We start from the raw sequence: 57671 nt of genomic DNA on the forward strand, positions 1-57671 counted from the left end.
AGCCGCACTGGAGCAAGAAGCGCGCGGCCGTGATGGCCTACGAGCGGGCGACGCTGTACGGCGTGCCGCTGGTCGCCGACCGGCTGGTGTCCTACGGCAAGGTCGACCCGGTCGTCTCCCGCGAGCTGTTCATCCGGCACGCGCTCGTGCAGGGCGAGTGGCACACCCGGCACCGGTTCCTGGCCGAGAACAAGCGGCTGCTCGAGGAGGCCGAGGAGCTCGAGCACCGCGCCCGGCGCCGCGACATCGTCGTCGACGAGGAGACGCTGTTCGACTTCTACGACGCCCGGGTGGGCGCCGAGGTCGTCAGCGGCGCGCACTTCGACCAGTGGTGGAAGCGGGAGCGGCAGGGTCGCCCCGAGCTGCTGACGTTCGACCCCTCGATGCTGACCCACGACACCGCCGAGGAGGTCCGCGAGGCCGACTACCCGCAGGAGTGGCAGGCCGAGGGGCTCACCTTCCCGATCAGCTACCACTTCGAGCCGGGCACGGTGGAGGACGGCCTCACCATCGACGTGCCGGTCGCGACGCTGAACCGGGTCGCGGCCGAGGACTTCTCCTGGAACGTGCCGGGCCTGCGCGAGGAGCTGGTCACCGAGCTGATCCGCAGCCTGCCGAAGAACCTGCGGGTCAGCTTCGTCCCGGCACCCAACAAGGCGCGGGAGTTCCTCGCCGCGGTGCCGCCGGGGGAGGAGCCGCTGCTCGACGCGCTCGAGCGGTGGTGCCGCTCCACGACCGGGGTGGTCGTGCCGCGGGAGGCGTGGGACTGGTCCAAGGTCCCCGAGCACCTGCGCCCGACGTACCGCGTCGTCGACGAGCAGGGTCGTGAGCAGGCCCGGGGCAAGGACCTCGAGGCGCTCAAGGCCCCGCTCCGGCCGCGGTTCCGCCGGGCGCTGGAGGAGGTCGCCACCGAGAGCGGGCTGACCCGCACCGGCGCCACGACGTGGGACTTCGGGACGGTGGACGCCTCGTTCACCCAGAAGCGCGCCGGCCACGAGGTCAAGGCCCATCCCGCGCTCGTCGACGAGGGGTCGACGGTCGGCCTCCAGGTCTTCGGGTCCGCCGACGAGCAGGAGGCCCGGCACCGCCTCGGCGTCGTCCGGCTGCTGCTCCTCGACACGCCCTCGCCGGTCAAGGCGGTCCTGGACTCCCTCACCAACCACGAGAAGCTCGCGCTGGCCGGCTCGCCGTACCCGTCGGTCGGCGCGCTGCTCGAGGACTGCCGTCGCGCGGTCGTGGTGGACCTGGTCGACGCCCGGCCCACGGTGCGCGACCGCGCGGCGTACGACGCGCTCCGCACGCTGGCGGCCGCCGACCAGGAGGCGCGGCTGCGCGCCGTGGTGGCCGACGTGATCCGCGTGCTCGACCTGTGGCGCCAGGCCGACAAGGCGCTGAGCGGCCGCGCGGAGATGACGATGCTGCCCGCGCTGTCGGACCTCAAGGCACAGCTCGCGCGGCTGGTGCACCCCGGTTTCGTCGGCGAGGCCGGGGCCGCCCAGCTGCGGTCCTACCCCCGCTACCTGCAGGCGCTGCTGCAGCGGCGGACCCGCCTCGACGAGGGCTGGGCCGCGGTCGACCGCGACCGGCGCCTGATGGACCAGGTCGCGGACCTGCAGGACGCCTGGCAGCACGCCACCGACGCGCTGGCGCCGGGACGTCCGCCGGGCGCCGCGCTGCGCCAGGTCCGGTGGATGCTCGAGGAGTACCGCGTCTCCCTGTGGGCCCAGCAGCTGGGCACCGCCACCCCGGTCAGCGACCAGCGCATCCGCAAGGCGCTGCAGCAGGCCAGCGGCTCGGGCCCGGGCGGTGGCTCGCGCGGTGGCTCGGGCGGGCGGGCGTAGCCTCGGGCGGGTGAGCCGAGAGCACCACCGACCGATGACGCCCGGCGCCGGGTTCTTCGCGGAGATCGTCGGAGGCACCGACCCCGCGCTGGTCACCGAGGCCGCCGACCGCGCCGCCCAGCTGCTCGTCCGCGGGGCGCGGGCCAGCGGCGACGCCGCGGTGGCCGAGCGGCTGCTCCACCTCGCCGACACCGAGGGCATCGAGACGATCGCGGAGGTGTGGTCCGGCGCGCCGGCGGAGTCCCTCGCGGGCTCGCTGTGGCGGCTCTACCTGCTGCGCTCCTGGGTGCACGCTGAGCCGGTCGCCGTGGCCCGGCAGTACGACGCCGGGCGGGTGCGCGCGCAGGTGGCGCGGGTCGTGGCCGGCGTCGCCGACCCGCCCGGACCCGAGCAGCTGAAGACCATGGTCGACGAGGTGCTGCGCGGCATCGTCACGAGCGACTTCGCCGACGTCCTGCTGCGCGCCGCGGCGTTCGCCCGGGTCGTCGCCACCGGCCGCGCCCACCTGCCGGAGTCCGACGAGGCGTCGGTCCAGCGGATGCTCGTGATGGCCGAGCAGCTCGAGGCGGCCGGTCACCTCGAGCTGGCCCACCGGCTCCAGTAGGTCGTTACAATGGACATCGAGCACGTCGGACCGCGGCAGCCCCGGGTCCCACAATTAGCCGCCACGAGCGGCCACGCGCCGTGAGGCGCTCCCGGTCCGGCGTGCTCACCACTCTCGGTCGCAGGCTGCGCCGCCCGCGCGCCCGGTCCTCCTACGCGCCGCAGGCCGACGGTCGCCCCGATCCCGGCGAGGTCGTCTGGGCGTGGGTCCCCTACGAGGACGACCCGCGACAGGGCAAGGACCGCCCGGTGCTGGTGATCGCGCGCGTCCAGGCGCCGGAGGGCGAGCGGCTGCTCGCGCTGATGCTGACCAGCAAGGACCACGACCGCGACGCCGCCGACGAGGCCCGCTGGGGCCGGCACTGGATGGACGTCGGGTCCGGCGGCTGGGACCGCGAGCGGCGGCCCAGCGAGGTGCGCCTGGACCGGCTGCTCCAGCTCGACCCGGCCTCGGTACGCCGCGAGGGCGCCGCGCTGGACCGGGGCACGTTCGACGCGGTCGTGGCCGCGGCCGCGCCGTACCTCAGCCGCGGAAGGTCGCCGCGATCCGGCGCACGGCCTGGCGCGCCGGGTTCCGCCCCGAGGGCCACCGGGCCTCGTCGGTGGCGACCTCGACGACGCTGAGCCAGCTGCCCTTGCGCACCAGGCCGAAGCCGGTGGCGCGACCGCCGTCGCCCTTGCGGGGCCCGTACGACGCCGGGTAGACCGAGCCGGTCCCGGTCGACACCGGTACGTCGCGCACCTCGCCCACGACCGTGCGCGGGTGCTGGAGCCGCTCGGCGCAGTCGGCACGCCAGGCCAGGAGCACCTCGGCCGCGCGCCACGCGGACGCCCCGTCGGGGAAGCGGCCGACCACCTGCGTGGCGGTCGTCGAGCCGTCGGCGGTGACGAAGCGGCGCTCGACGGTGCGCAGGGCGCCGATGTCGAACAGCGAGGCCTTCTGGCAGGCGCCCACGGGCTCGTCGCCCTCGGCCTCGGCGGTCGAGGCCCAGGGGAGGTCCTCGGCCAGCGTCGGCATCCGCGCGGCGTCGAGCAGGTGCGACCCGACCGGTCGGGCGAGCAGCTGCTGGGGCGGGAGCGGTGCCAGGGTCCGGTTCGGACGGCGGGAGGGCTTCGACCCGCCGGTCGGGGCGGGAATCGTCGGGGTAGCCGACGGCTGCGGGCTGGCCGACGCGGTCGGCGACACCGGTGCGGTGCTGCTCGGGGCCGGCGCCGGCGAGGCGGCCGGGTCGTCGCCACCGCACGCGGTCGCGCCCAGCGTGAGCGTGAGGAGGGCGGGCAGGAGCAGTGCTCGGGGACGTCGGACCACGCTGCATCGTAGGCAGCGGTGGAGGTCGGTAGGGTGACGGCGCGCCCCGGGACGCCGGGGCGCGTGGTGTGACGTGGGCCGCTGTGGCGGTCGGGAGCGAGGAGGGCTGCCGTGAGGCTGCGACGGGGACGGCGGACAGCCCTGGCGGCGCTCGCGATGGTGCTCAGCACGGGTGCGGTCGCCTGCACCGGCGACGGTGGCGAGGAGCCCGCGCCGGAGCCGACGCGCAGGGCGGCGCCCACCCAGCTGCTGTTCGGCGTCTGGGGCAGCGACGAGGAGGTCGCGGCGTACCAGGCGATGGTCGACACCTACAACGCCGAGGCCGACGACAGCCAGGTCGAGCTGCGCAGCTGGCCGGACCGGGCCGCGCTGGAGGACGCCCTGGAGGCCGGCGGCAAGGTCCCCGACGTCTTCCTTGCCTCGCGGCGCGACCTGAAGTGGCTGGTCGACGAGGGGCTGACCCAGCCCGTCGACGAGCTGCTCGACGAGCGCGGCACCGCCTTCGGCGACAACTACTCCCGCGACGCGCTCACGGCGTTCTCCGCCGACGCGCGCCTGCAGTGCATGCCGTACGGCATCTCCCCGATGGTCGTCTTCTACAACACCGAGCTCGTCGACTTCGAGCGGATGCGCAACCGCGACCTGCCGGCGCCGAGCAGCCCGGAGGACGAGCGCTGGTCCTTCGAGGAGTTCGTCGCCTCCGCGGACTTCTCCACCCGGCCGAGGCTGCGCACGCGCGGGGTGCACGTCGACCCGACGCTGGCCGGTCTCGCGCCGTTCGTCTACAGCGGCGGCGGCGAGGTCTTCGACGACCAGACCGACCCCACCTCGACGGCCTTCGCCAGCGAGGGCAGCCGCGAGGCGCTCACCCGCACCCTCGAGCTGCTGCGCAACCCCCAGCTCACGCTCACCGAGAAGCAGCTGCAGCGCGCGACGCCGCAGGAGTGGTTCGAGCGGGGCCGGCTCGGGATGATGACCGGCTTCCGGTCGATGGTGCCCGAGCTCCGGAAGGTCCCGGGCCTGCAGTTCGACGTGATGCCCATCCCGACGCTCGGCACCTACGCCACCGTCGGTGACATCACCGGGCTCTGCCTGTCCAGCTCCGCGGCGAGCACCGCCGAGGGCGCCGACTTCCTGGTCCACGCGACCTCGACCGAGTCCGTGACCCGGGTCGTCCGGGCCGGCTACCTCGTGCCGGCCAACCTCGAGGTCGCCTACTCCGACGACTTCCTCCAGCCCGACCGCCAGCCCTCGCACGGAGCGGTCTTCACCGACTCGATCCGGGCGCTGCGGCTGCCGCCGCTGCTCGACACCTGGGACGAGCTCGAGGCCGCGCTCGAGGGCGACCTGCGCTCGCTCGTCACCGCCGCCCCCGAGCTGGACCTCGAGGCGGTCACCGAGCAGATCGACCTGGACTCCCGGACCGTGCTCGACCCCGAGTCGCTGGAGTCGGAGTCGCCGTCGGACGGTGCCTCGGACGACGCCTCGGACGACGCCTCCGACGAGGAGAGCCCGGACGAGGAGTAGCCGCCGCCCCGGGGAGGTCCTCGGGGAGCGGCTCGGCTCGGTGCTCGGCTGGTGCTCGGCTGGTGCTGGGCTCGGCCGGTCAGGCCGGCGCGGTCACCCGTCGACCAGGGGGTCCGTCCCCGCGACGGCCTCGGGCGCCGGTTCGGCGGCGCGGGTGTCGGCGTCGAGGATCGCGCGGGTGAGGACCGGCGCGGCCAGGGAGACCTGCCACGAGCGGGCGCCGTACCCCTGCAGCACGCCGGCGACGGCGTCGAGCAGCTCACCGGGCTCGCGCGTGGCGGGCGGCGTCCACAGGGTGCGGCGCAGGTAGTCGGGGGTCAGCAGGTTCTCCACGGGGAGCCCGTGCTCCTCGGCGAGGGCGGTCATCGCCTCGCGGGCCAGCTGCAGCCGGACCGCTGCGACCGGGTCCTTCTCGGCCCAGGCGCGGGGGAGCGGCGGGCCGTCGCCGCGCGGGGCGCGCGCGGGCAGGTCGGCCTCGTCCATCTCGGCCACCTCGCGCAGGGCCGCCACCCACCGGGTGGCGTACCGCTCGGCGCCGCGGCCGTGGAAGCCCTTGGTCGCCAGCAGCGCGGTCCGGTCCTGCGGCATCGCGGTCGCGGCCGCGACGATCGCGGAGTCAGGGACGATGCGGCCGGGCGTCACGTCGCGCTGCTCGGCGAGCTGGTCGCGCAGCTCCCACAGCGCGCGCACCGCGCCGAGCGACCGCCGTCCGCGGACCCGGTGCAGGCCCGACGTACGACGCCAGGCGTCGACGCGGGGGACGACCTCGAAGCTGCGCAGGTGGTCGAACTCCTGCCGAGCCCACTCGTCCTTGCCCTGCTCGACCAGCTCGACGGCCAGCGCGTCGCGGAGCTCGACGAGCACCTCGACGTCGAGCGCGGCGTACTCCAGCCACGGCTGGGGGAGCGGGCGGGTCGACCAGTCGACCGCGGAGTGCTCCTTCTTCATGCCGAACCCGAGCACCGTCTCGACCAGCGTCGCCAGGCCCACCCGGGGGTAGCCGAGCAGCCGCCCGGCCAGCTCGGTGTCGAACAGCGCGGTCGGGGTCAGGCCGATCTCGGCGAGGCACGGGAGGTCCTGGGTGGCCGCGTGCAGGATCCACTCGGTGCCCTCGAGCGCCTCCTGCAGCGGGGCGAGGTCGTCGAAGGCGATCGGGTCGACCAGCGCGGTGCCGGCGCCCTCGCGGCGCAGCTGCACGAGGTAGGCGCGGTTGGAGTAGCGGTAGCCCGAGGCCCGCTCGGCGTCGATCGCGACCGGCCCGGTCCCGGCGGCCATCGCGGCGCAGACCTCGGCCAGCGCCGCGGCGCTGGCGACCACGGGCGGCAGTCCGTCGCGCAGGGTCAGCAGCGGCGGGGGCTCGGGCTGCGGCTCGGGCGTCCCCTGAGGCTGGTCCGCCTCGGGGGCGGGATCGTGCTCGGGGGACGGGGGCTCGGGTGTCTCGTCGACCATCAGCGCCCCGAGCCCCGCTGGCCGCGACGGCTCGGCATCACGCTGACCCCCTCGGGCACCGGCGGCAGCCCGACGGCGGTGCAGAGCAGCTCGCCCCACGCCTCCACGTGCGGCGCGACGTCGAGCGGGGTGCCGGGGGCGGCGCCCTGCGGGACCAGCGGCGTCCAGGACGCGCGCACCTCCAGCTGGGCGGTGCCGCCCTCGTCGGCCATGCCGCCGAAGCTCTCGGTCGCGACGCGGGTCACGGTCCCCGAGGCCATGGCGTACGTCGCGCCGTGCGCCTCGAGGGCCTCGGTCAGCCACGACCAGCCGACCTCGGCGAGCATGGGGTCGCTCACCATGTCGACCTCGATCTCGGCGCGGGCGTAGGCCACGCAGCGGAACGTGCCGTCCCACGCGTCGTTGCCGTCCGGGTCGTGCAGCAGGATGATCCGGCCGGTCCCGACGTCGGTGCCCTCGACGGTGACGTCGGCGCTCAGCGCGGCGGCGTACGGCGCGATCCGCTGGGGCGCCGGCATCTCCTCGCAGAAGACCTCCGGGCGCAGGCGTGCGCCGTGCATGCTCGACACCGCGTCCCGGAACTCCGGGGGGCTCGCCGCCGCACCCGTGCCCGGGTGCGTCTCCTGACGCACGACCATGGGGCCACAGTAGGTCGCGGGCGCTCGAACCGATGTGCGAACACGCCGGAGCGGGTGGGAGGCTTGTCGCCGTGAGCACCACGAACGACACCCCCGGCGACCGTCACCCCGGACTCGCCGACAGCGCCTTCCTCAAGGCCGCCCGCGGGGAGGCGGTGCCGCACACGCCCGTGTGGTTCATGCGGCAGGCCGGCCGGTCGCTGCCGGAGTACCTCCGCGTCCGCGAGGGCGTCGGCATGCTCGAGTCCTGCATGGACCCCGACCTGGTCACCGAGATCACCCTGCAGCCGGTCCGGCGGTACGGCGTGGACGCGGCCATCTTCTTCTCCGACATCGTGCTGCCGCTCAAGGCGGTCGGCGTCGACCTCGACATCAAGCCGGGCGTCGGGCCGGTCGTCGCCTCCCCGGTGCGGACGCTCGCCGACGTCGAGGCGATCCCCGACCTCACCCCCGACCAGGTGCCCTTCATCACCGCCGCGGTGCGGTCGCTGGTCGGCGAGCTGGGGCCCACCCCGCTGATCGGCTTCGCCGGCGCGCCGTTCACGGTCGCCTCCTACCTCGTCGAGGGTGGTCCGTCGAAGGAGCACGCGAGGACGAAGGCGATGATGTTCAGCGCCCCGGACGTCTGGGACGCGCTGATGCGCAAGATCGCCGGCATCGCCGCGGCGTACCTCGCGGTGCAGGTCGAGGCCGGCGCCTCCGCCGTCCAGCTCTTCGACTCCTGGGCCGGGGCGCTCACGCCGGCCGACTACGCCGAGCACGTCATGCCGCACTCGGCCCGCGTGCTCGCCGCGGCCGGGCAGCTCGGCGTGCCGCGGATCCATTTCGGGGTCGGCACCTCGAACCTGCTCACGCTGATGGGGGAGGCCGGGGCCGACGTCGTCGGTGTCGACTGGCGCACGCCGCTGAGCTCCGCCATCCCGCTCGTCGGCGACCGCGGGGTCCAGGGCAACCTCGACCCCACCCTCGTCTTCGCCCCCACCGACGTGATGACCGCGCGGGCGGCGGAGGTCATCGAGGCCGGGCGCGCCGCGAAGGGCCACATCTTCAACCTCGGCCACGGGGTCATCCCCTCCACCGACCCCGACCAGCTCAAGCGGCTGACCGAGTTCGTGCAGTCCTACCCGCTCTGAGCGTCCCCGCCCGCGGTGGTGGGCGGCGAGCGCCGGGTCGCGTCGCGCCTCGGGATGACGGTTCATCAAGGTATGCGGACGACCTCGCACCTCCCCCGGTGAGCTCCAGCAGGGAACCGGTGGTCCACCTGCATCCCTTGATGAAGCGACGGCCGGCCGCCTGCCCGGGACGGTGCACCGGGGACTCCCGCAGCAGCGCCCCGCTCACTCCGCAGCCAGGCGCCGCCGGCGCAGCCGCCTGAGGAGCGGCCAGGCGGGGACGGCGACGAGCAGGGCGACGGCGGCGAAGGGGAGCAGTGCGCCGACGACGGTGGCGGCGGCGACGGTGGTCGCGGAGAGGCCGTCCCAGCCGGCGGCGAGACCCGAGAGGAACCCGCTGTCGTCGTCCTCCTCCGCGACGGTGCGGGCCTTCGGCGTGCGCTCGAGGGACACGGTGATCGTCGACATCGAGGTCTGGTCGGCGAGGTAGTCCTGCTGCTTCTCCAGGGAGGCGAGCGCGGCCTGGCGGCGCGAGAGCTGCGCCTCGATGGCCACGATGTCGCGGATCGACTCGGCGCGGTCGAGCAGCAGCTCGATGCGCGCGATGCTGCGGCGCTGCACCCGCACCCGGATGTCGACGTCGAGGACCTGGGTGGTGACGTCCTCGCTGGTCGTGCTGGCGTCGACGAGCTCCGCGACACCCGTGAGCGACTCGACCGCCTCGTCGAAGCGCGCGGAGGGGACGCGCAGGACGAGGCGTGAGCGCTCGACCTCGCCGTCGTCGTCGGTGGCCGTGCGCTCCTCGGCGACCTCGCCGCCGTGCTCGTCGACCACCTCCTGCACGTCGAACCGTGCCTTCGCCACGTCGTCGGCGCGCAGCGCGACGTTGCCGGTGGAGATGACCTTGCGGTCAGGCCCCTCGGGCGCCTCCGCCTTGTTGGCGGTGAAGGCCGTGCCCGCCTGGTCCAGGACGGCGCCGTCCTCCTCCACGGCAGCGGCTCGGGGTGCCTCCGCGGAGGTGGCCGAACCCCCGGAGGCGGAGGAGTCGTCCGAGGAGCCGCCCGAGCAGGCGGTGGTGACGGCCGCGACGGCGACGAGGCAGGCGGCGGCAGCGCGGTGGGCCGTGCGGGACGGAGGGGTCATGCCGTCTGGGACGGCACGACCTCCATCACGGTTCCTCCGCCGACGGCCGCCGGCGTACGTCGCCCGCGGGCCACCTCCACGAGGGCGGCGCGCAGGTCGCGGACCCGGCCGGGGAGCTGGCCCTCACGGTGCCGCAGGACCAGCGTCACGGCGGTCTCGTCGCCGGCGATCGGACGGCACGTCAGCAGCCCGGTGCGCTCGAGCGGGTCGCCGACGACGCTGTAGTCGGGCAGCACGGTGACCCCGAGTCCCTCGGCGACCATCAGCTTGCCCATCTCGGCCCCGTCGGTGGTGTGGCACCGCTGCGGCATCCGGCCCTCGAAGAGCCGATGGGCGAAGCGGTGCATGAGGTAGCCGGCGCGCATCGCCACGAACCGCTCCTCGCGCAGCTGGTCGGTGGTCACGGACGGCTGGGCGGCCAACGGGTGGTCGGCGGGCAGCACGACGACCGGTCGTCCGTGGACCAGCGCGGTGCCCGCGAGGTCCGCGGGAGCGTCGTCGCCGGCGAGGACGTTGACCAGGCCGAGGTCGAGCGAACCCTCCAGGACGCCCTGGTGGATCTCGGCCTGCTGGGTGTCGAGCACCTCGACGGTCGCGCCGGGGTGCCGGTCCTGGAAGAGCCGCAGGGCCGGCACCAGGAGGGTCGAGGTGGCGGCGTTCACGGTGCCGATGCGCAGCAGCCGGGTCGCGGTGCCCTGGTCGCCGGCGGCCTGGCGCAGGCGGTCGACCGCCTCGAGCACGTCGACCATGTTCTGCAGCAGGTCGCGGCCCTGGCGGCTGATCCGGGCGCCCGAGCGGCGGCGGTCCAGCAGGGTCACGCCCAGCTCGCGCTCGAGCTTGGTCAGCGCCTCGGACAGGGCCGGCTGGGAGATGTGCAGCCGCTCGCTGGCCCGGCGCAGCGAGCCGTGCTGGGTGACCGCGGCGAGGTACTCCAGCTGTTCGATGCGCACGCGTCCTCCTGGTAGGTATCGGCTAAGTAGAGCGACAATGTCTACTTAAGTGGAGCCGACGCTACCGGACTCGGCGGCGCGGGGCGCCACTCCCCGAGTGCGCGGGACGACCCGCGGCTGAGGGACGGGTGAGAGGCGCTGCCTGTCACCCACTCACGCCTTCCTCGCGCGACGCGCGCCACGTCGGCTTGCACTCACCTCTTATTTGGACCAATCTCATCGACATAGACACCAATGTCCACGACGGAAGGGAGGCCGACGTGTCCACGTCGCTCACGTCCGAGGCGCCCGGGACCGGCTCCTTCGCGGTGGTCGGGACCGGCCGGGTGCCGGTGCTCGACGAGGCCGCTGCCCTCGAGGTGGCCGCCACGATCGCCCGACGCCTCGCGGTCGGCGCCGCCGAGCGGGACGCCGAGCGGGTGCTCCCCGCCGAGGAGGTCGACCTGCTGTCCGGGTCCGGGCTCCTCGCCCTCACCGTTCCCCGCGAGCACGGGGGGCCGGGCCTGCCGACGAGCGTCGTGGCGGAGGTCTTCCGCCTGCTCGCCACCGGCGACCCGAGCATCGCCCAGGTCCCGCACAGCCACTTCGTCTACGTCAACGCCCTGCGCCACCAGGGGACGCCGGCGCAGCAGGCGTTCTTCTTCGGCGAGGTGCTGGCCGGCAAGCGGTTCGGCAACGCCCAGTCGGAGGTCGGCACCAAGCACGTCCGCGACCACCGCACGACCCTCACGCCGGCGACCGGCGGCGGCTGGCTTCTCGACGGCACCAAGGGCTACAGCACCGGCGCGCTCTTCGCCGACTGGATCCCGGTGCTCGCCCACCTCGACGTCGACGGCCCGATGCACGTCGCCTGGGTCGAGCGGTCCGCGCCCGGTGTCACCGTCGTCGACGACTGGGACGGCATGGGCCAGCGCACCACCGCCAGCGGCACCGTGCGGCTCGAGGCCGTGGCGGTCGAGGACGCCCGGGTCATGCCGTACCACCTCACCTTCGAGGGGCCCCAGACGTACGGCGCGTTCGCGCAGGTGCTCCACGCCGCGCTGGACGCCGGCATCGCGCGCGCCGCCCTCACCGAGGCCGCGGAGTTCGTCACCACGAGGTCGCGGCCCTACCCCGACGCCGGCGTCGAGCGGCACGCGGACGACCCGCTGGTGGTCCACGCCTTCGGCGAGATGGAGGTGCAGGTCCGCGCCTGCGAGGCGCTCGTCGCCGAGGCGGCCCGTGCCGTCGACCGCGCGGACGCCGACCTCACCGAGGCGTCGGCGGGCCACGCCAGCCTCGCCGTCGCCGCCGCGCGCGCGTCGACCACGCAGGCCTCGGTCGAGGTGTCGAGCCGGCTCTTCGAGGTCGCCGGCACCCGGTCCGCGCTCGACGGCCTGAACCTGCACCGCCACTGGCGCAACGCCCGCACCCACACCCTCCACGACCCGGCGTCCTGGAAGGTCCAGCACCTGGGCCGGCACGCCCTCGACGGGGTGTTCCCGCCCAACCACGGCCAGGTCTGACGCCCACCACCCCGCCCCCGCCCCCGCACCGCACCGCCCCCGCACCGCACAGGAGTGACGAGATGTCCTTGAAGTTCCACTGGTTCCTGCCCACCAACGGCGGCGACGGCCGCCAGGTCGTCGGCGGCGGTCACGGCGTGTCCGCCGGCGCCTCCGGCCGGCCCGCGACCGTGCCGTACCTCGGCCAGATCGCGCGCAGCGCCGAGCAGCTCGGCTTCGAGGCGGCGCTGACCCCGACCGGCGCCTGGTGCGAGGACGCCTGGGTGTCCACGGCGATGCTGAGCAGCCTCTCGGAGCGGCTGAAGTTCCTCGTCGCGTTCCGCCCCGGCCTGACCGCGCCGTTCCTCGCCGCGCAGATGGCGGGCACGTTCCAGAACCTCTCCGGGGGCCGGCTGCTGCTCAACGTCGTCACCGGCGGGGAGAGCCACGAGCAGCGGATGTTCGGCGACTTCCTCGACAAGGACGGCCGCTACGAGCGCTGCGACGAGTTCCTCCACATCGTCCGCGCGCTCTGGCGCGGCGAGACGGTCAACTTCACCGGCAAGCACCACTCGGTGGAGGACGCCGTCCTCGCCCAGCGCCCCGACCCGCTCCCGGAGATCTACTTCGGCGGGTCCTCGCCCGCCGCCGGCCGGGTCGCGGCCAAGCACGCCGACGTCTACCTGACCTGGGGCGAGCCGCCGGCCGCCGTCGCCGAGAAGATCGACTGGATCAAGGGCCTGGCCAAGGAGGAGGGCCGGGAGCTGCGGTTCGGCATCCGCCTCCACACCATCGCCCGCGACACCTCCGAGGCCGCCTGGGCCGAGGCCGACCGGCTGCTCGCCGGCATCGACGACGAGCAGATCGCGAAGGTGCAGGCGGGCCTCAGGCGCAGCGAGTCCGTGGGCCAGCAGAAGATGCTCGAGCTCAACGGCGGCAGCAAGGAGGGCCTCGAGATCCACCCGAACCTGTGGGCGGGCGTCGGCCTGGTCCGCGGCGGCGCCGGCACCGCGATGGTCGGCAGCCACAGCGAGATCGCCGACCTCGTCGAGCAGTACGCCGCGGTGGGGATCGAGGAGTTCGTCCTCTCCGGCTACCCGCACCTGGAGGAGTCCTACTGGTTCGGCGAGGGCGTCCTGCCCGAGCTCACCCGCCGCGGCCTCTGGCAGCACCCGGCGCCGCAGGCGACGGCGTCCGCCGCGGTGCCCTTCGGTGCGGCCGGCGGCAGCAGGGCCGCGTCGTGACCGTCGCCGTCGTCGTCGGCAACCCCAAGCCGGCGTCGCGCACCCTCACCGCCGCGACGTACGTCGCCCGCGAGCTGTCCGGCGCCGAGCCGGACCTCGTGGTCGACCTCGCGGTCCTCGGCCCGGCGCTCCTCGACTGGTCCGACGCGGAGGTGCGCGGCCTGGTCGAGGCGGTCGGCGCCGCGGACCTGGTCGTGGTCGCCAGCCCGACGTACAAGGCGACCTACACCGGGCTGCTGAAGCTGTTCCTCGACCGGTTCTCGACCACCGGCCTGCGGGGCGTGGCCGTGCCGCTGATGCTGGGCGCCGGACCGGCCCACGCGCTGGCCCCCGAGCTCGCGCTGCGGCCGCTGCTGGCCGAGATCGGCGGCACCGTGCCGACCCGGGCGCTCTACGTGCTCGACGACCTCCACGACGACCCCGCGGCGTACGCCGAGTGGCTGGCCGAGGCCCGCCCCCGCGTCGCCGCCGCCCTCACCCGGACAGGAGCACCCGCATGACCGCGACCCCCGACCCGCTCGCCAGCGTCACCGCGCTGACCACGAACCAGGACCTCGACCCGACCCGGCTGCGCGAGGCGTTCGGGATCTTCCCGACCGGCGTCGTCGCGGTGGCCGCCGAGGTCGACGGGGAGCCGGTCGGCCTCGCCGCCAGCTCGTTCACCTCCGTCAGCCTCGACCCGCCGCTGGTGTCGTTCTCGGTCGCCAACACCTCCAAGACGTGGCCGGCCCTGCGCCGCGCGGGGCACCTCGGCGTCACGATCCTGGCCTCCCACCAGGGCACGATCTGCCGCCAGCTCGCCGGACCGGTGGAGCAGCGCTTCGCCGGTGTCGGGCTGCACACCACCGAGGACGGCGCGGTGCTCCTCGACGAGGGACTGGCCCGCTTCGACTGCTCCATCCACGAGGAGGTGGTCGCCGGCGACCACACCCTGGTGCTGCTGCGCCTGCACGCCGTCGAGAACGCCGACACCTCGCTCCCGCTGGTCTTCCACCGCTCGGCCTTCGGGCGCCTGGAGGCCAGCGCCTGAGCGGTCCCCGCCCCGGCATAGCCTAGCGGCGTGGGTAGTCCTCGCCGCACCGTCGTCGTCGGGGCCGGCATTGCCGGCCTGACCGCCGCACACGACCTCGTCGCCGCCGGCGACGAGGTCGTGGTGCTCGAGGCCTCGGACGCCGTCGGCGGCAAGATCCGCCGCCAGGAGGTCGGCGGCACGCCCGTCGACGTCGGCGCCGAGGCGATGCTGAACCGCCGACCGGAGGGCGTCGACCTCGCCCGCGAGGTCGGCCTCGAGGTCGAGCACCCCGCCCTCGCCGCGTCCCGGATCTGGACGCGCGGCGACCTGCGGCCGCTGCCGCGCTCCCTCATGGGCGTCCCGCTCGACCTCGACCAGCTCGCCGCCTCCGGGGTGCTGAGCGAGCAGGGCCTCGACCGGGTCCGCGCCGAGCCGTCGCTCGGGCCCGATGCCCTCGAGGGCGACGTCTCCGTCGGCGACCTGGTCGACCGCCGGTTCGGCGCCGAGGTCACCGACCGCCTGGTCGAGCCGCTGCTGGGCGGGGTGTACGCCGGGCGGGCCCGCGAGATCTCCGCCCGCGCCGCCGTCCCGCAGCTGGTCACCTACGCCGCCCGCGGCTCGGTCCTCGAGCAGGCCGCCGGGGTCCCCACGACGTACGACGCGCCCGTCTTCGCCGGCATCGCCGGCGGGATGGGGCGGTTCCCCGAGGCGCTCGCGGCCCGGCTCCCGGTCCGGCTGGGGGTGACGGTGCGCGGCCTCGAGCGCCGGCCGGACGGCGGCTTCGTGCTCACCTGCGGCCCGACCACGGCGCCCGAGCGGGTCGAGGCGGACGCGGTGGTCCTGGCCACCCCGGCCGCCCCGGCGTCCCGGCTGCTCGCCGCGGTCGCGCCGGTCGCGTCCGTCGAGCTCGCCGGCGTGGAGACCGCGTCGGTGGTCGTGGTGACCCTCGCCTACCGCGTCCAGGACGCCGCCCCGGTCGTCGGGGCCGGCTCGTCGGGCTTCCTGGTGCCGCCGGTCGAGGGGCGCCGGATCAAGGCCTCGACGTTCTCCTTCGCCAAGTGGGACTGGGTCCGCGCCGCCGGCGCCGAGCAGGGCCTCGTCCACCTGCGCACCTCGCTGGGCCGGCACGGCGAGGAGGTCGCCCTGCAGGCCTCCGACGAGGAGCTCGTCGCCTGGTCGCTGGCCGACCTCGCCGACGCCACGGGCCTGGCCGCCGCCCCCGTCGACGTGCACGTGCAGCGCTGGGGCGGGGGACTGCCGCAGTACGCCGTCGGCCACCTCGACCGGGTCGCCCGCATCCGGGCCGCCCTCGACGCCGTCCCGGGCCTGGTCGCCTGCGGTGCGTCGTACGACGGCGTCGGCATCCCCGCCGTCATCGCCTCCGCCCACCGGGCGGTCCGGGAGCTGGGCTAGGTCCCGGCACCGGGCCGGCGCGGGCCGGGACAGGGTCTGCCCGCTTGTCCCTGGGCCGCGGGACAGCGGGCCCGGGAACCTCCCGGCATGACGACCACCACCACCACCACCACCCACCCGGTCCGCACCGACCTCCACCGGGGCTCCGTGCCGGCCACCCCCGACCACGACGGCCGCAGCGGCGCCCGTCCCACCCGCCACTGGGCGCTCGCCGGCGTCGGCGCGGGCCTCGCCGGCATCGGCGCGATCGTCGCCTCCGGCCTCGTGGACGCGGTCTACGACCCCGACCTCCAGGGCGACGCCGCCGCGATCGCCGACCGGCTCGCGACCCAGCGCGAGGCGGCGTTCGTGTTCCACAGCCTCGCGCTGGTGAGCGCCGTGCTGCTCCTCGTCTTCGCGGCCGGCCTGCTGCGCCGGCTGCGGCAGGGGAGCGGCAGCGAGGCCCTGGCCCCGATGGTCGCGTTCGCCGGGCTGGCCGGGACCGCGGTCGTCCAGGTGATCGGCACCAGCCTGGACACCGAGTTCCTCTTCGGGCTGCCCCAGCAGGACGTGCTCGTCGACAGCAACGTCGTGATGTACGGCCACTTCATCGGCACCGTGCCGTGGTGCTGGGTCCTCGCCGGGCTCGCCGGCCTGGCGCTGCACGTCGCCGGGCGCGCCGGTGCCGTGCCGCGCTGGCTCGGCCGGACCGGCCTGGTCCTCGGCGGCCTGACCCTGCTCGTCGGCATCTCGCCCCTGCAGTACCTCGCCGGCATGGTCGGACCGGTCTGGCTCCTCGTGACCGCGCTCGGCTTCGCGCTCGGTGACAAGGCGCACCGGGCCGCGTGACCACCTCCACCTCCACCACTGCCGGTTCGGCCCCACGGGGGCCGGACCGGCAGCACACTGTCCCCGTGACCCAGGCCGTGTCGCCGGACCCGAGCCCCAGCCGCGCGGCGGCGCGCTGGCCGGTCCTCGCCCTGCCCGTGGCCTGCGCGGCCGGGGTGGTGCTCGCGGTGTGGCTCGAGCAGCGGCTGCCCGACCGGATCCCGGGCGACGGGCTCGCGCCGGGGCCCGGGTGGAGCACCGGCCTCACCGGCCTGGTGCTGGCCACCCTCGCGGCCGTCGTCCTCCGCCACGACCGCAGGCAGGGGCTGGGCTGGGCGCTCGCCTGGTTCGGGGTGTTCTGGACCCTCGACGGCATCTCCGAGGCGTGGTTCCGCACTGGTCTCGACAGCGACGAGCCCCTGCCGCTGATGACGTTCACGGCCTGGTTCCTGCTCCGCTTCACCTCGCTGCTCCCGGTCACCGTCGCCGTGGTGGCGCTCCTCTTCCCGACGGGCCGCTTCCTGCCCGGACGCTGGGGGGTGGCCGGCAAGGTCGCGCTGGGCGTGATGCTGCTCGGCTCGCTGGTCTACGTCGTCGCGCCCTCCGGCGGCTTCGACGACGTGGGGCGGCTCCCCGTCGGCGCCGACCCCGACCCCACCACCCTCACGGCGCTCGCCCCGGTCGCCGACCAGCTCCTGGCCCTCGCCGGCACCGCCTCGGTGCTCGCCCTGCTGGTCCCGGTGGCCACCGTCGTGGTCCGGCACCGGCGGGCGGTGGGCCTGGAGCGCGACCGGATGCGCTGGTTGCTCTGGGGCGTCTCGGCGGTCGTGCTGCTCGCCGTGCTTACCCTGCTGGTCGACGTGGGGCCGGTCGAGCCGTACCTCTTCTTCGCCGACGTCTGCCTGCTCCCCGCCGCGATGACGGTGGCCGTCGTCGCGCCGCGCGTCGTCGACGTGGACGCGCTGCTCGGCCGGACCCTCGCCTACGGCGGCCTGTGGACCGCGCTGCTCGTGGTCGACCTCGCCGTGGTCGCTGCGCTCACCTCCGTGCTCGGCGACGCGCTGGCCCAGCGCGAGGTGGTCGGGGTGGTGCTGCTGCTGACGGTGCTCCTCTACGGGCCGCTGCGCCTGCGTGCGCAGGCCCTCGCCCGGCGGCTGCTGCTCGGCCGGCGCGACGACCCGTACGACGTGGTGGCCGGCCTCGCCTCGGGCCTGGAGACCGCGGACGAGGGCACCGAGCAGCTCGCCGTGGTCGCCGGCGCCGTGGCGCGGGCGTTCGGGGTGCGGTACGTCAGCGTCGAGGTCGACCGGCCCGGCGGCGAGCGGGTGACCGCGACCCACGGCCAGCAGCCGGCCGAGACGCGCGTCCTGCCGATCACCTACCGCGACGCGGAGGTCGGCCGGCTCGTCCTGCCCGCCCGCGGGCTGCGCAGCCGGCTGACCCGCCGCGACGAGCAGCTGCTCGCCGACCTGGTGCGCCAGGCCGCCACGGCCGCCCGCACCGGGCGCCTGGCCGAGGAGCTGCAGGAGAGTCGCGAGCGGCTCGTCGTCGCCCGCGAGGAGGAGCGGCGACGCATCCGCCGCGACCTGCACGACGGCCTCGGGCCGTCGCTGTCCGGCGTCGTCTTCCGCCTCGAGTCCGCGCGGCTGCTCGTCGACCGCGACCCCGGCGCCGCCCGCGACCAGGTGGCCGCGGCCAGCGCGCTGGTCCAGGACGTCGTCGGCGACGTACGCCGCCTCGTGCACGACCTGCGTCCGCCCGCCCTGGACGACCGCGGCCTGGTGGGCGCGCTGCGCCAGCAGGCCGACCAGGCGCCGGTCCCGACCGAGGTGGTGACCGTGCCGGCCGAGGGGCTCGGCCCGCTGCCCGCCGCCGTCGAGGTGGCGGCGTACCGCGTCGCGGGGGAGGCCCTCACCAACGTCGTCCGGCACGCCCGCGCCACGCGGTGCTGCGTCCGGCTGACCCGCACCGACCGCTCGCTGCTGGTCGAGGTCGCCGACGACGGTCGCGGGATCCCGGCGGACGCGCAGGCCGGCGTCGGGCTGGTCTCGCTGCGCGAGCGCTCCGCCGAGCTCGGCGGCACCACCGAGGTCACCTGTCCGCCCGGCGGCGGCACCGTCGTGCGCGCCGCCCTGCCCCTGAGGAGCGTCCTGTGAGCAGTCCCGTCACCGTGGTGGTCGTCGACGACCACCAGATCGTCCGCGAGGGCCTCGTCGCGCTGCTCGGCGCGCTCGACGACGTCGAGGTCGTGGGTGCGGCCACCGACGGCCGCGAGGCGCTGCACGTCGTGGAGGAGACCGAGCCCGACGTCGTCGTCATGGACATCCAGATGCCGGTGCTGGACGGCATCGAGGCCACCCGGTTCATCACCGGCCGGCGGCCGGGCACCCGCGTCGTGATGCTGACCATGAACGAGGACGACGACACGGTGCTCGCCGCCATCCGGGCCGGCGCGAGCGGCTACCTGCTCAAGGGGTCGGGTGCTGAGGAGGTGCACCACGCGGTGCGTGCGGCAGCGGCCGGCGGGATGGTGTTCGGGGCGAGCCTCGCGGGCCGCGTCGCGTCGTACTTCGCCGGCGCCACGGCGCCCGCCACCCGCGCCGACGACCCCTTCCCCGACCTCACCGACCGCGAGCGCACCGTGCTCGAGATGCTCGCCGCGGGCCGTTCCAACGACGCCATCGCCGCCGAGCTCCACGTGTCGGGCAAGACCGTGCGGAACACCGTCTCGACGATCTACGCCAAGCTGCACGCCGCCGGCCGGGCGGAGGCGATCGTCAAGGCCCGGGAGGCCGGGTACGGCCGCTCGGGGAGGACCTAGGGCCCTGCCGGTCGCGCCGGGCCGCCCGGCACAATGGAGGTCATGAGCGAGACCAAGTCCAACGCCAGCCGCGTCCGCGAGATCAACGACTCGATCCGCTACACGATGTGGTCGGTGTTCCGGCTCCGCGACGTCCTGGGGGACGCCGACCGCGAGGCGGAGGGCGCCGAGGTCGAGAAGCTCTTCGCCGAGCTGGCGGAGGCCGACGTCGTCGTCCGCGGCGTGTACGACGTGAGCGGCCTGCGCGCCGACGCCGACCTGATGGTCTGGTGGCACGCCCAGGACTCCGAGGACCTGCAGTCGGCGTACCACCGCTTCCGCCGCACCGCCTTCGGCCGTCGCCTCGAGCCGGTCTGGTCGCAGATGGCGCTGCACCGGCCCGCGGAGTTCAACAAGAGCCACGTGCCGGCGTTCCTCAACGACGAGGAGCCCAAGCGGCACATCTGCGTCTACCCGTTCGTGCGCTCCTACGAGTGGTACCTCCTCGAGGACTCCGAGCGCCGCCGGATGCTGGCCGAGCACGGCAAGATGGCGCGCGACTACGTCGACGTCCGGGCCAACACCGTGGCCAGCTTCGCGCTCGGCGACTACGAGTGGCTGCTGGCCTTCGAGGCCGACGAGCTCTACCGGATCGTCGACCTGATGCGGCACCTGCGGGCCTCCGACGCGCGCCGCCACGTGCGCGAGGAGGTGCCCTTCTACACCGGCGCGCTCGTGCCGGTCGCCGAGCTGGTCGACCGCCTCCCGTAGTCCGTTCGGGCACCCCGGCACCCCTGCGGGCTGGCCCGTTCGGGTGGTTCGGGGCCCCGGGTGGGCCATTCCGGCCCCCGGCCGGTGTCGCCCGGCACGACGCCTCGTTGGGAGGGACATGGGGAAGCGAACCGACGTGGCCGGGCTGAGCGTCACGACCGTGCTGCAGCCGGGGCACACCGTGCTGCGGCTCGTCGGAGAGATCGACCTCGCGGAGGTCGACGCCCTGCGCCGGGCCGCCCACCTCGCCGTCGCCGCCGGACGCGACGTGCTGGTCGACCTCGGCGGGGTCACCTTCGTCGACGCCTGCGGGCTCGCCGCGATCGTCGGAGTACGCCGCGTGGCGCACGCCGCCGGGCTGCGCTGCCACCTCGTCCACCCCAGCCGGCCCGTCCGCCGGGTCGCCGGGCTGACCCGCTCCGAGAACGCGCTCGGCTGGGACCTCCCCGCGCGCGGGCGCTCCACCGGACCCGGCCGGGGCCGGCCGTCGGCCGACCACGCCCGGCGCCGGCCGCCGACCACCCGGCGCTGAGCGGACCCGTGCCGGTCTCGTGATGCCCAGCGTGCGCCGGGGCGCACGCTGGGCATCACGAGGCGCTGGGCGTCAGAGCTCGTGGTTGGCGCGGAAGACGCCTGCCGGGTCCACGGACGCCCGGATCCCGCAGACCCGCTCGCGCACGCCCGGCTCGAACGCGGCCGAGGCGTCCGCGACGCGCCGATCGGCGAAGTTGAGCACGCACCGGTCGCTCGACCAGGGGGCCAGCGCGGCCACGACCGACGCAGCCGCGGCGGAGCCCGCCTCGGCCAGGGCCGGGGTGGGGGCGATCGCCACGCAGAACAGCGCGTACGCACCCGGCAGGGAAGCCAGGACCCCGCCGCCCGGAGCGGGCCGGCTGAGCGCGCCGCCGAGGTGCCGGAGCTCGGCGAAGGTCAGCCCGGTCCGCGTCCCCGGCCCGACCACCCGCAGCAGCTCCTCGACGGCGGCCTCCGGCAGCGCGTCGAGCACGGCGTGGTCGGAGACCGCCGGCGAGGGCCCGGGCGGGTCCATGTGCACGCTGAGCAGCGCCGGCGCGGGGATCCGGCCGAAGGTGTCCATCTCCGGGGCGAGCGCCTGCAGGGGTGCGAGCAGCTCGGCGGCGCGCTCGTCGTCCTCCAGCACGGCGCCGTCGACCACGACCAGGTCGCGCCCGGAGAGGAACGGGGGCAGCTCGGGCAGCGGCGGGAAGCTCATCACGCGCAGGGAGGTCGTCACCGACTCCGGCACCGTGCGGGTCCAGGCGGCCCACGCCCGGACCACCTCGGGCGCGCGCTCGCGGTCCCACAGCAGCATGCCGGCGTACACGTCGGTCAGCTCGAGCAGCGAGAGCTCGATGGCGACGACGACACCGAGGTTGCCGCCCGCGCCGCGCACCGCCCAGAACAGCTCCGCGTGCTCCTCGGCGCTGGCGCGCAGCAGCGAGCCGTCGGCGGTCACCACCTCGACGGCGGTGATGCTGCTCGCGGCCAGCCCGTGCTGCCGGCCGTAGAACGACAGCCCGCCGCCGAGGGCGTACCCCGCGACCGCGACGTCGGGCGCGCTGCCGTGGAGCGCGGCCAGCCCGTGCTCGGCCGCGGCGACCGCGACGTCCTGCCACAGGGTGCCGCCGACGATCCGGGCGGTGCGGGTGGCGGGGTCGACGACCACGCCGGTCAGCTCGGAGAGCCGCAGGACGACCGTGTCGCCGAGCGAGGTCTCCGCGAGCGCCGCGGCCCCGTGGCCGGTGCTCTGCGGCGCGACGCGGAGGCCGGCGGCGGCGGCCGCGGTGACGACGGCCTGCACCTCCGGCACCGAGCGCGGCACGGCGACCGCGGCGGGCCGCTGCTGCGCGGCGAGGTTCCAGGGCGTCCGCGCGGCGTCGTACCCGGGGTCGCCGGGCAGGTGCAGCTCGCAGCCGGACGCTCCGAGGCGGGCCCGCAGGATCACGGTGGGGTCGGTGTGGAGCGGAGTGGAGAGGGTCATGCTCGTTCCTTCGTGAGTGGTTCCATCGGTGGTGGTCCTGGGGATCCAGGTGGTCTCGGGCGGGCGGCCGGCCCACGGCGGATCGACGCGCAGCAGGCGGTCGACGGCGAGGAACCCGTGCTGCAGCGCCTTGTCCATCGCGTCGAACGGCGGGACCTGCGAGGCGTGGGTGCGGATCGCCTGCCACCGCTGGTCGAGCAGGTCCTCCACGTCGACGTACGTCGTGATGTCGGCGTCGGGCGTTCCGAGGCGTGTCGTGCCCGGGTCGACGCCGGCGAAGTCGGCCATGAGCGAGCGCGCCAGGCAGGAGAGGTACGTCGCGCCGGGCCGGTGCGCGGCCGTGTCGAGGGCCGCGAGGACCGCGTCCCGGACGGTCGCGTGGTCGCGGTGCCCGTCGCTCGCGTCGAGCGTGACGACCACGTCGGGTCGCACGTCGTCGTAGAACGCGGCGACCCGGTCGCGGAGCCCGGCCGGGTCCGCAGCGGCGAGCGAGCCCGGCGCGGGCGAGCCGTCGACGCCCGAGTCGGCGTAGTCGAGGACCTCGACCCGCTCGACGCCCAGGAGGGTGCAGGCGTCGCGGAGCTCCCGCTCGCGGGCCGCCGGCAGGTCCGCCCGGGTGAGCCCGCTGCCCGGAGCCGGATCGCCGAGCTCCCCGCGGGTGGCGCAGACGACGGTCGTGCGGACGTCGTGCGCGCTGGCGTGAGCCAGGACCGAGCCGCAGCCGAACGCCTCGTCGTCAGGGTGGGCGACCACAACCAGCAGCCGCGGGCGGGTCGAGGCGTCGAGCGCGACCAGCATCCCAGGCAGGTCCAGGCCGGGCACGGCCCGCACGGCGACGCACGGCGTCGCGCCGGTGGCCTCGAGCCGCTCGGCGAGGACGTCGAGGACTCCTGAGGCAGCGACGGGGTCGGTGGTGCGGACGGTCAGCGCGGCGAGGTCGGCCGGGGCGCGGCCCACCCGGTCGAGGGCGTCCTCGAGCCGGGCGAGCGCCAGCGCGAGCTGCGCTGCCGGGTCCTCCGCGTGAAGCAGCCGGCCCGCGTCGTCGACCGGGGTGGCGGTGTGCGTGGTCATGGCGGCAACGCTCGGGCCGGAGGAGGCGCGGCGGCCATCCCCGGGCCGCGGGGAGCTCTGCGGCGGTGGGCCTGGTGGTCCGAACCACCCACAAATGTGGGATGTCGGTCGCGCGGGTGTGCGCGCACACTCGTCGGCATGCCCCGAGGTCTGACCGCCGAGCGCGTACGTCAGGACGTCGACGTCGTGTCGCGCGCCGGGCTGGACCTCGAGACGTTCCTGGAGGAGGCCGTCGAGTCCCTCGTGCGCGCCGTGCCCTGGGTGAGCGCCTGCCTGGCGACCCACGACCCGGGCACCCACCTGTTGACGAGCGCGCGGAAGTACGGCGCCCTGCGGTCGATGAACTCCCGCGACCACGAGTTCGGTCTCATCGAGTACGGCACGGTCGAGCCGACCGCCTTCACCGAGCTCGCGGCCACCCGGACGGCGGCGGCCGGCGTGCACCAGGTGACCGGCGGTGAGGTGGAGCGCTCGGGGCGCATGAGCACCTTCATGGTGCCGAACTTCGGCTTCACCGACGAGGCGCGGGTCGTCTTCCGCGACGGAGCCGAGGTGTGGGGCGGGATGGCGCTGTTCCGCGGCGACGGCGACCGGCCCTTCGACGAGTCGGAGGTCCAGTTCCTGGCCGGCGTCTCGTCGGCGTTCGCGCGCGGTGTGCGGACCGGCCTGCTCACGCGGATGGCCGACGCCCCGGCGCCGTCCGTGGCCGCCCCGTCCGGGCCCGCCGTGCTCATCGTCGGCACCGACGACGCGATCGCGCAGATGAGCGTCGGGGCCGAGGAGCGGATCGCCGACCTGATCGCGACGTCACCGGCCGCGGGCGATCCGCTCAGCCCGGTCGCCGCGCTCGTCGGAGCCGCCCGGCGCTACGCCCGCGGGGAGACGACCACGCCGCCGCGCTGCCGGGTCCGCGCGGCGAGCGGGATGTGGCTGGTGCTGAACGCCGCCCCGCTGACCTCCTTCGGCGACCGGGGCGGCGACGTCGTCGTCACGATCGAGGAGGCCCGGCCCCCGGAGATCGTCGCGCTCGTGGTCGCGGCGTTCGGCCTGACCCAGCGCGAGCGGGACGTGACCCAGCTGGTGCTCCAGGGGGTCGACACCAAGGAGATCGCCGCGACGCTGCACGTGTCGACGTACACCGTCCAGGACCACCTGAAGTCGGTCTTCGACAAGGCCGACGTGCGGTCCCGCCGCGAGCTCATTGCCCGGATCTACTTCGACCAGTACGTCCCGCGAATGGGCTCAGAGCTCGGTCCCTCCGGGTGGTTCAGCAGCTGACCGCCCGACCCGGCGGCCGACGGCGACGACCGGGCTCAGCCCCGCTCGGCAGCCTGCTGCGCAGGCTCGAGGGTGAGGCTGACCGAGTTGATGCAGTACCGGTCGCCGGTGGGCGTGCCGTACCCGTCGGGGAAGACGTGGCCCAGGTGGGAGCCGCAGCTCGCGCAGCGGACCTCGACCCGCTTCATGCCGTGGGAGGTGTCCTCGATGTACTCGATGGTGTCGGTGAGCGGCTGGTAGAACGACGGCCAGCCGCAGCCGGAGTGGAACTTGGTGTCGGACTCGAACAGCGCGGCCTGGCAGGCCTTGCAGCGGTAGACGCCGGTGGTCTCGGTGTCGGTGTACTCACCGGTGAACGCGCGCTCGGTGCCCGCCTGGCGCAGCACGGCGTACTCCTCGGGGGAGAGCTCCTCGCGCCACTGCTCGTCGGACTTCTCGACCTGGTAACCCATGCCTCCAGCGTACGGCGGCGTCCCAGGACGGCGGCTGTCGTGGACACCCGGTTGACCGGTCTAGAGGACGAGTGTTCACTGAGTGTGCGAGGGACGTCACAAGGGCAACGGGGGCGACATGGCAGGCACCATCTCGTGGGAGCGGGTCCGCAAGGCGGGACACACGCTCACCACTCCGCTGGACCCCGACGACTACCTGCGGTTCATCAACCCGCTGTGGACCGCGCGCGAGCTGCGCGGGCGGGTGGAGGAGGTCGTCCCCGAGACCGACGACGCCGCGACGCTGGTGATCCGGCCCGGTTGGGGCTGGCGCTACCGGCACCGCCCCGGGCAGTACGTCGGCATCGGCATCCAGGTCGACGGCAAGTTCCAGTGGCGCTCCTACTCGGTCTCCTCACCGCCCCGGCGCAAGGGCCGCACCATCTCGATCACCGTGCGGGCGATGCCGGAGGGCAAGCTCTCCGCCCACCTGGTCAAGGGCCTCGAGCCGGGCACGATCCTGCGGCTGGCACTGCCCGAGGGCGACTTCGTGCTGCCCGACCCACCCCCGCCGAAGATGCTGTTCCTCGTGGCCGGCAGCGGCGTCACGCCGGTGATGTCGATGCTGCGCACGCTCGACCGCCGCGGCACCCTCGGTGGCGGCGACGGCGAGGACTCCGGGCCCGACGTCGTCATGCACTACTCCTCGCCGACCCCGGACCGGATGATCTTCCGCGACGAGCTCGAGGCGCTGGCCGAGAAGCACCCCGGCCTGACGCTGCACCAGCTGCACACCGACGTCGACGGGATGCTCGAGCTCGAGCACCCGGAGAAGGGCCTCGACGGCATCTGCCCCGACTGGCGCGAGCGCGAGACCTGGGCCTGCGGGCCGGGCCCGATGCTCGACGCGATCACCGAGCACTTCGAGAAGGAGGGGCTCGAGGAGCAGCTCCACCTCGAGCGGTTCTCCCTCGAGCTCGGCGACCAGGGCGGCGAGGGCGGCACGATCACCTTCCGCAACTCCGGTAAGTCCATCGAGGTCGACGGCGCCACCACGGTGCTCGAGGCCGGCGAGCAGGCCGGGGTGGGCATGCCGTACGGCTGCCGGATGGGCATCTGCCACACCTGCACGCTCACGCTGGTCGAGGGCACGGTGCGCGACCTGCGCAACGGCGACGACTTCGGCCAGCCCAACGAGCCCGTGCAGAGCTGCGTCACCGCCGCCGTCGGCGACTGCACCCTCGACATCTGAGCACCACCGCACCACCCAGCCAGCACCACCAGCCAGCACACCCACCCCGCACACCAGCACTGGAGGCCCCGTGGCCATCGCGGACGTCAAGGAGTACACCCACCTCTCCGAGGAGGAGGTCGAGCAGATCGGGCGTGAGCTCGACGCGATCCGGCAGGAGGTCGAGGAGTCCCGCGGCGCCGCGGACGCGGCGTACATCAACCGGCTGATCAAGATCCAGCGTGGGCTCGCGGCCGCCGGCCGGGTCTCTATGCTCGCCGGGACGTGGGGGCGCCGGTGGGCGCCGCGCGCGGAGAAGCCGGCCATCGCCGTCGGCGCCGTGTGCCTCGGCGTGGCCAAGATCCTCGAGAACATGGAGATCGGCCACAACGTCATGCACGGCCAGTGGGACTGGATGAACGACCCCGAGATCCACTCCTCGAACTGGGAGTGGGACACCGCGCAGCCGGCCGAGCAGTGGAAGCACTCCCACAACTACATCCACCACCAGTTCACCAACGTCCTCGGCCACGACAACGACATCGGCTACGGCATCCTGCGGATGGCGCGCGAGCAGCGCTGGCACCCCTACTACCTGGGACAGCCGGTCTACAACGCGCTGCTGGCCACGCTCTTCCAGTGGGGCGTCGCCCTCCACGACCTCGACCTCGAGCGGATCCGCAAGGGCGAGAAGGACCCCAAGGAGATGAAGCGCCAGCTGGCGCAGATCCTCCGCAAGGGACGCAACCAGGTGCTCAAGGACTACGTCGTCTACCCGGCGCTGTCCGGCCCGCGGTGGAAGGAGGTCGCGGTCGCCAACGCCACCGCCAACCTCAGCCGCAACCTGTGGTCCTACGTCATCATCTTCTGCGGCCACTTCCCCGACGGCGCGATGCACTTCACCGAGGAGGAGCTCGAGGACGAGACCCGCGCCGAGTGGTACCTGCGCCAGGTCCTGGGCGCGGCGAACTTCAAGGGCGGCCCGCTGCTGCACGTCATGAGCGGCAACCTCGGCTTCCAGATCGAGCACCACCTCTTCCCGGACCTGCCGAGCAACCGGTACGCCGAGATCTCGGTCAAGGTCCGCGCGCTGTGCGACAAGTACGACATCCCCTACACCACCGGCCCGCTGCACCGGCAGTACGGCCAGGCGCTGCGCACGATCATCAAGCTCTCGGTCCCCAACAGCTGGACCACCAGCAACGACCCGGCGCCGCCGGAGCGCTCCGACACCGCTGACGAGCCGTCCAAGGACCGCCGCCGCAAGTCCGACGCCGAGCGGCAGCCGCGCCGCGCCGAGCTCGGTGCCTGGACCCGCTCGCCCCGGGAGAGGAGCCACGACTGATGGATCCCGCTCCCCGCGAGTTCTCCGAGCTGCCGACCGACCCCGACCTGGGCGTCCCCGTCCCGTTCGCGGCCGGCACCGACGTCGGGTACGGCGACCGGCCGGCCGGCGCGGCGATCTCGGCCCGCGGGCTGGACAAGCGCCGGGTGACCCAGTGCGCGCTGAGCCGCGTGTGCGGGGTCTGCGGTGCCACCCTCGGCCGTCCGCTGGCGTTCCTCGGCACCCGGACCGAGGCCGACCGGCTGGCGTTCCACCTGCCGCCGGCCCACCTGTCCTGCGCGCAGGCGCTGCACGCGGCGTACTCCTCGGTGGGCGAGGCGCTCCTCGGCCTCGACGCACCGCCGACGGACTGGGTGCTGGTGACCACCGCGAGCTTTGAGTTCGTGCGTCCGGGGCGCGACGACCTCGACAAGCGCCCGACGTTCCAGCCCAGCTCCGCGCTCACCGAGGTGACCCCCGCCGGTCGGTGACCCCCGCTAGCGTGGCGTCCATGGCGAAGGCAGCGGCTGCGACGGTCGTCGCGGGGGACCGCGAGGTACGGGTGACCAGTCCGGACCGGGTGATCTACCCGGCGACGGAGACGACGCCCGAGGTCACCAAGCTGATGGTGACGCAGTACGTCGCGTCGGTCGGCGAGGGCCTGATGCGGGCGTTGCGCGACCGGCCGACCGCGCTGGAGCGCTGGCCCGCCGGCGTCCACCCCGGCATCAAGCTGGCGACGGGCCGGCCGGGGGAGAAGGCCGACGCGTTCTACCAGAAGCGGGTGCCCAAGGGGGCTCCGGACTACCTGGAGGCCGTCGAGATCACCTTCCCCTCCGGCCGCACCGCCGAGGAGATCTGCCCGACCGAGATCGCGGTGCCGGTGTGGTGCGCCCAGATGGGCACCCTGACCTTCCACCCGTGGCCGGTGCGCCGCGACCCGGCGTCGGACACCTGGGGCGACCGGCCCGACGAGCTGCGCATCGACCTCGACCCGCAGCCGGGCACCGGCTTCAACGACGCCGTCCGGGTGGCCGGCGTGGCCAAGGAGCTGCTCGAGGAGCTCGGCCTGCGCGGCTTCGCGAAGACCTCCGGCAACCGCGGGGTGCACGTCTACGTCCGCATCGAGCCGCGCTGGGAGTTCACCGACCTGCGCCACGCCGCCATCGGCTTCGGCCGCGAGCTGGCCCGTCGCGACGAGGCCGTGACCGTCGAGTGGTGGAAGGAGGAGCGGGGTGCGCGGATCTTCGTCGACTACAACCAGAACAACCGCGACCGCACCATCGCCTCGGCCTACTCCCTGCGCCCGCTGCCGGGCGCCCCGGTGTCCACCCCGGTGGGCTGGGAGGAGCTGGCGACGCTGACGGACCCCCAGGTCTTCAACCTCTTCACCGTCCCCGACCGGCTCGCCGACGGCGACCCCTGGGCCGACATGGACGACACGGCGTACTCCCTCGAGCCGCTGCTGCGGCTGTGGGAGGAGCTGCCCGGCGGGGAGCTGAACTTCCCCCCGGACTACCCGAAGATGCCCGGCGAGCCGCCGAGGGTGCAGCCCTCGAAGAAGGTCGCCTCGCACTGGGATGACGAGGGCAACCGGATCGGGTGAGCGCCCGGCCGCGGGCGGCCGTAGGTTCCCAGCATGGAGATCACCGTGGACGTCACCGTGGCGGGGGAGCGCGCGCTGCTCGAGGGGATGCTCGACCGGCAGCGGTCGGCGATCGCCGGACTGCTCGACGACCTCACCGAGGAGGAGGCGAGGGAGCGGCTGGTGCCCTCCCTGACCACCCCGCTCGGGCTGGTCACCCACGCGACGTTCGTCGAGCGGGTGTGGTTCCACCACCGGGTGGCCGGCGTCGCGCGCGCCGAGCTCGGGCTGCCCGACACTGTCGAGGAGAGCTTCCTGCTCGACGACTCCGCCACGGTCGCGTCGGTGCGCGCGGCGTTCCTGGCGGCGTGCGAGCGGTCCCGGGCGGTGGCCGCGGAGCACGGGCTCGACGAGCAGTTCGCCTGGCACTCCGGACCGGTGAGCCTGCGCTTCGTCCACGCCCACGTCGTCGCCGAGCTGGCCCGTCACGCCGGCCACGGCGACATCCTCGTCGAGCAGCTGCGGACCCGGCGGCCCGCGGACGCCTGAGGCGGGCTCAGCCCGCGGGGTGGTCCACCAGGCTCAGCGCGTAGCCGGCGCCGTCGGGGACGGCCCGGGCGACCTCGCGCCAGCCCTGGTCGGCGAGGCGGCGGGCGTAGGCGCGGACGTCCGGCTCGCGCGAGCCCAGCAGCAGCAGCCGGCGCCGGTCGGAGCCGGCCACGTCCTCGACCGGGTGCAGCAGCGCGAGCTCGTGGACCACGGTCGCCGCGCTGGCGTCCTCGAACCGGGCCCGGAGCACGGCCCGGGCCCCGTCGGGCCGCTCGGCCCAGACCGCCGCGCGGCCCTCGTGCCGCACCGATCCGGCTGCCGGCGCCACGGGCAGGAAGTCGGCACCCATCGCTCTCACGCTCGCGGAGCCTACTGAGCCCGGGCCGGGCGGCGTCAGCGGCACGGTCGCCGCGGCGCGGCGATAGCCTCCCGGGGTGAGCGAGCGACCCCACCAGACCAAGCCCCGGCTCGTCGTCGTCACCGGGTCCGGCCGCAGCGGCACCAGCACGGTCACGGGAGCGCTGGCGCGCCTGGGCCTGCACCTCCCGGGCCCGCTCGCCCCCGCCGACGAGCGGAACCCCAAGGGCTTCTACGAGACGCCCTGGGTGATCGAGGCCAACCGCGCCGTGCTGGAGTCGGTGCCGGTCCGCGGCAACGACGCGCGGCCCGACGCCGCCGCGCTCGTGGAGGAGAGCGCGAGCGCCGAGAGCGCCGAGCTGGTGGCCCGGGTGCGGGCGTGGCTGCTCGAGCACGTCGCCGGGCACGCCCAGTCGGTGGTCAAGGACCCGCAGATCTTCTGGCTGCACCGCGCCTGGCGCGCCGCCGCGGACGAGGCCGGGATCGACCTGTCGTTCGTGACGATGCTGCGGCACCCGGTCGAGGTCGCCCGCTCGCGCGACACCGCCTACCTCGTCGACAAGGACGCCGAGCACCGCCGCATCCGCGAGGTCAGCAACGTGGCCGCCTGGTGCAACGCCGCCTACGCCTCCGAGCGGGCCTTCCGCGGGCACCCGCGGGCGTTCGTCCGGTACGACGACCTGCTGGCCGACTGGCGTCGTGCGCTCGCGCCGCTGGAGGGGGCGCTGGGGGTCGACCTCGGCGCCGGCCTCCGCTCCGAGCCCGGGCCGGGGGAGCCGCACCCGGTCGACGACTTCATCGACGTCTCCCTCAACCGGTCGCGCGCCGGGTGGGAGGAGACATCGGTCCCGCCGGCGCTGCGCGACGTCGCCGAGCGGACCTGGCGCGCGGTCAACGGGCTCGTGGACGCCCCGGAGGACCCTGCGGCGCTGGTTGAGCTGGACGCCGCCCGGGAGGCGTACGCCGGGCTGCACGCCGACGCCGTCGCGCTCGCCGCCGACCACACCGAGGCCGCCGTCGCCGCGGCACGTCGCGCGCAGCGCCAGGAGCTGCAGCAGGCGCGCTCGCGCAACCGGCGGCTGCGGGCGCGGGTGGAGGAGCTCGAGCGGGCCGCCCCGGCCCCCGGCCCGGCACGCCGGCTCGCCGCCCGAGCCGCCCGGGTGGTGCGCCCGCGCGGGTGAGCGCCGCGTCCGGCAGGGGGCCGGCGAGGTCGGCGGAGGCGGTCGGCGCGACTACCATCCCGTAGGCCGTTCCCGCGATGGCCGGCCTGACCCGACCTGACCGACCTGACCTCGGACGAGCGGAGGACGCATCGTGCTGGAGCCGGACCCGCCGGTCTCTGTCGTGGTCCCGCTGGACGGCGCACCGTCGCGGCCCGACAGCCAGGACCAGGGCCAGCACGAGGGCCTGCTGACGACCCTCCTCGCCGTCGCCCCCGTGGGTGCGGACCTCGTCGTCACGTCCGTCGACCCGGTCCCGGCCCGGGTGGCGAGCGCGCTGCCCGCAGGCACCCGGACGCTCCGCGCGGCCCCCGGTCGGCTGCTGGCGGTCGGCGCGGCCGCCGCGCGTGCGCCGTTCTGCGCCGTGCTCCTCCCCGGTGCGGTGCCCGACCAGCAGACGCTCGCGGGGTGGGCGGAGGGCCGAGGGGAGGGCCTGGTGCCGACCGCGACGCTGCGGGCACGCGCCGGCAGCGACACGACCGCGGCGGTCCGCCTGCCCGGCCTCGTCCCGCGGCTCGCGACGTCGTCCCCGGGGTCCACGAGACGTGCCGCCGGCGGCCAGGCGACCTCCGACGACCCGTTCGACACCGTGGTCGGGCCCCGGCTCGACGCGCTCGCCGAGCTCGAGGCGGTGTCGGCACCGACCGACGAGGCGGCCGCCGCCCTCCAGGACGCCGTGGCCGTCGAGCTCCAGCCGGTCCGGGCGCACCTCGACACCCACCCGCAGGACCACGCGCGCCTGGTCGAGGAGGTCGAGGCGCGGGGGCTGCAGCGGGTGGACTGGTCGCTGCTCAACGCGGGCCGGGCGAGGGAGCTGGCACTGCTCTACTGCTTCACGCCGTGGAACGGGACCAGCGGGCTGGTCGCGGCCCGCCGGATCCGCGCCCGCGGCGCGGTCGTGGAGGTGGTCGCCCAGGCCATGGACAACCTGCGGGGCCGCGACGAGGCGTCGCGCGCCATCGCCGCGCCGTACGTCGCCGGGCAGCACGTCGTGCCGGGCGACGCCTCCTTCGCCGGGTGGGAGGGCATCGTGCGGTTCGTGCGGTCCTCGACCCGGATCCTCGAGGAGGGGCCGCTGGCCGGGCGCCGGTTCGACACGGTCTACTCCCGCGCGATGTTCCCGGCCTCCCACGTCGCCGCCGCGCGCTACAAGATCCGCAACCCCGCGGTGCACTGGCGCGCGGAGTTCTCCGACCCGCTCTCCAAGGACGTCCACGGCGAGCCGCGTCCGGCGCGGCTGCGCGACGGCGAGCTACTCCGCGAGCTGCGCGGTGGGCTCGAGGCGGCCGGGGTCGAGGCGCCCGGGCACCTCCAGCTGTTCCCCTGGGTCGAGCAGCTGGCCTACGCCCTGGCGGACGAGATCGTCTTCACCAACGCCAACCAGCGCGACTACATGCTCGGGTACTGCCCCGACCCCGCGCTGCGCAGCCGGGTCGAGGCGATCAGCACGGTCTCGCACCACCCGACGCTGCCGCCGCCGTTCTACCGCCGCGAGCCGTCGAGCTACGCGCTGGACCCCGAGCGCGTGCACATCGGCTACTTCGGCGTCTTCTACGCCACCCGGGGCCTCACCGAGGTCACCGAGGCGCTCGCGGGGCTGCCGGCCGCGGTCAGGGCCCGGGTCCAGCTGCACGTCTTCACCAGCGGTCCCGAGGAGATCGAGGAGGGCGTCCGGGCGGCCGGCCTCGCCGACGTCGTGAAGGTCAACGGCTACCGCCCGTTCCTCGAGTTCCTCCACCTCACCACCCGCTTCGACGTCCTCGTGGTCAACGACGCCGACCACGAGGGCGTCAACCCCTACCTGCCCTCGAAGCTGTCGGACTACCTCGGCAGCGGCACCGACATCTGGGCGATCAGCCAGCCCGGCAGCGTCCTGTCGCGGCAGCAGGTCGCCCACGCCTCGTCCCTGCACGACGTGGCCGGCGCCACCGAGGTGCTGACCCGCATCGCCGGTCGGCGCCCGTGACCACGACGAGCCGCCCCTCGCAGCACCCGGCCGCCGAGCCGGGCGCGGCACCGGCCCCCGACGGACGCACCCGGCTGCGGCGCGACATCGAGGGCCTGCGGGCCGTCGCCGTCGGGACCGTGCTGCTCTACCACGCCAGCAGCTCCCTGCTCCCGGGCGGCTTCGTCGGCGTGGACGTCTTCTTCGTCATCTCCGGGTTCCTCATCACCTCGCTCCTCCTGCGGGAGGCCGCCCGCGACGGGCGGATCTCCCTGGTCGACTTCTACGCGCGGCGGGCGCGCCGCCTGCTCCCGGCGGCCTCGCTCGTCCTGGTGGTGACCGCGCTGGCCGGCTGGGCGCTGCTGCCGCGCTCGGCCCACGCCGACCTCGCCACGGACGTCGCGTCCGCCACGGTGTACGCCGTCAACTGGACGCTGGCCGCGCGCTCGGTCGACTACCTGGCCGAGGCCGCGACGCCCTCCGCCGTGCAGCACTACTGGTCGCTGTCGGTCGAGGAGCAGTACTACGTGGTGTGGCCGCTGCTGATGCTGGTGGTGCTCGCCCTCACGCGCCGCCGGAGGGGCAGCGTCGAGCGGTGGTTCCTCGCCACCGCCGCCACCGTCCTGGGCGTCTCGTTCCTCCTCGGCGTGCTCCGCACGGCGAGCGACCCCGCCGCGGCGTACTTCACCAGCCACACCCGGGTCTGGGAGCTCGCGGTCGGCTCGGTGCTGGCCTGCCTGGCCGCCCCGGCCGCACGGATGTCCCGCGCCGCCGCAGAGGTGCTGGCCGCGGCCGGCCTGGGCGCCATCGTCGTGGCGGCCCTCACCCTCGACTCCGCGACCCCGTGGCCGGGCGTCGCGGCGCTGCTCCCGACCCTGGGCGCGGCGGCGGTGATCGGTGCCGGCTGCGCGCACCCGGCGTCCTGGGCCGGCCGGCTGCTCGGGCTCGGCCCGCTCGTGTGGCTCGGCGGCCTCTCCTACGCGGTCTACCTCTGGCACTGGCCGCTGCTCGTCATCGGCGGCTCGGTGTGGGACCTGGGGACCTGGTCCTCGCTGGGCCTCGCGCTCCTGGCCGTGCCGCTGGCCTGGCTCACCCGGCACCTCGTGGAGGACCCCGTCCGCTTCCACCGCGGTCTCGTGTCACGACCGGGCCGGGCGCTCGCGGCCGGCGGCGCCGCCATGGCGCTGTGCCTGGTGGTCGCCGGCCTGCTCTGGGCCGGCGCTCCCCGCCTGGACGGGGCGACCGGACGCGGCGCGACCGCGCTGGTCGCCGAGCCCTCGGCCGACCGGTGGGAGGTCGTGGACCGTCCCGCCCGGTTCTTCACCCGGCGCGGGCCGCTCACGCCCGATCCCGCGGTGGCGACCGAGGACGTGCCGGCGTACTACGACGACGACTGCCAGCTCAGCCCCGGCGAGACCGAGGTCCGCCCCTGCGAGTACGGCGACACCGACGGCACGACGACCGTCGCCCTCCTCGGCGACTCGAAGATGGGCCAGTGGTTCACCGCCTTCGACGCGATCGCGCGCGAGGAGGGCTGGCGCCTGCAGCTGCGCCTGAAGTCGGCCTGCTCCTTCACGCTGCAGGGCCTGGAGGAGGACTGCGCGCCGTACGCCCGCAACGTCCTCGACGCCTACGCCGCCGACGGCGCGCCCGACGTGGCGTTCGTGTCGCAGGGCAGCCCCGCGGACGAGCCGGGCCTGCTCGAGGGCCACCGCGAGGCCCTCGAGGAGCTGATGGCGATGGGGACGCGCGTCGTCGTCGTGGACGACAACCCCTCGCCGCGGCGGGCGGCGACCTACCGGTGCGTGGAGCGCAACCCTGGCCGCTACGGGCGCTGCGACACCCCGCGCGGCGAGGACGTCGACGGCTACGGCAGCGAGACGCTCGCGCTCCTGGCCGACCGGCTCGACCTGCCCGTCGTGGACCTCGACCGCTGGATCTGCCCCGGCGAGGGCGCGTGCCCGTCCGCGATCGGAGGCGTGCTCGTCCTGCGCCAGGGGTCGCACCTGACCGACACCTTCGTCCGCACGCTGACGCCGATGCTGCACCGGGAGCTGAGCGAGGCCGGCGTGGCCCGCACCCCCGTGGAGCAGATCACCGTGGACGACGTGCCGCCCTCACAGGTCGGCTGAGGCCCCGACCGGTCCTGCCGCCCGGGCCGCGACCAGCCCGGTGACCACCTCGGCGGCGGCGGCCACGTCCCCGAGCAGGGTCGTGTGCGCGAGCGACCGGCGCGACATCACGCTCCCGGGCTCGACGATCGCCCAGACCGGGGTGCCGCTGCCGAGGTAGTCGGAGAGCTTCGAGGGCAGGTAGGGGTTGCCGCCGGGCCCGTGCTCGGAGGAGTCGGCGTCGTTGACGACGAGCACGTCGAAGCGGCGGGTCAGGGCAAGGAACTCCAGGAACCCGACGTAGGGGTTGACGACCACGCAGTCGGCCAGGCCCGCGTCGACGACCGCCGAGCGGATCGTGGCGGGGTCCTGGGTGAAGACGTGCAGGCGGACCCTGGACCGCACGTGCGCCGGGAGGCCCTCCAGCGCGCCGGTCACCTCGGTGAGCCCGCGGGTGGGGTAGAACGCGCCGAAGTAGCCGAGGTTCACGACGCCCTCGTCGAGGACGTAGTCCGGCTCCGCGAGGTCGTAGAACCGCGGCGGCAGGGTCGGGTGCGGACGCACCGTGGCGACCGCGCGCACGCGCTCGGCCAGCGCGGGGTCGGGGCAGTAGTCCAGCATGTACTCGAGCTGGTTCTCGTTGGTGAAGAGCACCTCGTCGGCCAGCGCGTACGCCGCGACCTCCGCCCACTCGAACGTGTCGTGGTGGTCCGGTGGCTCGAACCCGGCGGCGCGCATCCCCGACCGGAGCTCCTCGAGCAGGGCACCCTCCCGGGCCCGTCCCGGCCGGCGGCGGCCGTGGATCGTGCGGCTGATGGGGTCGGAGAACTCGGCGGTCCACGGGACCGAGGGGTTGCGCAGCTTGTACTGCGCGGCGACCAGGTGGCTGGCGACCCACATCGCCCGGGAGTACACCGACCGGTGGTCGGTGCCCCACTCCTCCAGCTGGGCGAAGACACCGCCGGACCACGACTCCACCGAGCCCCAGGAGCTGAAGTCGGCGGGGCCGCCGAGCGCGGCGACCCGAGCGACCCAGGGGTCGGCGATGACCTTCAACGACGTGTCGCGGTCGCGCATCTCGTCGAGGTCCTTGCAGACGACGTCGACGAGGACCCCGCGCTCGCGCAGCCGCCGGGCGGCGACGATGCCCGCGGTGCCCACCCAGGGCGTGAAGCAGTAGAGGAGGGCCAGGTCCTGCGCCGCACCTTCGTTCACCGTGGACCAGAACATCCGGCGCAGGCGGCGGCTCTCGACGTCCTCGATCACGGTGGTGCGCTGGTCGGGGTTGCGGCCGAGGAAGCGCTGGGCGTGGACCAGCTGGCTGCGGACCATGTGCCGGGTCAGCCGCTCCACGTCGCCGGTGGAGTCGGGGATGCTCTCGAGGCTGCCGATGCAGGCGAGCCGCTGGGTGATGGAGAAGTCGTAGCCCGGCTCCTGGCGCGAGAGCGAGTCCGGCACCTTCGTGCGCAGGTAGCAGGCGCGGCGGTCGGGCAGGACCCGGAAGGAGAACTGCTCGTGGGCGAAGGCCTTGGTCCAGAAGACGAAGTCCGAGCCGCCGCGGAGGGAGAAGTCGTAGCCCACGGTCCGGGCGAGCGAGACGGGGACCAGCTTGCCGACGTTCAGGGAGATCGCCTGCGGCAGCCGCACGACCGGCACGGGCGCACCCTCGGCGGCGCCGGGGATGGCGAGGGCCGCGGTCAGCGCGTCGGAGTAGTAGTTGGCGAAGTCCGGGGCGTCGGGTGCGTCCGGCTCGACGTCGGCCAGCCAGGCGAGCGGGACGATACCGGGCTCGACCGCGGCGAGCAGGTCCTCGAGGTAGTGGGGCGTCACCCGGTCGTCGTCGTCGACGATCGTCATGTGGGTCCCGCGCGCCGCCCAGAGGCCGACGGTCCGCGCGTGGGCGACACCCGGGCGCTCGGAGCGGAGCACCCGGACGTGCATGTCGGTCTGCTGCCGGGCGACCTCCTCGACCGCCTCGTAGGTGCCGTCGGAGGAGCCGTTGACGACGACCACGACCTCGAACGCGTCGGCCGGGAGGGTCTGCGCGGCGAGGGAGGAGAGGGCCTCGCCGACGATCTCGGGGCGCCCGCGGGTGGCCACGACGACCGAGATATCAGGTGGCAGACTGCCGCTCATGCTGACGATCCCTTCGACCTTCCCCAGGCTCGTGCCGGGGCCTCTCGAGACGAGGGACGCCCGGTGACGACAACGGGACCGGACGATACGCGAACCGGACGGGCGCTGATCGTCGGCGTGGACCGACCCGGCGCGGCGCAGGTCTTCGGAGGTGCGCTCGAGCGCGTCGTCGTCACCACGTACGACGACATGGCGGCCGACCTGGCCACCGAGCTGGCCACCGACCTGGCCGCCGAGCACGACCCCACCGTCGCTGCGCCGACGACGGACCCGCTCGTCTTCGTCGGTGTCGCGGCGGGACCCGGGATGCAGCGGGCGGTCGACGCCGCTCTCGCGCTCGTGAGGCAGCCGGGCGGGACGGGCCAGGAGCCGCCGGTGCTCGCCGTCGAGATCCCCTGGGACCTCGACGCGCTGGACCACCTGCGCGCCCGGCTCACGGACCCGGCGGCCCCGGCGCTGACCGGTGTACGCCGCTTCCGCGACCGGCCGTGCGTCGTGCTCGGCGGTCCCTCGGCGCCGGTCGCCGACCCGGCCTGGGTGCTCGACGCGGTGCTGACGGCCGGCACGACGGCCCCCGACGCCCGCACCAGCCACCAGGAGCAGGTCGCCGCGGAGTGGGAGCGGGCCGCCGCGGCGGCCCAGCTCCAGCGCAAGGAGGAGCAGCTCCGGCGGGTCCGGACCGAGCTGGCGGAGGCCCGCCAGCAGCTCGGTGACCGGCGGGACGGCCCCCGCACCCGCCCGGCCGGTGGTCGCGGCCCCGGGCAGAAGGGGCCGGGTCAGAAGCGTCCGGCGCCCCAGGGACAGGCGCAGGCGCGCCCGGCCGGGCCCGCGGCCTCGGCGAGGAGCCTGTTCGCCGTCGTGGGTCGCCGCGTGGGCCGCGGGCCTCGCGCGGGCCTGCTCGTGACCGCCGTCCTGGCGCTGCTCGCGCTGGTGCTGCCGGCCGTCGTCTTCGGCCTCGTCGCGGGCGCGGAGGGCGTCGTGGTCGGCCTCGCGCTCGGCGTCCTCCTGCTCGGCCTGGCCGCGCTGGCCGCGGTGGTCGCCCTCGCCCAGCGGTCCACCACCGCCCGGCTCGCGCACCTGGAGCGTGTCGTGGCCCGGCAGGGCCGGGACGCCCGCGGCCGCAGCCGGCGCCAGCTCGCCGTGGTCGAGGAGACCCGCGACCGCGCCCGGCGCCAGGGCCGCCGGCTGCGCAAGGTGCAGCGCGCCGTCGACGCCGTCCCCGCCCACCTCACCCGGACCGTGCAGAACGACGGGCTCACCGTCCGGCGCCAGGTGCAGGCGCTCGTCAACCTCAGCCAGATGGCGCCGATGCGCGCCGGCGTCCCGGCGCTGGGCGGCTGGGCCGCCTCACCCGACTTCGCGGTCGAGGTCGTCGACCGGCTGCTCGAGCAGCGGCCGCGGCTGGTCGTCGAGGCAGGCAGCGGCGTCTCGACGCTGCTCCTCGCCCTCGCCGCCCGCGAGCACGGGCTCGACACGCGCATCGTGTCGCTGGACCACGACGCCCACTACGCCGCGCAGACCCGGGAGCTGCTCGAGCGCCACGGCGTGGCCGACCGCGCGGAGGTCCGCTGGGCGCCGCTCGCCCGGACCCACGTGCCGGGCCACCTGACCCCCTGGTACGACGAGGCGGCGATCGCCGACCTCCACGACGTCGGCATGCTCGTCGTCGACGGCCCCCCGACGGCGACCGGCCCGGCCGCGCGGTACCCCGCGGTCCCGCTGCTGCGGGACCGCCTCGCGGCCCGCTGCACCATCGTCGTCGACGACACCACCCGCGCCTCGGACCTCGAGGTGACCGAGCGCTGGGCGCTCCTGCTGCCGGACTTCGAGGTCCGCAGCCTCCCGCTGGAGAAGGGCGCGGTGGTGATGCGTCGGGGCTGACACCCCGACGGTCGCGCCGCCCCCGCTGCCCCCCGCCGCCCTTCTGGACCACGGGGGCGGCGCGGTGGTCAGAGCCGGTGGGTGCTCTCGCCGGTCGTGCGCCCGCGGGTGTCGAACAGGCAGCGGGCCGAGGCCTCGATCGCGTCGAGGTCGTAGGCGCTGTGCTGCTGGAGCAGCACGGTCAGGTCCGCGTCGCCGGCCGCGGCGAGCACGTCCTCCCCGGCCGACGTGGTGCCTGCGACGTCCCACGAGGCGACGTGCGGGTCGTGGTAGCGCACCGATGCGCCCAGCTGGAGCAGCCGCTTGGCCACGTCGACGGCCGGCGACTCGCGCTGGTCGGCGATGTCGGGCTTGTAGGTGACGCCGAGCAGCAGCACGGTGCTGCCGCGCACCGCCTTCTCCTGGTCGTTGAGCAGCGAGGCGATCCGGCTCACGACGTACGCCGGCATCGAGGAGTTGATCTCCTGGGCCAGCTCGACGAAGCGGAAGCCGTAGCCCAGCTGCGTGCGCACCCGGTGGCTGAGGTAGTTGGGGTCGATCGGGATGCAGTGCCCGCCGACGCCGGGGCCCGGGGTGAAGGCCTGGAAGCCGAACGGCTTGGTCGAGGCGAGCCGGATGACCTCCCAGAAGTCGATCTCGAGCTCGTGGAAGAAGCGCGCCATCTCGTTGACCAGCGCGATGTTCACGTGCCGGTAGGTGTTCTCGAGCAGCTTGGCCGACTCCGCCTCGCGGGTGCCCGACGCCACGACCACGGTGTCGACGACGCGGGAGTAGAACGCCCGCGCCTTCTCCTGGGCGGCGGGGTCGTCGGCGCCGACGACCTTGGGCGTGTTCTTGAGGCCGTACGTCGCGTTGCCCGGGTCGATCCGCTCGGGGCTGTACGCCACGTGCAGCTCGTCGGCACCGAGGCCCGAGAGCTCCTCGAGCAGCGGCCGGACGACCTCCGCCGTGGTGCCGGGGTAGGTGGTGGACTCGAGGACCACCAGCGTGCCGGGCCGCAGGTGCGGGCCGATGCCGCGGCAGGCGCCCTCGACCGCGGCGAGGTCCGGGCCGCCCTCCGCGCTCAGCGGCGTCGGGACGCAGATCACGACCGCGTCGGCCTCGGCGACGCAGGTGGCGTCGTCGGTGGCGGTGAAGCCGGTCGCGAGGAGCTCGCCGATCTCGGCGTCGTCCAGGTCGTCGACGTGCGAGCGTCCGGCGTTGAGGCCGTCCACGACGCCGCGGGACACGTCCAGCCCGGTGACGGAGAGTCCGGCGCGGCAAGCCTCCGCGACCAGTGGGAGCCCGACGTACCCGAGCCCCACGACGACGAGGTCGCCCATGTCCTGTTCCTCTCCTGGAGTGCCCTGCTGCTAGGTTCTGGCAGCCCCAGACCCTAACCCCAGGACGTCTCGCATGCCCGTCCCCCCCGCCGAGATCTGGCACGTGACCGGTGCCCGGCCGAACTTCCCGAAGGCGGCTCCCGTCCTCCGCGCGATGGCGCGGCACGGTCACCGCCAGCGGCTCGTGCACACCGGGCAGCACTACGACGACAACATGTCGACGGTCTTCTTCGAGCAGCTCGACCTGCCGCGTCCCGACCTCAACCTGGGGGTCGGCTCCGGCACGCACGCGGTCCAGGTCGGCACCGTGATGGCGCGCCTGGAGGAGCTGTGGACCGCGGAGCGGCCGGCGCTCGTCATGGTCTACGGCGACGTCAACTCGACGGTCGCCGCGGCCATGGTCACCAGCAAGATGGGCATCCCGCTGGCCCACGTCGAGGCGGGCCTGCGCAGCTTCGACCGGACGATGCCGGAGGAGGTCAACCGGCTGGTCACCGACCGCCTCAGCGACCTGCTGCTCGCCACGAGCGTCGACGCCGTGGCGCACCTGGCCCGCGAGGGCGTGGACCCCGACGCGGTCCACCTCGTGGGCAACCCGATGATCGACACCCTGCTCAGCCACCGCGCCGAGCTCGGTCCGCACCGCCTGGCCGGCCTGCCGGACCTGCCCGCGTCGTACGCCGTGGCGACCCTGCACCGGCCGGCGAACGTCGACCACGACGACGCCCTGGTCGAGCTCGTCAAGGGCCTGCACGCGACGGCCGACCAGGTGCCGGTCGTGCTGCCGGTCCACCCCCGCAGCCGGCCCAGCCTCACCCGCGCCGGGCTGTTCGAGCACCCCGCGGTGCACGCGGTCGACCCGCTGCCGTACCTGGAGTTCCTCAGCCTGGTCGACGGCAGCGCCCTGGTCGTCACCGACTCCGGTGGGATCCAGGAGGAGACCACCGTGCTCGGGGTGCCGTGCCTGACGGTGCGGCCCAACACCGAGCGCCCGGTGACGATCACCCAGGGGACCAACCGGCTCGTCGAGGCGACCGGCCTGGCCACCGCCGTCGCCGCCGCCCTCGCCGCCGGGCGGCCCGAGCAGTGGCCGGTGCCGCCGCTGTGGGACGGCCACGCGGGCGAGCGGATCGCCGACGTCGTGACCGCCTACCTCGCGTCCCGGTCGGGCTGACCGACGCTCGCCGGTCGCGGGCTCAGCGCTCCCAGGGAGCCGCGACCGGGTAGTACGCCGCGTAGAACTCGCGCAGCAGCCGGTCGAGCCGCGTGGCCGTCGCGGCGTGGTCGTGGTGGTCGCCGAGGCAGAAGAAGTCCTGCTGCCGGTCGAGCAGCCGCTGCAGCTGCCAGGCCACGTCGCTGTTGCTCACGTTGACGAAGGAGTGCTCGGCGGAGCCGAGGTACGCGCTGCCGGTCGCGAGGCCGTAGTGCTGGGCCAGCGAGCTCAGCACCGACACGTCGGTCTCGGAGCGGAACGGCGAGCGGGCGGTGCGGGCCAGCTCCTCGGGGAACCGTTCGGTGATCTCCTCCAGGACCGACACCCGGTGCGGGTGCGGGGTGTGGGCCAGGGTGCTGGTCGTGGTCGCGCCGAAGGCCTCCCGCAGCACCCGGCGGTTGTTCCAGGCGGCGCGGAGGTACGCCGGCGCGCCGGGGTCGTCGTCGGGTCCGACGGTCGTGGTGGAGAGGAAGACCGCGTTCTGCCCGGCGGGGGTGAACAGCTGCTCGGGGCGCACCGGACGACCGAGGAACACGTCGTCGTTGAGGTAGACCCACTGCTCGCTGAGCCCCGGGATGCGGTGCAGCGCGGTCTCGATCGCGTGCGAGCTGAACGTCGGCAGCGCGTCCGCCGGGAGGATCTCCCGGTGGTCGACGACGGTGACCTGCGGGTGGTCGCCGAGCCACGCGGGCCGCTGGCCGGCGGTGACGAGGTAGATGTGGCGCACCCAGGGCGCGAACAGGTGCACGCTGCGCATCGAGTGCCGCAGCTCGTCGCGGTGGACGAACCGCGCGCGGCCGCTGGCCTCGCGGGTGGTCGCCGTGCCGGTGACCTGCGACAGCCTCGCGGCACGGGCGTCGTTCCACTCCGGGTCGTTCCCGTCGACCCAGGTGTAGACGACGTCGACCGGGAAGCGGCACTGGTCGAACGTCGGCTCGGCCATCAGGGGCAGCGTGCGGACGGTGACGCCGTCGACGTCGTGGTCGACGAGCACGGTGCCGGGCGGCACGCGCTGGACCCAGCGGTTGCGGCGCGGCGCGACCAGGTCGCCGTCGACCGTCGACTCCCAGAACTGGAGGTCGACGGTGCCGCCGTGCGCGAGCAGGCCGGGGCGTCCGGTGGCGGGGTCCTCGGGCCACGGCTCGAGCGAGACCTGGGTGGTCATCCCGCGGCGCAGGTCACGGGCCAGCTCGGCGACCGGTGCGCGGCGCTCGTGCCAGCCGTGCTGGGCGGGGTCGCGCAGGGAGAGGTACGCCGGGACGTCGGCGGCCGCCAGGTGGTCCAGGACGGACCGGCGGGCCGACATCGGGACCGCGACGACCGGCGGGGTGGGCCCGTCCGGCGGGACCACGAACCACGCGTCGCTGGCGGCGCGGGCGGCGTCGACCGCCAGCCGCAGCGCGGTGCGGCGCGCCTCGAGGGGCGTCACCCCCGGGGCGGTCACGGGGTCGGCGGAGCGGCGACGCCGCGGGGGCTTGGCGAGGGCGCGGGCCTCGAGCCGTCCCCGCCCCGCCCGGCGGGCCCGCGCGTCGGCGAAGACCCCGAGCCAGCGCTCGGCGAGCGCGTGCGCGTCGTACTGCCGGGCGGCGCGGTGCGCCCCGGCGCCGAGCCGGTGGCGCAGCTCGTCGTCGGACGCGAGCCGGAGCAGGGCAGCGGCCATGCCGGCCACGGACTCCGGGCCGACGAGGAGCCCGGACACCTCGTGCTCGATGAGCTCGCGGGGACCGGAGCCGCAGTCGAAGCTGGCCACCGGGACACCCGCGGCCATCGCCTCCTGGGCGACCAGCGGGAGCCCCTCGGCGCGGGAGGTGACCGCGGAGATGCTCGCCTTGGCCCACTCGCCGCGCATGTCGGGGACGGCGCCGGGCAGCTCGACGCGGTCCCACAGGCCGTCCTTGCGGACCTGGCGCAGGATCTCGTTGCGCTGCGGGCCCTCGCCGCAGATCCGCAGCCGCCAGCCCGGCATCCGGTCGGCGACCAGGCCGAAGGCGGCGACGAGCTTGGTGAACTGCTTCTCCGGGACGAGCCGGCCCGCGGCGACGATCGTCCTGCGGTCCAGCCGGGAGCGGGGGACGAACCCGATCGGGAGCGGGTCGGGCACGACGACCGTCTCGGGGGCGACCTCGCCGAGGCGCTCGCGCAGCCAGGTCTCGGCCGACGGCGTCAGGAGGGCCACGACGTCGGCCTGCGGGGCGTGGGCCAGCAGCGGCTCGAGTCCCGAGGCGCGGTCGGAGGAGGAGCGGTGCTCCTGGTGGACCACCGTGACGTGGTCGGGCAGCAGCTGGACGGCCGAGGCCAGGAGGGCCGGGGTCACGGTGACCACCACGTCGACGTCGAGGGCCGGCAGCGCCGCCCCCATCGCCACGTCGGTCAGCGCGGAGAACTGCGCGTCCCACCGCGCCGGCACCAGCGCCGACCCGCGGTCCGCGAGAGCCGTGGCAGCCTGCGGGGCGAGGCCCGCGACGGCCGCTCGCGCCGGGTCGCGGTCCTCGCGGACGTCGGCGAGGTACTGCACCGTGACCCGGTCGTCGACCTCGTACCAGGGCCGGTCGGTCGTGCGGGTGACGCTGACCAGCCGGACGTCGTGGTCGGGCGCGAGCGCGTTGGCCTGGGTGATGGCGGACCGGGTCGGCCCGGTCATCCCGTCGAGGTCGGTGACCAGCCAGGCGATCCTCACGAGCGCTCCTCCTGCTGGTCGTCCTGCTGGTCGTCCTGCTGGTCGTCGGGGCGGTCGTCGCGGGGCGGGACCCGCACGCCGAGCGTCGCGTCCGGGAACCACACCAGGCGCCACAGCGGCCGGTCGGTCTCGTCGAGCAGGAGCGGCAGCAGGGTCGCCGGCCCGGGCCGGCGCAGGTCGTTGCCGTCGCGGGCGAGGGGGCGCGCGGCCCCCGCGGCTGCGACGGTGATGTCGAGCCGCCGGCCGCGGTCGAGCGGCACGTCGTCGCGGGCGATCCGCGCCCGACCCTCCAGGACCGGCACCGTCGCCACGACGTCCCCGTCCTGCCCGCCCGCCCGCAGGTGGAGCTCGCCGCCGGCCACGCCGCCCACGTGCAGCTCGACGGCGTCGCCGGTGCTGGTCACCGACACCAGCCGGGGGAGCGGCTGCTCGACCGGTCGTCGGTGCAGGCGCAGCGTGCCGTCCTCGGCCCGCTCGAGGCCGAACCGGGTCGAGCCGTCGCGGGTCGTCGGCACCACCGTCGGCCCGCCGTCGGGCCCGACCGCCGGTCCCACCTCCGTGAGCGGCGGGGTCCAGACCGCCCGGGGCGCGCGGCCGCCGGAGCCGACCAGCACGGCGTCGTACGTCGCGGAGCCGGTGCCGGGCAGCGCGAGCAGGTCGGCGCGGACCGAGCGGTAGGTCGGCGTGTCCTCGTGGTCGCCGACCAGCGCCACGACCTCGCCTGAGCCGGTGTCGCGCAGGGCGAGCGTGCCCGGCGCGGCGTTGACGGCCAGCCACAGGTGCTCGCCGTCGAGGACGGCGGCGTACGCCGCGGTCGGGCGGCCGTGCGGCGGGGTGGGCCGGGGCGGTCGCTCGAGGGTCAGGTCGGGGGCGTGCTCGTCGGCGGGACCGGCCTCGGTCGACCGGTGGAGGTGGAGTCGCACGTCAGGCGCCCGAGATGCCTTCGGGGCCGCCTGCCTGCTCGTCGAAGTTCTCGTGCTCGAGCAGGTGCAGCACCGGCACGCCGATCTTGCGGCGCGCCTGGGAGGTCCAGTCGACGTGGAAGAACTCCGCCACCACGTGGGGGCGGGTGAGGATGATTGCCTCGCGACCGTCGACGGCGCGCACCTTCTCGGCGAGCGCGTGGATCGGTGGGTCGGTGACGACCTCGCCCACGGCGGTGGCGCCGGCGCCGTGCAGTGCCTCGAGGGTGGCGGCCAGGTCGGCGCGCGAGCGGTCCTGGCAGTCCTGGCGGACCGCGTCGAGGTCGACCTCCGACATCGCCATCGCCGGCGAGGCGAGCAGCTCGCCCCCCGAGAGCGACCCCATCGCGGCCTCCACGCGGGCCGCGGCGTCCTCCATCGGCAGCAGCACGTGGTAGGTCACCGGCTCCTCGATGCCCTCGTGCAGGGAGCGGACCTGGGCGGCGTCGGCGGGCGTGAGCGCCTGCTCGACGAGCAGGACGACGTCGTAGTCGGGCATGGCGGTCACCCTAGTCCGGTCGGGTCGTCGGCGGGGGCGGCGCTGAGCACCTCGGCGAGGTCGTAGCGGACCGGCTCCTCGAGCTGGTCGTAGCCGCAGGAGGTGGGGTCGCGGTCGGGCCGCCACCGCTTGAAGTGGGCGGTGTGGCGGAACCGTCGGCCCTCCATGTGGTCGTACTTGACCTCCAGCACCAGGTCGGGGCGCAGCGGCGTGAACGAGAGGTCCTTGCCGACGCTCCACCGGCTCTGCGTGCCCGGGACCCGGTCGGGGTTGGCGACGGCCATCTCGCTCCAGGCGCCCCACGGGTGCTCCTCGGGCGGACACACGAGCGGCTGCAGCTCCTGGAGCAGCTCGGCGCGCCGCTTCTCGGTGAAGCTGGCGCTCACGCCGATGTGCTGGAGCGAGCCGTCGGCGTCGTACAGCCCCAGCAGCAGGCTGCCGAGCAGCGGCCGCTCCGGCGTGCTCGTCTTGTGCTCGCGGTAGCCGGCGACGACGACGTCGGCGGTGCGCTCGTGCTTGACCTTGAGCATGGTGCGCCCGTTCTGGACGTACGCCGCGTCGAGCGGCTTGGCGACCACGCCGTCGAGCCCTGCGCCCTCGAACCGCGTGAACCAGCTCTCCGCCTCGGCGGGGTCGGTCGTGGCGCGGGTGAGGTGGCACGGGCCCCGGCCGCCGACGAGGTGTCCGAGGGCCTCCTCCAGGGCCGCCCGCCGCTCGGAGAAGGGGCGGTCGAGGTACGACGCGTCACCCAGGGCCAGCAGGTCGAACGCCACGAAGCCGGCCGGGGTGGTCTCGCTCAGCATGGTGACGCGCGACTTCGCCGGGTGGATCCGCTCCTGCAGGACCTCGAACTCCAGCCGGTCGCCCACCGCGACGAACAGCTCGCCGTCGAGCACGCACCGCTCGGGGAGCTGCTCCTTGACCGCCTCGACCACCTCGGGGAAGTACCGGGTCAGCGGCTTGGTGTTGCGGCTGGTCAGCTCCACCTCGTCGCCGTCGCGGAACACGAGGCAGCGGAACCCGTCCCACTTCGGCTCGTAGAGCAGCCCGCCCCCGTGCTTGGCCGGGTCGGGCACCCCGGCGACCGACTTGGCGAGCATCGGCTGGACGGGCGGCATCACGGGCAGGTCCACGCTCCCGAACCTAGCGAGGACCAGGGACGTCATGCGGGAGCAGCGCTGGTCGGGCAGCGAGGCGCGCCAGCGCCGAGCGTCGTCGAGACCGGTGAGGTGGCTGCGGCCTGCTGGTCGAGCAGGGAGGTGCGCCAGCGCCGAGCGTCGTCGAGACCCGGTGAGGTGCCTGGGATCCCTGTTGGTCGAGCAGGGAGGCGCGCCAGCGCCGAGCGTCGTCGAGACCCGGTGAGGTGCCTGGGGTCCCTGTTGGTCGAGCAGGGAGGCGCGCCAGCGCCGAGCGTCGTCGAGACCTGGTGAGGTGCCTGGGGTCCCTGTTGGTCGAGCAGGGAGGCGCGCCGGCGCCGAGCGTCGTCGAGACCCGGTGAGGTGCCTGCGGTCTGGTGGTGGTCGGTCGATGGTGGTGACGGCCGTGGGTGGGTTGCGGGGGTCTCGACGACGCTCGCTAGCGCTCGCTGCTCGACCAGCAGCGGACGAAGCTCGCTGGGCTACTCGTTGGTCGAGCAGGGAGGCGCGCCAGCGCCGAGCGTCGTCGAGACCTGGTGAGGTGCCTGGGGTCCCTGTTGGTCGAGCAGGGAGGCGCGCCAGCGCCGAGCGTCGTCGAGACCCGGTGAGGTGCCTGGGGCCTGGTGGTGGTCGATTGTGGTGGCTGAGGTCCTGCGTCGGTGCGGGGGTCTCGACGACGCTCGCTGGCGCTCACTGCTCGACCAGCAGCGGACGACGCTCGCTGGCGCTCGCTGCTCGACCAGCAGTGCGCGGCGCTCGCTGCTCGACCAGCAGTGCGCGGCGCTCGCTGCTCGACCGGCTGGCGCTCATCTAGGCTGGGCCGGTCCTCCACGGGGGACGTTCCCCGGTTGGTCTGCCGGCAGGGCCCGCCTGACTTTGAATCAGGACTAGCGACGTAGGTTCGACTCCTACCCGGGGAGCATGACGAACAACCTGACGGTCATCGTGCTCGCGGCCGGTGGCGGTACCCGGATGCGGTCGAAGACCCCCAAGGTGCTGCACCCGGTGTGCGGACGGAGCATGGTCGGCCACGTGCTGAGGGCGGTGGCCGCCGTCGAGCCGGAGCGCGTCGTGGCCGTCGTCGGTCACCAGCGCGAGCAGGTCGCCCCGCACGTCCAGGAGCACCTCCCCGACGTCGTGCTCGCCGTCCAGGAGGAGCAGCTCGGCACGGGGCACGCCGTCCGGATCGCCATGGAGGCCGCGGGCAGCACGTCGGGCACCGTCCTGGTGGCGTACGGCGACACCCCGCTGCTGGAGGGCGAGTCGCTGCGCGCCTTCGTGGCCGAGCACGAGGCGGCCGAGCGGGCCGTGAGCATCCTCAGCGGGATCCTGCAGGAGCCCTTCGGCTACGGCCGGGTGGTCCGCGACGCCGACGGCGACGTGCTGGCGATCGTGGAGGAGAAGGACGCGACCCCCGCGCAGCGGGACATCCACGAGATCAACTCCGGGATCCTCGCCTTCGACGGCGCGTTCCTCGCCGAGGCCCTGCCGCGGATCGGCAACGACAACGTCAAGGGCGAGTACTACCTGACCGACACCGTGCAGCTGGCGCGCGACGCCGGGCTCACGGTCGGGGCGCACCCGCTCGCGGACGTGCTGCAGACCGAGGGCGCCAACGACCGCGCCCAGCTCGCCGAGCTCGGTCGGGAGATGAACCGCCGGATCGTCACCCGGTGGATGCGGGCCGGAGTGACGGTGATGGACCCCGCGACGACGTGGATCGAGTCCGACGTGGTGCTGGCCCAGGACGTCACGATCCTGCCCGGCACCCAGCTCCTCGGCACGACGGTCGTCGGGGAGGACGCGGTCGTCGGGCCGGACACCACGCTGGAGGACTGCGAGGTCGGCGTCGGCGCCCGGGTCGTCCGGACCCACGGCCAGCTGGCCGTCGTGGGGGACGGCGCGAACGTCGGCCCGTTCGCCTACCTGCGCCCCGGCACGAAGCTGGGGGAGGGCGGCAAGATCGGCACGTTCGTGGAGACCAAGAACGCCGACCTCGCCGCGGGCGCGAAGGTGCCGCACCTCTCCTACGTCGGCGACGCCGAGGTCGGCGAGGGCACCAACATCGGCGCGGGCACGATCTTCGCCAACTACGACGGGGTCGCCAAGCACCGCACGACCATCGGGCGCCAGGCGCGCACCGGCTCGAACAACACCTTCGTCGCGCCGGTCACCGTCGGCGACGGCGCGGGCACCGGCGCCGGCACCGTCGTACGCCGCGACGTGCCGGCCGGCGCGCTCGCGGTCAGCGCCGGTCCCCAGCGCAACCTCGAGGGGTGGACGCTCCAGCGGCGCCCCGGCACCGCCCAGGCGGCCGCCGCGGAGGCGGCCGGGGCATCGACGGGTAGCCCGGTGGGCACCCCCGTGGGAGACACGGCTCACAAAACATCTCAGGGCGACGGGACTCGGGTTGGGGAGACCCCCTCGACGGGGGCAGAATCCTGATCGCACCCACCTCCGGCGACCAGGGAGCCCCACGATGACCGGAATGAAGAAGACCACCGAGAAGAACCTGATGGTCTTCAGTGGTCGGGCACACCCCGAGCTCGCCGAGGAGGTGGCCGGGATCCTCGGCACCGACCTCGTGCCGACGTCGGCCTACGAGTTCGCGAACTCCGAGATCTACGTCCGCTACGAGGAGTCGGTCCGCGGCTGCGACGCCTTCGTGCTGCAGAGCCACACCGCTCCGATCAACGAGTGGATCATGGAGCACCTGATCATGGTCGACGCCCTGAAGCGGGCGAGCGCCAAGCGGATCACCGTGGTCATGCCGTTCTACGGCTACGCCCGTCAGGACAAGAAGCACCGCGGCCGCGAGCCCATCTCCGCGCGCCTGATGGCCGACCTGTTCAAGACCGCCGGCGCGGACCGCCTGATCTCGGTCGACCTCCACGCCGACCAGATCCAGGGCTACTTCGACGGCCCGGTCGACCACCTGATGGCGCTGCCGATCCTGACCGAGCACGTCAAGGAGAAGTACGGCCACGAGCAGCTGTGCGTCGTCTCCCCGGACGCCGGCCGGATCAAGGTCGCGGAGCGCTGGTCGGCCAAGCTCGGCGGCGTGCCGCTGGCCTTCATCCACAAGACGCGCCGCACCGACCGCCCCAACGAGACCGTCGCGAACCGCGTCGTCGGTGAGGTCGCCGGGAAGATGTGCGTGCTGACCGACGACATGATCGACACCGGCGGCACCATCGTGAAGGCCGCCGAGGCGCTGATGGCCGACGGCGCGGCCGGCGTGATCATCGCCGCCACCCACGCCATCCTCTCCGACCCCGCCGTCGACCGGCTCAAGAACAGCCCGGCGGTCGAGGTGATCGTCACCAACACCCTGCCGATCGCCCCGGAGCGGGAGTTCGACAAGCTGACGATCCTGTCGATCGCGCCGCTGGTCGCCCGCGCCATCCGCGAGGTCTTCGAGGACGGCTCGGTCACCTCGATGTTCGACGGCCACGCCTGACCCTCCCGACGTCCGTCGAGCACGGGCACCGGCTGCCCCGGACCGCACCCCGGACCGCACCCCGATTGGCCCCGCGGGGCGCCCACGCCTAGACTGCTGCGGTTGCCTCGGCGAGGGAGTGTCCGGCCGCACCGGCTGTGGACCCGCTCCGTGATCGACAGGGCTGGCTGTGCCTCCGGGTGTGCCGCGCCGTCGAGCCGAGGCCCCCGACGCAACCGTTCCAGCCAGCACGCACGAGGAGAAGCCACGATGGCCACCGAGAAGATCACCGCCGAGAAGCGGACCGAGTTCGGCAAGGGCGCCGCCCGCCGCATCCGCCGCGAGAACAAGGTGCCGGCCGTCATCTACGGCCACGGCAACGACCCGATCCACGTGACCCTGCCGGGCCACGCCACGATGCTCGCGCTCAAGCACGGCGGCGCGAACGCGCTCCTCGAGCTCGACATCGACGGCGACACCCAGCTCGCGCTGACCAAGCAGGTCCAGATCGACCCGATCAAGCGTCACCTCGAGCACGTCGACTTCGTCGCGGTCGTCCGCGGCGAGAAGGTCACCGTCGACGTCCCCGTGCTCGTCACCGGCGAGGCCGCCCGCGAGACGCTCGTCGTCACCGAGAACGCCACCGTCTCCCTCGAGGCCGAGGCCACCCACATCCCCGAGTCCATCGAGGTCTCGGTCGAGGGCCTGCCCGCCGGCACCCAGATCCTCGCCTCGCAGCTGGAGCTGCCCTCCGGCTCGACCCTCCTGGTCGACGGCGAGACCCTGGTCGTGAACATCACCGAGCAGGTCTCCGCCGAGGCCCTCGAGGCCGAGCTGGCCGACGCCGAGGCCGAGGCCGGCATCGAGCGCGAGGAGTCCGACGCGTCCGAGGGCGAGGCCGCCGAGGCCGGTGCCGAGGCAGACGCCGCCGGCGACGCGCAGGCCGCCGACTCCGAGTAAGGCTCCGAGCAAGACAACCCCGAGCGGGGCACGTCGTACGGCGTGCACCTGCTCGGATCCAGGAAGGGCCGGGAACCCGTGACCGACACCGCTACCCCCGTGTGGCTCGTCGTCGGCCTCGGGAATCCCGGCCCTTCCTACGCCGGCCACCGGCACAACATCGGCTACATGGTGGCCGACGAGCTCGCCCGCCGGATGGGCTCGGGGTTCCGAGCCCACAAGTCGGGGCGCGCCGACGTCGTCGAGGGCCGGTTCGGCGCACCCGGCTCCGACCAGGCCCGGGTGGTGCTGGCCCGGCCGCGGTCGTACATGAACGAGGTCGGCGGCCCGGTCAAGGCGCTCGCGACCTTCTACAAGGTGCCGCCCGAGCGGGTCGTGGCGATCCACGACGAGCTGGACATCCCCTTCGACACCATGCGCGCCAAGCTCGGCGGCGGCGACAACGGGCACAACGGACTGAAGTCGATGCGCTCCTCGCTGGGCACGGGCGACTTCCACCGCGTCCGCGTGGGGATCGGCCGGCCGCCGGGTCGGCAGGAGGTCGCCGACTTCGTGTTGTCGAACTACTCCGCCGCCGAGCGCAAGGTGCTGCCGTTCCAGGTCGACACCGCCGCGGACGCCGTGGAGTGCCTGGTGCTCGAGGGCCTCGAGCGGACCCAGCAGAAGTTCAACTCCTGATGCCCGCGGGCCGCCCCGCCGTCCGTTCCGTCCGGGCCGTCCTCCTCGACGCCGACGGCGTGCTGCAGGTCAACCCGCCCGGGTGGCTCGAGACGCTGCAGGCGCTGGTCCCCGCGGGGTCGGGGGAGAAGTTCAGCGAGCACCTCTTCGAGGCCGAGCAGGCCGCGATGACCGGCCGCCGGTCCTTCCGCGACGTCGTCGCCGAGGTGCTCGACCACTGGGGCGCCCCGGAGCGGGCCGACGACCTGGTCGACCACTACCACCACATCGAGGTCGTCTCCGACACCGCCGAGGTGGTGCGCGACCTGCGCGGGGCCGGCGTGCCGGTCCACCTCGCCACCAACCAGCACGACCTGCGCACGGCGTACATGCGCGAGGAGCTGGGGTACGGCGACCTCCTCGACTCGACGTTCACCTCCTGCGAGCTCGGCGTCACCAAGGACGACCCGGCCTTCTTCGGGCGGGTCGTCGAGCAGCTCGGCCTCGAGCCGTCCGAGGTGCTGCACGTGGACGACAAGGACCGCTTCGTCGAGGCGGCCCGGGCGGCCGGCCTGCGCGGCGTGGTGTGGACCGTGGACGACGGACCGGACGCGCTGCGGGAGCGGCTGCGCGCCGAGGGCCTCCCGATCTGACGGGCCCGCCGAGCCTTAGGGTGGCGCCCGTGACCTTCGACGCCGGTTCCCCTCCCGAGTCCGCTGCCCACGACGACCACGTCCTGGCGACCTGGCTGGCCACGGTGGCCGGCGAGCGGCTGCTCGAGGTCCGCGGCGAGGGGCTCGAGGGCAAGGAGCTCAAGGACGCCGGCGACCGTGCCGCGCACGAGCTGCTGATGCGGCTGATCGCCGAGCACCGGCCCGACGACGCGGTGCTCTCCGAGGAGGGCAAGGACGACAAGGCGCGCCTGCAGCGGGCTCGGGTCTGGATCGTCGACCCGCTGGACGGCACCCGGGAGTTCTCCGAGGTGCCGCGCGAGGACTGGGCGGTGCACGTCGCGCTCTGGCAGGACGGCGACCTCGTCGCCGGCGCCGTCGCGCAGCCGGCCCTCGGGGAGACGTTCAACACCGGCCAGCCGCCGGTGGTGCCGCCGCGCACCAGCGAGCGGCCGCGGATCGCGGTCTCGCGCAGCCGCCCGCCGGAGTTCGTGCACGCGCTGGCCGCCGAGCTCGACGCCGAGCTGGTGGCGATGGGGTCCGCGGGCGTGAAGGTCATCAGCGTCGCGCGCGACGTCACCGACGCCTACGTCCACGCCGGGGGCCAGTTCGAGTGGGACTCCGCCGCGCCCGTGGCGGTGGCCCGCGCGGCGGGGCTGTTCACCAGCCGGGTCGACGGGACGCCGCTGGAGTACAACCAGGAGGACGTCTACCTCCCCGACCTCATCGTGTGCCGCCCCGAGCTGGCCGAGCAGATCGTGGACTTCGTCAGGCGCAACGGCGTCGGCTGACCGACCCCGGCGCACACTGGACGGGTGGCCCCGCCCGACCCGCACGACCCGCCCGACCAGCACGGCCAGCCCCAGCCGGAGGTCCTCGACCAGCCCGGTCGCGCGCCAGTGCGGCGGCGTACCTGGGCGCTGCTCGGGGCGGGCGCGCTCGTCCTCGCCGGCGCCTGGGCGGTCGACCACGGGCTCCGGGGACAGGAGGAGCAGGCGGTCGCCGCGTGCCGCGAGCAGGCGGTCGCGGCCACCGGACGCACCGACCGCTCGATGGCGATGATCCGGGCCTACGTGCAGCCGGCGCTGCTCTCGGTGCCGGCCGGCAGCAGCCAGGACGGCTTCTACGACCTGGTCGCCGAGCAGGCCCGGGAGGCCGTCCCGGCGGTGCGCGAGGCGCTCGCCACCTGCCGCGGGGCCGACGTCCTCGCCGTCCACCGCGGCCTGCGCGAGCAGCGCGGGGCGTACGTCGCGCACCTCGCCGCCCGCGCGGACTGGCTCGAGGAGGTCGGTGCCGACGGCCGCGCCTACTACCGCGACCGGCCGGAGCTGGCCCTGCTGCGCGAGGCGGCCTTCGGCGACGAGCGGTAGCCGGGGCGTCCGTAGGATGGGGTACTGCCCCCGTGTCGTCCCGACCCGGGGCGTTCGTGCTGCACAGCACTGCTGAGACACCCCCACAGGAGCACCGTGAGCCTCACCGGCCTGGCCGACGCCGTCCTCGCCGACCCGACCCTCTCCGCCGCCGTCGAGGACGCGCGGGGCGGTGCCGTGCGTGCCCTGGACCTCACCGGTCCTGAGGCGCTGCGCCCCTTCGTCGTGACCGGCCTGGTCCGCGCGGGCCGCACCGTCCTCGCGGTCACCGCGACCGCGCGCGAGGCCGAGGACCTCGTCGACGCGCTGGGCTGCTTCCTCGACCCGGCGACCATCGCCTACTACCCGAGCTGGGAGACGCTGCCCCACGAGCGGCTCAGCCCCCGCAGCGACACCGTCGGCAAGCGGCTCGCGGTGCTGCGCCGGCTGGTGCACCCGGGTGACGACGCCACCAACGGCCCGCTCCAGGTCGTGGTCGCGCCGGTCCGCAGCGTGCTGCAGCCGCAGGTCAAGGGTCTCGGAGAGCTCGCACCGGTCGAGCTGGTACCCGGTGACACCGCGCCCCTCGACGACGTCGTGCGTCGCCTGGCGGACGCGGCGTACTCCCGTGTCGACCTGGTCGAGAAGCGCGGCGAGTTCGCCGTCCGCGGTGGGATCGTCGACGTCTTCCCGCCCACCGAGGAGCACCCGCTCCGGGTGGAGTTCTGGGGCGACGACGTCGAGGAGATCCGCACCTTCTCCGTCGCGGACCAGCGCACCCTGGACAAGGCCGAGCGGCTCTGGGCCCCGCCGTGCCGCGAGCTGCTGCTCACCGACGAGGTCCGCGAGCGGGCAGCCGAGCTGGGCCGCCGGCACCCGACGCTGGTCGAGCTGACCGACAAGATCGCCGCCGGCATCGCCGTCGACGGCATGGAGTCCCTCGCCCCGGTGCTCGTCGACGAGATGGAGCTGCTCGTCGACCTCATGCCGCCGGACACCCACGTGCTCGTCCTCGACCCGGAGCGCGCGCGCAGCCGGGCCCACGACCTGGTGGCCACGAGCGAGGAGTTCCTCGGCGCCAGCTGGGCCGCGGCGGCCAGCGGCGGCACCGCGCCGATCGACCTCGGGGCGGCGTCGTACCGCTCGCTCTCCGACGTCCGCGAGCACTCCCTGGACCAGCACAAGCCGTGGTGGACGATGAGCCCCTTCGGCATCGGCGACGACGGCGAGGGCGCCCGCCCCGTCACCGACGTCGACGCGATCGACGGCGCCGTCCCGAGCCGCGGGCTGCCGATGCGGCCGGTCGACGCCTACCGCGGCGACCTCGAGCGCGCGGTCAAGGACATCGCCACCTGGGTGGCCGAGGGCTACCGCACCGTCGTCGCGCACCCGGGCCACGGCCCGGCGCAGCGCATGGTGGAGGTGCTCGGCGAGCACGACGTGCCGGCCCGGCTGGTCGAGGACCTCGGCGAGCCGCCGGCCACCGGCGTCGTCACGGTCACCTGCGCCTCCGCCGCGCACGGGTTCGTCGACGAGATCGGCCGCACCGTCCTGCTGACAGGTGAGGACCTCACCGGCCAGAAGTCCTCGACGCGCGACATGCGCAAGATGCCCGCGCGCCGCAAGAAGCAGATCGACCCCCTCGAGCTGAAGGCCGGGGACTTCGTCGTCCACGAGCAGCACGGCGTGGGCCGGTTCGTGGAGATGAAGCAGCGCGAGGTCGGCGGCGCGGTCCGCGAGTACCTCGTGCTGGAGTACGGCGCGTCCAAGCGCGGCGGCCCCGCCGACCGGCTCTACGTCCCCGCCGACGCGCTGGACCAGGTCACCCGGTACGTCGGTGGCGAGCAGCCGAGCCTCGACCGCCTCGGCGGCGCGGACTGGGCCAAGCGCAAGGGCCGGGCCCGCAAGGCGGTCCGGGAGATCGCGGCGGAGCTGATCAAGCTGTACGCCGCGCGGCAGGCCACCCAGGGCTACGCCTTCGGCCCGGACACGCCCTGGCAGCGCGAGCTCGAGGACGCCTTCCCGTTCCAGGAGACCCCCGACCAGCTGAGCACGGTCGACGAGGTCAAGTCCGACATGCGGCGCACCATGCCGATGGACCGGCTCATCTGCGGCGACGTGGGCTACGGCAAGACCGAGATCGCGGTGCGGGCGGCGTTCAAGGCCGTCCAGGACGGCAAGCAGGTCGCCGTCCTGGTGCCGACCACGCTGCTGGTCACCCAGCACCTCTCGACGTTCGCCGAGCGGATGGCCGGCTTCCCGGTCGTGCTCAAGGCGCTCTCGCGCTTCCAGAGCGACAAGGAGGCGGCCGAGGTGATGGCCGGCGTCACCGAGGGCAGCATCGACATCGTGGTCGGCACCCACCGGCTGCTCAACCCCGACATCCGGTTCAAGGACCTCGGCCTGATCATCGTCGACGAGGAGCAGCGCTTCGGCGTGGAGCACAAGGAGCAGATGAAGCGGCTCCGCACCTCGGTCGACGTGCTCTCGATGTCGGCGACGCCGATCCCGCGCACCCTGGAGATGGCGATCACCGGCATCCGCGAGATGTCGACGATCACCACCCCGCCCGAGGAGCGGCACCCGGTGCTGACGTACGTCGGCGCCTACGAGGACCGGCAGGTGATCGCCGCGATCCGCCGCGAGCTGCTGCGCGAGGGCCAGGTCTTCTACATCCACAACCGGGTCAACTCCATCGAGAAGGCCGCCGCCAAGCTCAAGGAGCTCGTCCCCGAGGCGCGGGTGGCGACCGCCCACGGCCAGATGGGCGAGAAGCAGCTCGAGCAGGTCATGCTCGACTTCTGGGAGAAGCGCTTCGACGTGCTGGTCTGCACGACGCTCGTGGAGTCGGGCCTGGACGTCTCCAACGCCAACACGATGATCATCGAGCGCTCCGACACCCTCGGGCTCTCCCAGCTGCACCAGCTGCGCGGCCGGGTGGGGCGCTCGCGCGAGCGTGCGTACGCCTACTTCCTCTACCCCGCCGAGAAGCCGCTGACCGAGACCGCCCACGAGCGGCTCGCGACGCTGGCCCAGCACTCCGACCTCGGCGGCGGCATGGCGATCGCGATGAAGGACCTCGAGATCCGCGGCGCCGGCAACCTGCTCGGCGGCGAGCAGTCCGGGCACATCGCCGACGTCGGGTTCGACCTCTACGTGCGGCTCGTCGGCGAGGCGGTCACCGAGTTCAAGGGCGAGGCCGAGCCGGAGCTCAACGAGGTGCGCATCGAGCTGCCCGTCGACGCCCACCTGCCCCACGACTACATCCCCAGCGAGCGGCTGCGGCTGGAGGTCTACAAGCGCCTGGCCGAGGTCCGCAGCGACGCCGACGTCGACCAGATCCGCGAGGAGCTCGTGGACCGGTACGGCGAGCCGCCGGAGGTCGTCACGTCCCTGCTGCTCGTGGCCCGCTTCCGGGCCCGGGCCCGCAAGGCCGGGGTCGGCGAGGTGACGGCCGCGGGCAAGAACATCCGCTTCGCGCCGGTCAGCCTCCCCGAGTCGCGGGTGGTCCGGCTCAACCGGATGTACCCGAAGTCGATCGTCAAGCCGGCCCTCGACACGATCC

Annotated in this window: 48 protein-coding genes and 1 tRNA gene (2 of these 49 only partly in view); 35 read left to right on the forward strand and 14 right to left on the reverse strand. The window is 74.6% G+C overall.

Annotation, left to right across the window (positions count from 1 at the left end; translation table 11 throughout):
• From hrpA to AB0N29_RS00290, 3 genes are all read left to right on the forward strand, one after another.
• Nucleotides 1-1841: the 3' end of an ATP-dependent RNA helicase HrpA gene (hrpA, locus tag AB0N29_RS00280; RefSeq protein ID WP_364863168.1), read on the forward strand. 2050 nt of this gene lie to the left of the window's left edge; only the last 1841 of its 3891 coding nucleotides appear in the window; its start codon lies off the left edge, out of view; it ends in the stop codon at nt 1839-1841.
• Between the two features lie 10 nt (nt 1842-1851).
• The gene (locus tag AB0N29_RS00285) at nt 1852-2445 is read left to right on the forward strand and encodes a hypothetical protein (protein WP_302269821.1); all 594 of its coding nucleotides are present in this window, start codon (nt 1852-1854) and stop codon (nt 2443-2445) included.
• Nucleotides 2446-2525: 80 nt separating this feature from the next.
• A complete protein-coding gene (locus AB0N29_RS00290) occupies nt 2526-3068 on the forward strand; it encodes a type II toxin-antitoxin system PemK/MazF family toxin (protein ID WP_302269822.1) in 543 nt (180 codons plus the stop codon).
• On the opposite strand, the gene AB0N29_RS00295 is transcribed toward AB0N29_RS00290, so the two are convergent.
• Nucleotides 2968-3753, reverse strand: a complete 786-nt coding sequence (locus tag AB0N29_RS00295; RefSeq protein ID WP_364863171.1) for a hypothetical protein — start codon at nt 3751-3753, stop codon at nt 2968-2970. The genes AB0N29_RS00290 and AB0N29_RS00295 overlap by 101 nt on opposite strands.
• Before the next feature lie 111 nt (nt 3754-3864).
• Between AB0N29_RS00295 and AB0N29_RS00300 the strand changes: the two genes are divergently transcribed.
• Nucleotides 3865-5280, forward strand: coding sequence for an extracellular solute-binding protein (locus AB0N29_RS00300; RefSeq protein ID WP_364863173.1), 1416 nt, complete (start codon nt 3865-3867; stop codon nt 5278-5280).
• 93 nt (nt 5281-5373) lie between these two features.
• Here AB0N29_RS00300 and AB0N29_RS00305 read toward each other — a convergent pair whose 3' ends face one another.
• Together AB0N29_RS00305 and AB0N29_RS00310 are read right to left on the reverse strand one after the other, a co-directional pair.
• Complete coding sequence (locus AB0N29_RS00305; RefSeq protein WP_364863175.1) at nt 5374-6729, reverse strand: ribonuclease D; 1356 nt, start codon at nt 6727-6729, stop codon at nt 5374-5376.
• Complete coding sequence (locus AB0N29_RS00310; protein ID WP_302269829.1) at nt 6729-7367, reverse strand: DUF3000 domain-containing protein; 639 nt, start codon at nt 7365-7367, stop codon at nt 6729-6731. Before AB0N29_RS00310 ends, AB0N29_RS00305 begins: the two co-directional genes overlap by 1 nt.
• 71 nt (nt 7368-7438) lie before the next feature.
• Between AB0N29_RS00310 and hemE the strand changes: the two genes are divergently transcribed.
• A complete protein-coding gene (hemE, locus tag AB0N29_RS00315) occupies nt 7439-8500 on the forward strand; it encodes a uroporphyrinogen decarboxylase (protein ID WP_364863177.1) in 1062 nt (353 codons plus the stop codon).
• Nucleotides 8501-8704: 204 nt separating this feature from the next.
• Here hemE and AB0N29_RS00320 read toward each other — a convergent pair whose 3' ends face one another.
• Both AB0N29_RS00320 and AB0N29_RS00325 read right to left on the reverse strand, forming a co-directional pair.
• On the reverse strand, nt 8705-9622 hold the full coding sequence (locus AB0N29_RS00320) for a DUF4349 domain-containing protein (RefSeq protein ID WP_364863179.1): 918 nt from the start codon (nt 9620-9622) through the stop codon (nt 8705-8707).
• The gene (locus tag AB0N29_RS00325) at nt 9619-10572 is read right to left on the reverse strand and encodes a LysR family transcriptional regulator (RefSeq protein WP_302269832.1); all 954 of its coding nucleotides are present in this window, start codon (nt 10570-10572) and stop codon (nt 9619-9621) included. The genes AB0N29_RS00320 and AB0N29_RS00325 overlap by 4 nt, the downstream gene beginning before the upstream one ends.
• Nucleotides 10573-10832: 260 nt before the next feature.
• Between AB0N29_RS00325 and AB0N29_RS00330 the strand changes: the two genes are divergently transcribed.
• The 10 genes from AB0N29_RS00330 to AB0N29_RS00375 all read left to right on the forward strand — a co-directional run bounded on the left by AB0N29_RS00330 (nt 10833) and on the right by AB0N29_RS00375 (nt 20635).
• Nucleotides 10833-12077 (forward strand): SfnB family sulfur acquisition oxidoreductase, encoded by a 1245-nt coding sequence (locus tag AB0N29_RS00330; RefSeq protein WP_364863182.1) that lies wholly within the window; start codon nt 10833-10835, stop codon nt 12075-12077.
• A 62-nt stretch (nt 12078-12139) separates the two neighbouring features.
• A complete protein-coding gene (locus tag AB0N29_RS00335; protein ID WP_302269835.1) occupies nt 12140-13300 on the forward strand; it encodes an LLM class flavin-dependent oxidoreductase in 1161 nt (386 codons plus the stop codon).
• On the forward strand, nt 13297-13800 hold the full coding sequence (locus AB0N29_RS00340) for an NAD(P)H-dependent oxidoreductase (RefSeq protein ID WP_302269836.1): 504 nt from the start codon (nt 13297-13299) through the stop codon (nt 13798-13800). The genes AB0N29_RS00335 and AB0N29_RS00340 overlap by 4 nt, the downstream gene beginning before the upstream one ends.
• Entirely contained in the window at nt 13797-14330 is a 534-nt protein-coding gene (locus AB0N29_RS00345) for a flavin reductase family protein (protein ID WP_302269837.1), read from the forward strand. Before AB0N29_RS00340 ends, AB0N29_RS00345 begins: the two co-directional genes overlap by 4 nt.
• Before the next feature lie 30 nt (nt 14331-14360).
• On the forward strand, nt 14361-15725 hold the full coding sequence (gene hemG, locus AB0N29_RS00350; RefSeq protein ID WP_302269839.1) for a protoporphyrinogen oxidase: 1365 nt from the start codon (nt 14361-14363) through the stop codon (nt 15723-15725).
• An 87-nt stretch (nt 15726-15812) separates the two neighbouring features.
• On the forward strand, nt 15813-16553 hold the full coding sequence (locus AB0N29_RS00355) for a hypothetical protein (RefSeq protein WP_364863183.1): 741 nt from the start codon (nt 15813-15815) through the stop codon (nt 16551-16553).
• Nucleotides 16554-16618: 65 nt separating this feature from the next.
• On the forward strand, nt 16619-18688 hold the full coding sequence (locus tag AB0N29_RS00360; protein ID WP_364863185.1) for a sensor histidine kinase: 2070 nt from the start codon (nt 16619-16621) through the stop codon (nt 18686-18688).
• Nucleotides 18685-19353 carry a response regulator transcription factor gene (locus AB0N29_RS00365; protein ID WP_302269842.1) on the forward strand — a complete coding sequence of 223 codons (669 nt, stop codon included), beginning with the start codon at nt 18685-18687 and terminating at the stop codon, nt 19351-19353. Before AB0N29_RS00360 ends, AB0N29_RS00365 begins: the two co-directional genes overlap by 4 nt.
• A gap of 42 nt (nt 19354-19395) precedes the next feature.
• Entirely contained in the window at nt 19396-20103 is a 708-nt protein-coding gene (hemQ, locus tag AB0N29_RS00370; RefSeq protein WP_364863187.1) for a hydrogen peroxide-dependent heme synthase, read from the forward strand.
• Between the two features lie 118 nt (nt 20104-20221).
• Nucleotides 20222-20635 (forward strand): STAS domain-containing protein, encoded by a 414-nt coding sequence (locus AB0N29_RS00375; RefSeq protein ID WP_364863189.1) that lies wholly within the window; start codon nt 20222-20224, stop codon nt 20633-20635.
• 72 nt (nt 20636-20707) lie between these two features.
• On the opposite strand, the gene AB0N29_RS00380 is transcribed toward AB0N29_RS00375, so the two are convergent.
• Nucleotides 20708-23173, reverse strand: coding sequence for a PIG-L family deacetylase (locus tag AB0N29_RS00380; protein ID WP_364863191.1), 2466 nt, complete (start codon nt 23171-23173; stop codon nt 20708-20710).
• Nucleotides 23174-23311: 138 nt separating this feature from the next.
• Between AB0N29_RS00380 and AB0N29_RS00385 the strand changes: the two genes are divergently transcribed.
• Nucleotides 23312-24451, forward strand: coding sequence for a LuxR C-terminal-related transcriptional regulator (locus AB0N29_RS00385; protein WP_302269846.1), 1140 nt, complete (start codon nt 23312-23314; stop codon nt 24449-24451).
• Between the two features lie 35 nt (nt 24452-24486).
• On the opposite strand, the gene msrB is transcribed toward AB0N29_RS00385, so the two are convergent.
• Nucleotides 24487-24903 (reverse strand): peptide-methionine (R)-S-oxide reductase MsrB, encoded by a 417-nt coding sequence (gene msrB, locus AB0N29_RS00390; protein ID WP_364863194.1) that lies wholly within the window; start codon nt 24901-24903, stop codon nt 24487-24489.
• A 118-nt stretch (nt 24904-25021) separates the two neighbouring features.
• Here msrB and AB0N29_RS00395 point away from each other — a divergent pair, with 118 nt between their 5' ends.
• The 5 genes from AB0N29_RS00395 to AB0N29_RS00415 all read left to right on the forward strand — a co-directional run bounded on the left by AB0N29_RS00395 (nt 25022) and on the right by AB0N29_RS00415 (nt 29571).
• Nucleotides 25022-26134, forward strand: coding sequence for a ferredoxin reductase (locus AB0N29_RS00395; RefSeq protein WP_364863196.1), 1113 nt, complete (start codon nt 25022-25024; stop codon nt 26132-26134).
• A gap of 70 nt (nt 26135-26204) precedes the next feature.
• The gene (locus tag AB0N29_RS00400; RefSeq protein ID WP_364863198.1) at nt 26205-27458 is read left to right on the forward strand and encodes an acyl-CoA desaturase; all 1254 of its coding nucleotides are present in this window, start codon (nt 26205-26207) and stop codon (nt 27456-27458) included.
• Nucleotides 27458-27928: a hypothetical protein gene (locus AB0N29_RS00405; RefSeq protein ID WP_302269850.1), complete on the forward strand. Its 471-nt coding sequence runs from the start codon at nt 27458-27460 to the stop codon at nt 27926-27928. Before AB0N29_RS00400 ends, AB0N29_RS00405 begins: the two co-directional genes overlap by 1 nt.
• A gap of 20 nt (nt 27929-27948) precedes the next feature.
• Nucleotides 27949-29043 (forward strand): DNA polymerase domain-containing protein, encoded by a 1095-nt coding sequence (locus AB0N29_RS00410; RefSeq protein ID WP_302269851.1) that lies wholly within the window; start codon nt 27949-27951, stop codon nt 29041-29043.
• Between the two features lie 33 nt (nt 29044-29076).
• Complete coding sequence (locus AB0N29_RS00415; protein ID WP_302269854.1) at nt 29077-29571, forward strand: DinB family protein; 495 nt, start codon at nt 29077-29079, stop codon at nt 29569-29571.
• A 7-nt stretch (nt 29572-29578) separates the two neighbouring features.
• On the opposite strand, the gene AB0N29_RS00420 is transcribed toward AB0N29_RS00415, so the two are convergent.
• On the reverse strand, nt 29579-29929 hold the full coding sequence (locus AB0N29_RS00420; protein ID WP_302269856.1) for a hypothetical protein: 351 nt from the start codon (nt 29927-29929) through the stop codon (nt 29579-29581).
• Nucleotides 29930-30005: 76 nt separating this feature from the next.
• Between AB0N29_RS00420 and AB0N29_RS00425 the strand changes: the two genes are divergently transcribed.
• The 3 genes from AB0N29_RS00425 (at nt 30006) to AB0N29_RS00435 (ending at nt 35225) form a co-directional block, all read left to right on the forward strand.
• Entirely contained in the window at nt 30006-31109 is a 1104-nt protein-coding gene (locus tag AB0N29_RS00425) for a sulfotransferase (protein ID WP_364863201.1), read from the forward strand.
• 133 nt (nt 31110-31242) lie between these two features.
• The gene (locus AB0N29_RS00430; RefSeq protein WP_364863203.1) at nt 31243-33114 is read left to right on the forward strand and encodes a hypothetical protein; all 1872 of its coding nucleotides are present in this window, start codon (nt 31243-31245) and stop codon (nt 33112-33114) included.
• Nucleotides 33111-35225 carry an acyltransferase family protein gene (locus tag AB0N29_RS00435; protein WP_364863205.1) on the forward strand — a complete coding sequence of 705 codons (2115 nt, stop codon included), beginning with the start codon at nt 33111-33113 and terminating at the stop codon, nt 35223-35225. Before AB0N29_RS00430 ends, AB0N29_RS00435 begins: the two co-directional genes overlap by 4 nt.
• Here AB0N29_RS00435 and AB0N29_RS00440 read toward each other — a convergent pair.
• Nucleotides 35211-37340 carry a glycosyltransferase gene (locus AB0N29_RS00440; protein WP_364863207.1) on the reverse strand — a complete coding sequence of 710 codons (2130 nt, stop codon included), beginning with the start codon at nt 37338-37340 and terminating at the stop codon, nt 35211-35213. The genes AB0N29_RS00435 and AB0N29_RS00440 overlap by 15 nt on opposite strands.
• A 117-nt stretch (nt 37341-37457) precedes the next feature.
• Here AB0N29_RS00440 and AB0N29_RS00445 point away from each other — a divergent pair, with 117 nt between their 5' ends.
• Nucleotides 37458-39221, forward strand: coding sequence for a class I SAM-dependent methyltransferase (locus AB0N29_RS00445; protein WP_364863209.1), 1764 nt, complete (start codon nt 37458-37460; stop codon nt 39219-39221).
• A 68-nt stretch (nt 39222-39289) separates the two neighbouring features.
• On the opposite strand, the gene AB0N29_RS00450 is transcribed toward AB0N29_RS00445, so the two are convergent.
• Nucleotides 39290-40543, reverse strand: coding sequence for a nucleotide sugar dehydrogenase (locus tag AB0N29_RS00450; RefSeq protein ID WP_364863211.1), 1254 nt, complete (start codon nt 40541-40543; stop codon nt 39290-39292).
• Nucleotides 40544-40616: 73 nt separating this feature from the next.
• Between AB0N29_RS00450 and wecB the strand changes: the two genes are divergently transcribed.
• Nucleotides 40617-41717: a UDP-N-acetylglucosamine 2-epimerase (non-hydrolyzing) gene (gene wecB / locus AB0N29_RS00455; RefSeq protein ID WP_302269865.1), complete on the forward strand. Its 1101-nt coding sequence runs from the start codon at nt 40617-40619 to the stop codon at nt 41715-41717.
• Nucleotides 41718-41739: 22 nt separating this feature from the next.
• Here the strand turns inward: wecB and AB0N29_RS00460 are convergent, their stop codons facing one another.
• From AB0N29_RS00460 to AB0N29_RS00475, 4 genes are read right to left on the reverse strand one after another with little or no spacing between them, the layout of a single operon-like run.
• Nucleotides 41740-44433: a stealth conserved region 3 domain-containing protein gene (locus AB0N29_RS00460; RefSeq protein ID WP_364863214.1), complete on the reverse strand. Its 2694-nt coding sequence runs from the start codon at nt 44431-44433 to the stop codon at nt 41740-41742.
• The gene (locus tag AB0N29_RS00465) at nt 44430-45356 is read right to left on the reverse strand and encodes a hypothetical protein (protein ID WP_364863216.1); all 927 of its coding nucleotides are present in this window, start codon (nt 45354-45356) and stop codon (nt 44430-44432) included. Before AB0N29_RS00465 ends, AB0N29_RS00460 begins: the two co-directional genes overlap by 4 nt.
• Before the next feature lies 1 nt (nt 45357).
• On the reverse strand, nt 45358-45894 hold the full coding sequence (locus AB0N29_RS00470) for a hypothetical protein (RefSeq protein ID WP_302269868.1): 537 nt from the start codon (nt 45892-45894) through the stop codon (nt 45358-45360).
• 5 nt (nt 45895-45899) lie between these two features.
• Nucleotides 45900-47027, reverse strand: a complete 1128-nt coding sequence (locus AB0N29_RS00475) for an ATP-dependent DNA ligase (protein WP_364863218.1) — start codon at nt 47025-47027, stop codon at nt 45900-45902.
• Nucleotides 47028-47871: 844 nt separating this feature from the next.
• Here AB0N29_RS00475 and AB0N29_RS00480 point away from each other — a divergent pair.
• The 9 genes from AB0N29_RS00480 to mfd all read left to right on the forward strand — a co-directional run.
• A tRNA-Gln gene (locus AB0N29_RS00480) sits at nt 47872-47950 on the forward strand.
• Nucleotide 47951: 1 nt separating this feature from the next.
• A complete protein-coding gene (gene glmU / locus AB0N29_RS00485) occupies nt 47952-49475 on the forward strand; it encodes a bifunctional UDP-N-acetylglucosamine diphosphorylase/glucosamine-1-phosphate N-acetyltransferase GlmU (protein WP_364863220.1) in 1524 nt (507 codons plus the stop codon).
• A gap of 34 nt (nt 49476-49509) precedes the next feature.
• A complete protein-coding gene (locus AB0N29_RS00490; protein ID WP_302269872.1) occupies nt 49510-50490 on the forward strand; it encodes a ribose-phosphate diphosphokinase in 981 nt (326 codons plus the stop codon).
• 249 nt (nt 50491-50739) lie between these two features.
• A complete protein-coding gene (locus AB0N29_RS00495) occupies nt 50740-51429 on the forward strand; it encodes a 50S ribosomal protein L25/general stress protein Ctc (protein ID WP_302269873.1) in 690 nt (229 codons plus the stop codon).
• Between the two features lie 78 nt (nt 51430-51507).
• Complete coding sequence (gene pth / locus AB0N29_RS00500; RefSeq protein ID WP_364863223.1) at nt 51508-52107, forward strand: aminoacyl-tRNA hydrolase; 600 nt, start codon at nt 51508-51510, stop codon at nt 52105-52107.
• Nucleotides 52107-52739, forward strand: coding sequence for an HAD-IA family hydrolase (locus AB0N29_RS00505; RefSeq protein ID WP_364863225.1), 633 nt, complete (start codon nt 52107-52109; stop codon nt 52737-52739). Before pth ends, AB0N29_RS00505 begins: the two co-directional genes overlap by 1 nt.
• A gap of 29 nt (nt 52740-52768) precedes the next feature.
• Nucleotides 52769-53548, forward strand: a complete 780-nt coding sequence (locus tag AB0N29_RS00510; protein ID WP_364863227.1) for a 3'(2'),5'-bisphosphate nucleotidase CysQ — start codon at nt 52769-52771, stop codon at nt 53546-53548.
• Between the two features lie 24 nt (nt 53549-53572).
• Nucleotides 53573-54127: a hypothetical protein gene (locus AB0N29_RS00515; protein WP_364863229.1), complete on the forward strand. Its 555-nt coding sequence runs from the start codon at nt 53573-53575 to the stop codon at nt 54125-54127.
• A 96-nt stretch (nt 54128-54223) separates the two neighbouring features.
• Nucleotides 54224-57671, forward strand: partial view of a transcription-repair coupling factor gene (gene mfd, locus AB0N29_RS00520; RefSeq protein WP_364863231.1) — the 5' portion only. Its footprint extends 119 nt past the window's final position; 3448 of the gene's 3567 nt are visible here — the first part of the coding sequence; the start codon lies at nt 54224-54226; its stop codon lies off the right edge, out of view.

This window comes from Nocardioides sp. NPDC092400, from assembly GCF_040684155.1.
Classification (GTDB): Bacteria; Actinomycetota; Actinomycetes; order Propionibacteriales; family Nocardioidaceae; genus Nocardioides.

Coding starts and splice junctions, on each gene's coding strand:
- AB0N29_RS00305 (WP_364863175.1), bottom strand. CDS start 6,729: ATGGTCGACGAGACACCCGAGCCCCCGTCCCCCGAGCACGATCCCGCC.
- AB0N29_RS00310 (WP_302269829.1), bottom strand. CDS start 7,367: ATGGTCGTGCGTCAGGAGACGCACCCGGGCACGGGTGCGGCGGCGAGC.
- AB0N29_RS00320 (WP_364863179.1), bottom strand. CDS start 9,622: ATGACCCCTCCGTCCCGCACGGCCCACCGCGCTGCCGCCGCCTGCCTC.
- AB0N29_RS00335 (WP_302269835.1), top strand. CDS start 12,140: ATGTCCTTGAAGTTCCACTGGTTCCTGCCCACCAACGGCGGCGACGGC.
- AB0N29_RS00345 (WP_302269837.1), top strand. CDS start 13,797: ATGACCGCGACCCCCGACCCGCTCGCCAGCGTCACCGCGCTGACCACG.
- AB0N29_RS00355 (WP_364863183.1), top strand. CDS start 15,813: ATGACGACCACCACCACCACCACCACCCACCCGGTCCGCACCGACCTC.
- hemQ (WP_364863187.1), top strand. CDS start 19,396: ATGAGCGAGACCAAGTCCAACGCCAGCCGCGTCCGCGAGATCAACGAC.
- AB0N29_RS00375 (WP_364863189.1), top strand. CDS start 20,222: ATGGGGAAGCGAACCGACGTGGCCGGGCTGAGCGTCACGACCGTGCTG.
- AB0N29_RS00380 (WP_364863191.1), bottom strand. CDS start 23,173: ATGACCACGCACACCGCCACCCCGGTCGACGACGCGGGCCGGCTGCTT.
- AB0N29_RS00385 (WP_302269846.1), top strand. CDS start 23,312: ATGCCCCGAGGTCTGACCGCCGAGCGCGTACGTCAGGACGTCGACGTC.
- msrB (WP_364863194.1), bottom strand. CDS start 24,903: ATGGGTTACCAGGTCGAGAAGTCCGACGAGCAGTGGCGCGAGGAGCTC.
- AB0N29_RS00395 (WP_364863196.1), top strand. CDS start 25,022: ATGGCAGGCACCATCTCGTGGGAGCGGGTCCGCAAGGCGGGACACACG.
- AB0N29_RS00405 (WP_302269850.1), top strand. CDS start 27,458: ATGGATCCCGCTCCCCGCGAGTTCTCCGAGCTGCCGACCGACCCCGAC.
- AB0N29_RS00410 (WP_302269851.1), top strand. CDS start 27,949: ATGGCGAAGGCAGCGGCTGCGACGGTCGTCGCGGGGGACCGCGAGGTA.
- AB0N29_RS00415 (WP_302269854.1), top strand. CDS start 29,077: ATGGAGATCACCGTGGACGTCACCGTGGCGGGGGAGCGCGCGCTGCTC.
- AB0N29_RS00440 (WP_364863207.1), bottom strand. CDS start 37,340: ATGAGCGGCAGTCTGCCACCTGATATCTCGGTCGTCGTGGCCACCCGC.
- AB0N29_RS00450 (WP_364863211.1), bottom strand. CDS start 40,543: ATGGGCGACCTCGTCGTCGTGGGGCTCGGGTACGTCGGGCTCCCACTG.
- wecB (WP_302269865.1), top strand. CDS start 40,617: ATGCCCGTCCCCCCCGCCGAGATCTGGCACGTGACCGGTGCCCGGCCG.
- AB0N29_RS00470 (WP_302269868.1), bottom strand. CDS start 45,894: ATGCCCGACTACGACGTCGTCCTGCTCGTCGAGCAGGCGCTCACGCCC.
- glmU (WP_364863220.1), top strand. CDS start 47,952: ATGACGAACAACCTGACGGTCATCGTGCTCGCGGCCGGTGGCGGTACC.
- AB0N29_RS00490 (WP_302269872.1), top strand. CDS start 49,510: ATGACCGGAATGAAGAAGACCACCGAGAAGAACCTGATGGTCTTCAGT.
- AB0N29_RS00495 (WP_302269873.1), top strand. CDS start 50,740: ATGGCCACCGAGAAGATCACCGCCGAGAAGCGGACCGAGTTCGGCAAG.
- AB0N29_RS00505 (WP_364863225.1), top strand. CDS start 52,107: ATGCCCGCGGGCCGCCCCGCCGTCCGTTCCGTCCGGGCCGTCCTCCTC.